The 56472-nt window shown below is 61.4% G+C and carries 52 protein-coding genes and 2 pseudogenes (2 of these 54 cut by a window edge); 26 read left to right on the top strand and 28 right to left on the bottom strand.

Annotated features, from left to right (window positions below; translation table 11 throughout):
- From FW800_RS12620 to tssA, 4 genes are all read right to left on the bottom strand, one after another.
- On the bottom strand, positions 1-171 hold the beginning of the coding sequence (locus FW800_RS12620; protein WP_005792512.1) for an Hcp family type VI secretion system effector. The gene continues 318 nt to the left of window position 1, outside the view; only the first 171 of its 489 coding nucleotides appear in the window; its start codon is at positions 169-171; its stop codon lies beyond the left edge, outside the window.
- A gap of 171 nt (positions 172-342) precedes the next feature.
- Complete coding sequence (tssC, locus tag FW800_RS12615; RefSeq protein ID WP_005792511.1) at positions 343-1839, bottom strand: type VI secretion system contractile sheath large subunit; 1497 nt, start codon at positions 1837-1839, stop codon at positions 343-345.
- 2 nt (positions 1840-1841) lie between these two features.
- Positions 1842-2348, bottom strand: a complete 507-nt coding sequence (gene tssB / locus FW800_RS12610) for a type VI secretion system contractile sheath small subunit (RefSeq protein ID WP_003195557.1) — start codon at positions 2346-2348, stop codon at positions 1842-1844.
- A 54-nt stretch (positions 2349-2402) separates the two neighbouring features.
- A complete protein-coding gene (tssA, locus tag FW800_RS12605) occupies positions 2403-3422 on the bottom strand; it encodes a type VI secretion system protein TssA (protein WP_032878693.1) in 1020 nt (339 codons plus the stop codon).
- A gap of 393 nt (positions 3423-3815) precedes the next feature.
- Between tssA and tagH the strand changes: the two genes are divergently transcribed.
- From tagH to FW800_RS12540, 13 genes are all read left to right on the top strand, one after another.
- Positions 3816-5162: a type VI secretion system-associated FHA domain protein TagH gene (tagH, locus tag FW800_RS12600; RefSeq protein ID WP_216090487.1), complete on the top strand. Its 1347-nt coding sequence runs from the start codon at positions 3816-3818 to the stop codon at positions 5160-5162.
- A 56-nt stretch (positions 5163-5218) separates the two neighbouring features.
- The gene (gene tssJ / locus FW800_RS12595; protein ID WP_005792508.1) at positions 5219-5728 is read left to right on the top strand and encodes a type VI secretion system lipoprotein TssJ; all 510 of its coding nucleotides are present in this window, start codon (positions 5219-5221) and stop codon (positions 5726-5728) included.
- 18 nt (positions 5729-5746) lie between these two features.
- A complete protein-coding gene (tssK, locus tag FW800_RS12590; protein WP_005792507.1) occupies positions 5747-7081 on the top strand; it encodes a type VI secretion system baseplate subunit TssK in 1335 nt (444 codons plus the stop codon).
- Between the two features lie 6 nt (positions 7082-7087).
- Positions 7088-8377 carry a DotU family type VI secretion system protein gene (locus tag FW800_RS12585; RefSeq protein ID WP_078822642.1) on the top strand — a complete coding sequence of 430 codons (1290 nt, stop codon included), beginning with the start codon at positions 7088-7090 and terminating at the stop codon, positions 8375-8377.
- On the top strand, positions 8374-11874 hold the full coding sequence (gene tssM / locus FW800_RS12580; RefSeq protein ID WP_446437743.1) for a type VI secretion system membrane subunit TssM: 3501 nt from the start codon (positions 8374-8376) through the stop codon (positions 11872-11874). The genes FW800_RS12585 and tssM overlap by 4 nt, the downstream gene beginning before the upstream one ends.
- Positions 11871-12524: a type VI secretion system-associated protein TagF gene (gene tagF, locus FW800_RS12575; RefSeq protein WP_148853789.1), complete on the top strand. Its 654-nt coding sequence runs from the start codon at positions 11871-11873 to the stop codon at positions 12522-12524. The genes tssM and tagF overlap by 4 nt, the downstream gene beginning before the upstream one ends.
- Positions 12525-13244 carry a PP2C family protein-serine/threonine phosphatase gene (locus FW800_RS12570; protein WP_005792503.1) on the top strand — a complete coding sequence of 240 codons (720 nt, stop codon included), beginning with the start codon at positions 12525-12527 and terminating at the stop codon, positions 13242-13244.
- Entirely contained in the window at positions 13241-16219 is a 2979-nt protein-coding gene (locus tag FW800_RS12565; RefSeq protein ID WP_446437742.1) for a serine/threonine-protein kinase, read from the top strand. Before FW800_RS12570 ends, FW800_RS12565 begins: the two co-directional genes overlap by 4 nt.
- Positions 16219-16923 (top strand): ABC transporter ATP-binding protein, encoded by a 705-nt coding sequence (locus FW800_RS12560; protein ID WP_446437741.1) that lies wholly within the window; start codon positions 16219-16221, stop codon positions 16921-16923. Before FW800_RS12565 ends, FW800_RS12560 begins: the two co-directional genes overlap by 1 nt.
- The gene (locus FW800_RS12555; protein ID WP_005792500.1) at positions 16923-18107 is read left to right on the top strand and encodes a hypothetical protein; all 1185 of its coding nucleotides are present in this window, start codon (positions 16923-16925) and stop codon (positions 18105-18107) included. Before FW800_RS12560 ends, FW800_RS12555 begins: the two co-directional genes overlap by 1 nt.
- A complete protein-coding gene (locus FW800_RS12550) occupies positions 18100-19812 on the top strand; it encodes a formylglycine-generating enzyme family protein (protein ID WP_446437740.1) in 1713 nt (570 codons plus the stop codon). The genes FW800_RS12555 and FW800_RS12550 overlap by 8 nt, the downstream gene beginning before the upstream one ends.
- Positions 19813-19896: 84 nt before the next feature.
- The gene (gene tagQ / locus FW800_RS12545) at positions 19897-20823 is read left to right on the top strand and encodes a type VI secretion system-associated lipoprotein TagQ (RefSeq protein ID WP_032878708.1); all 927 of its coding nucleotides are present in this window, start codon (positions 19897-19899) and stop codon (positions 20821-20823) included.
- A 124-nt stretch (positions 20824-20947) separates the two neighbouring features.
- Positions 20948-21328, top strand: coding sequence for a helicase (locus FW800_RS12540; RefSeq protein ID WP_446437739.1), 381 nt, complete (start codon positions 20948-20950; stop codon positions 21326-21328).
- A 55-nt stretch (positions 21329-21383) separates the two neighbouring features.
- Here FW800_RS12540 and FW800_RS12535 read toward each other — a convergent pair whose 3' ends face one another.
- Complete coding sequence (locus FW800_RS12535; RefSeq protein WP_446437738.1) at positions 21384-22310, bottom strand: hypothetical protein; 927 nt, start codon at positions 22308-22310, stop codon at positions 21384-21386.
- Between the two features lie 170 nt (positions 22311-22480).
- On the opposite strand from FW800_RS12535, the pseudogene FW800_RS12530 reads away from it, so the two are divergent.
- Positions 22481-22573, top strand: a pseudogene (locus tag FW800_RS12530) (helicase); the annotation flags it as partial.
- Between the two features lie 129 nt (positions 22574-22702).
- On the opposite strand, the gene FW800_RS12525 reads toward FW800_RS12530, so the two are convergent.
- From FW800_RS12525 to exbB, 6 genes are all read right to left on the bottom strand, one after another.
- A complete protein-coding gene (locus FW800_RS12525; protein ID WP_446437737.1) occupies positions 22703-24103 on the bottom strand; it encodes an aminoacyl-tRNA deacylase and HDOD domain-containing protein in 1401 nt (466 codons plus the stop codon).
- A 77-nt stretch (positions 24104-24180) separates the two neighbouring features.
- Entirely contained in the window at positions 24181-26256 is a 2076-nt protein-coding gene (gene recG / locus FW800_RS12520; protein ID WP_446437736.1) for an ATP-dependent DNA helicase RecG, read from the bottom strand.
- Positions 26257-26264: 8 nt separating this feature from the next.
- Positions 26265-27185 (bottom strand): hydrogen peroxide-inducible genes activator, encoded by a 921-nt coding sequence (locus tag FW800_RS12515; protein ID WP_032878710.1) that lies wholly within the window; start codon positions 27183-27185, stop codon positions 26265-26267.
- A 157-nt stretch (positions 27186-27342) separates the two neighbouring features.
- Positions 27343-28089 (bottom strand): energy transducer TonB family protein, encoded by a 747-nt coding sequence (locus tag FW800_RS12510; protein ID WP_446437735.1) that lies wholly within the window; start codon positions 28087-28089, stop codon positions 27343-27345.
- A complete protein-coding gene (gene exbD, locus FW800_RS12505; protein WP_003195519.1) occupies positions 28086-28511 on the bottom strand; it encodes a TonB system transport protein ExbD in 426 nt (141 codons plus the stop codon). Before exbD ends, FW800_RS12510 begins: the two co-directional genes overlap by 4 nt.
- 6 nt (positions 28512-28517) lie before the next feature.
- Positions 28518-29501, bottom strand: coding sequence for a tonB-system energizer ExbB (gene exbB / locus FW800_RS12500; protein ID WP_446437734.1), 984 nt, complete (start codon positions 29499-29501; stop codon positions 28518-28520).
- Between the two features lie 188 nt (positions 29502-29689).
- Here exbB and FW800_RS12495 point away from each other — a divergent pair, with 188 nt between their 5' ends.
- Positions 29690-30541 (top strand): SDR family oxidoreductase, encoded by an 852-nt coding sequence (locus FW800_RS12495; protein WP_446437733.1) that lies wholly within the window; start codon positions 29690-29692, stop codon positions 30539-30541.
- A 124-nt stretch (positions 30542-30665) separates the two neighbouring features.
- Here FW800_RS12495 and FW800_RS12490 read toward each other — a convergent pair whose 3' ends face one another.
- From FW800_RS12490 to FW800_RS12465, 6 genes are all read right to left on the bottom strand, one after another.
- On the bottom strand, positions 30666-31406 hold the full coding sequence (locus FW800_RS12490) for a hypothetical protein (protein ID WP_446437732.1): 741 nt from the start codon (positions 31404-31406) through the stop codon (positions 30666-30668).
- Between the two features lie 56 nt (positions 31407-31462).
- Positions 31463-31843 carry a RidA family protein gene (locus FW800_RS12485; RefSeq protein WP_003176922.1) on the bottom strand — a complete coding sequence of 127 codons (381 nt, stop codon included), beginning with the start codon at positions 31841-31843 and terminating at the stop codon, positions 31463-31465.
- Positions 31844-31867: 24 nt separating this feature from the next.
- Entirely contained in the window at positions 31868-33973 is a 2106-nt protein-coding gene (spoT, locus tag FW800_RS12480; RefSeq protein ID WP_032878715.1) for a bifunctional GTP diphosphokinase/guanosine-3',5'-bis pyrophosphate 3'-pyrophosphohydrolase, read from the bottom strand.
- A 60-nt stretch (positions 33974-34033) separates the two neighbouring features.
- Positions 34034-34297 (bottom strand): DNA-directed RNA polymerase subunit omega, encoded by a 264-nt coding sequence (gene rpoZ, locus FW800_RS12475; RefSeq protein ID WP_003176920.1) that lies wholly within the window; start codon positions 34295-34297, stop codon positions 34034-34036.
- A 167-nt stretch (positions 34298-34464) separates the two neighbouring features.
- On the bottom strand, positions 34465-35085 hold the full coding sequence (gene gmk, locus FW800_RS12470; protein WP_003213284.1) for a guanylate kinase: 621 nt from the start codon (positions 35083-35085) through the stop codon (positions 34465-34467).
- A 10-nt stretch (positions 35086-35095) separates the two neighbouring features.
- A complete protein-coding gene (locus FW800_RS12465; protein WP_446437731.1) occupies positions 35096-35959 on the bottom strand; it encodes a YicC/YloC family endoribonuclease in 864 nt (287 codons plus the stop codon).
- Positions 35960-36173: 214 nt separating this feature from the next.
- Between FW800_RS12465 and rph the strand changes: the two genes are divergently transcribed.
- Both rph and FW800_RS12455 read left to right on the top strand, forming a co-directional pair.
- Positions 36174-36896, top strand: coding sequence for a ribonuclease PH (rph, locus tag FW800_RS12460; RefSeq protein WP_005792487.1), 723 nt, complete (start codon positions 36174-36176; stop codon positions 36894-36896).
- Positions 36897-36918: 22 nt separating this feature from the next.
- The gene (locus tag FW800_RS12455) at positions 36919-37287 is read left to right on the top strand and encodes a DUF4870 domain-containing protein (protein ID WP_005792486.1); all 369 of its coding nucleotides are present in this window, start codon (positions 36919-36921) and stop codon (positions 37285-37287) included.
- A gap of 60 nt (positions 37288-37347) precedes the next feature.
- Here the strand turns inward: FW800_RS12455 and FW800_RS12450 are convergent, their stop codons facing one another.
- The gene (locus FW800_RS12450; protein WP_003195493.1) at positions 37348-38127 is read right to left on the bottom strand and encodes an exodeoxyribonuclease III; all 780 of its coding nucleotides are present in this window, start codon (positions 38125-38127) and stop codon (positions 37348-37350) included.
- An 82-nt stretch (positions 38128-38209) separates the two neighbouring features.
- On the opposite strand from FW800_RS12450, the gene pyrE reads away from it, so the two are divergent.
- Positions 38210-38854, top strand: a complete 645-nt coding sequence (gene pyrE, locus FW800_RS12445; RefSeq protein WP_003195489.1) for an orotate phosphoribosyltransferase — start codon at positions 38210-38212, stop codon at positions 38852-38854.
- Between the two features lie 135 nt (positions 38855-38989).
- Here pyrE and argB read toward each other — a convergent pair whose 3' ends face one another.
- From argB to coaBC, 4 genes and pseudogenes are all read right to left on the bottom strand, one after another.
- Complete coding sequence (gene argB, locus FW800_RS12440; protein ID WP_003213275.1) at positions 38990-39895, bottom strand: acetylglutamate kinase; 906 nt, start codon at positions 39893-39895, stop codon at positions 38990-38992.
- Positions 39896-39915: 20 nt separating this feature from the next.
- A pseudogene (locus FW800_RS12435) lies at positions 39916-41322 on the bottom strand (phosphomannomutase/phosphoglucomutase); the annotation flags it as partial.
- 254 nt (positions 41323-41576) lie between these two features.
- Entirely contained in the window at positions 41577-42032 is a 456-nt protein-coding gene (gene dut, locus FW800_RS12430) for a dUTP diphosphatase (RefSeq protein WP_016975923.1), read from the bottom strand.
- Between the two features lie 5 nt (positions 42033-42037).
- Complete coding sequence (coaBC, locus tag FW800_RS12425; RefSeq protein WP_015886530.1) at positions 42038-43246, bottom strand: bifunctional phosphopantothenoylcysteine decarboxylase/phosphopantothenate--cysteine ligase CoaBC; 1209 nt, start codon at positions 43244-43246, stop codon at positions 42038-42040.
- Positions 43247-43389: 143 nt separating this feature from the next.
- On the opposite strand from coaBC, the gene radC reads away from it, so the two are divergent.
- Positions 43390-44064 (top strand): RadC family protein, encoded by a 675-nt coding sequence (radC, locus tag FW800_RS12420; RefSeq protein WP_032878719.1) that lies wholly within the window; start codon positions 43390-43392, stop codon positions 44062-44064.
- Positions 44065-44122: 58 nt separating this feature from the next.
- Here radC and FW800_RS12415 read toward each other — a convergent pair whose 3' ends face one another.
- Positions 44123-45715 carry an ABC transporter substrate-binding protein gene (locus FW800_RS12415; RefSeq protein WP_446437730.1) on the bottom strand — a complete coding sequence of 531 codons (1593 nt, stop codon included), beginning with the start codon at positions 45713-45715 and terminating at the stop codon, positions 44123-44125.
- Positions 45716-46173: 458 nt separating this feature from the next.
- On the opposite strand from FW800_RS12415, the gene rpmB reads away from it, so the two are divergent.
- Together rpmB and rpmG are read left to right on the top strand one after the other, a co-directional pair.
- A complete protein-coding gene (gene rpmB / locus FW800_RS12410; protein WP_003176907.1) occupies positions 46174-46407 on the top strand; it encodes a 50S ribosomal protein L28 in 234 nt (77 codons plus the stop codon).
- 11 nt (positions 46408-46418) lie between these two features.
- Positions 46419-46574, top strand: coding sequence for a 50S ribosomal protein L33 (rpmG, locus tag FW800_RS12405; RefSeq protein WP_003176906.1), 156 nt, complete (start codon positions 46419-46421; stop codon positions 46572-46574).
- 71 nt (positions 46575-46645) lie between these two features.
- Here the strand turns inward: rpmG and FW800_RS12400 are convergent, their stop codons facing one another.
- Positions 46646-47008 carry a cupin domain-containing protein gene (locus FW800_RS12400; protein ID WP_446437729.1) on the bottom strand — a complete coding sequence of 121 codons (363 nt, stop codon included), beginning with the start codon at positions 47006-47008 and terminating at the stop codon, positions 46646-46648.
- Positions 47009-47238: 230 nt separating this feature from the next.
- Here FW800_RS12400 and FW800_RS12395 point away from each other — a divergent pair, with 230 nt between their 5' ends.
- Complete coding sequence (locus tag FW800_RS12395; protein ID WP_032878725.1) at positions 47239-48732, top strand: aldehyde dehydrogenase; 1494 nt, start codon at positions 47239-47241, stop codon at positions 48730-48732.
- Between the two features lie 149 nt (positions 48733-48881).
- Positions 48882-50024, top strand: coding sequence for an MFS transporter (locus FW800_RS12390; protein WP_446437728.1), 1143 nt, complete (start codon positions 48882-48884; stop codon positions 50022-50024).
- Positions 50025-50035: 11 nt separating this feature from the next.
- Here the strand turns inward: FW800_RS12390 and FW800_RS12385 are convergent, their stop codons facing one another.
- Entirely contained in the window at positions 50036-51604 is a 1569-nt protein-coding gene (locus tag FW800_RS12385; RefSeq protein ID WP_081883358.1) for a phospholipase D family protein, read from the bottom strand.
- A gap of 62 nt (positions 51605-51666) precedes the next feature.
- On the bottom strand, positions 51667-53091 hold the full coding sequence (locus tag FW800_RS12380; RefSeq protein ID WP_103734160.1) for an aminotransferase-like domain-containing protein: 1425 nt from the start codon (positions 53089-53091) through the stop codon (positions 51667-51669).
- Between the two features lie 166 nt (positions 53092-53257).
- Here FW800_RS12380 and FW800_RS12375 point away from each other — a divergent pair, with 166 nt between their 5' ends.
- Complete coding sequence (locus tag FW800_RS12375; RefSeq protein ID WP_446437727.1) at positions 53258-53482, top strand: DUF1127 domain-containing protein; 225 nt, start codon at positions 53258-53260, stop codon at positions 53480-53482.
- Here the strand turns inward: FW800_RS12375 and FW800_RS12370 are convergent, their stop codons facing one another.
- Positions 53483-54775, bottom strand: a complete 1293-nt coding sequence (locus FW800_RS12370; RefSeq protein ID WP_122732998.1) for an NAD(P)/FAD-dependent oxidoreductase — start codon at positions 54773-54775, stop codon at positions 53483-53485.
- Between the two features lie 115 nt (positions 54776-54890).
- On the opposite strand from FW800_RS12370, the gene FW800_RS12365 reads away from it, so the two are divergent.
- Positions 54891-55244, top strand: a complete 354-nt coding sequence (locus FW800_RS12365; RefSeq protein WP_005792472.1) for a YkgJ family cysteine cluster protein — start codon at positions 54891-54893, stop codon at positions 55242-55244.
- 5 nt (positions 55245-55249) lie between these two features.
- Here the strand turns inward: FW800_RS12365 and FW800_RS12360 are convergent, their stop codons facing one another.
- A complete protein-coding gene (locus tag FW800_RS12360; RefSeq protein WP_003176896.1) occupies positions 55250-55738 on the bottom strand; it encodes an Lrp/AsnC ligand binding domain-containing protein in 489 nt (162 codons plus the stop codon).
- Positions 55739-55894: 156 nt separating this feature from the next.
- Here FW800_RS12360 and dadA point away from each other — a divergent pair, with 156 nt between their 5' ends.
- Positions 55895-56472, top strand: the 5' portion of a protein-coding gene (gene dadA / locus FW800_RS12355; protein ID WP_103734162.1) for a D-amino acid dehydrogenase. The gene runs 724 nt beyond the window's last position; the window shows 578 of its 1302 coding nt (coding positions 1-578); the start codon lies at positions 55895-55897; its stop codon lies beyond the right edge, outside the window.

Genomic DNA, 56472 nt, shown 5'->3' with positions numbered 1-56472 from the left:
CGACAGGTCCTGGATATTCACCTTGCCCGCACCGCCGCCACCGCCAACGTGCATGTTGCCGGACTGGGCCATGCCCCAGCTCCAGTTCAACACGTCGATTTCGTCCTTGTGGGCCTTGTCCATGGACTCGCCCTTGATGTCGCCGATCTTGATGAAAATATCAACAGCCATGTTTTCTCCCTGTGTGGTCTCAGCCACGATATTGGGTTACCGCCAATGGGGCAGTGCTTTTCTGGGGGGCTGGCTTGCCTGCGATAGCATCACCGCGGTCTGGCTGGCAGACCGCGTCGCCTGCATCGCGGGCAAGCCCGGCTCCCACAGAAGAACCGGTTCAACAGTTACTTATGCGCTCTTGGCAGAAGGCAGCTTCGATACCAGTCGCAACGACACCGTCAGCCCTTCAAGCTGGTAGTGCGGGCGCAGGTAGAACTTGGAGTTGTAATACCCCGGGTTGCCTTCGACTTCTTCCACGATCACTTCGGCAGCCGCCAATGGGTGCTGGGCCTTGGTGGTTTCGGTGGAGTGCGCAGGGTCGCCGTCGACGTAGTTGAGGATCCAGTCCTGCAACCAGCGCTGCATCTCGTCCTTCTCTTTGAAGGAGCCGACCTTGTCGCGCACGATGCACTTCAAGTAGTGGGCGAAACGGCAGGTGGCAAACAGGTACGGCAGGCGCGCGGCCAGGTTGGCGTTGGCGGTGGCGTCTGGGTCGTCGTATTCGGCCGGTTTCTGCAACGACTGTGCGCCGATGAACGCGGCGAAGTCGGTGTTTTTCTTGTGCAGCAGCGGCATGAAACCGTTCTTCGCCAGTTCCGCTTCACGGCGGTCGCTGATGGCGATTTCGGTCGGGCACTTCATGTCCACACCACCGTCATCGGTAGGGAAGGTGTGGGCCGGCAGGTTTTCCACTTCACCGCCAGACTCGATACCACGGATGCGCGAGCACCAGCCGTAGTGCTTGAACGAGCGGTTGATGTTCACCGCCATCGCGTAGGCGGCGTTGGCCCAGGTGTACTTGGAGCTGTCGGCGCCGTCGGTGTTTTCTTCGAAGGCGAAGGCTTCCACTGGGTCGGTCTTTGCGCCATACGGCAGGCGCGCCAGGAAGCGCGGCATGGTCAGGCCGATGTAGCGCGAGTCTTCCGATTCACGCAGCGAGCGCCAGCCGGCGTATTCCGGGGTGGTGAAAATCTTGGTCAGGTCGCGTGGGTTCGACAGTTCCTGCCAGGAGCCCATGCCCATCACGGTTGGCGATGCGGCCGCGATGAACGGCGAGTGCATGGCGGCGCAGACTTTCGACAGCTCGCCCAGCAGTTCCACGTCGGGTGGCGACTGGTCGAAGTAGTAATCGCCCACCAGGCAGCCGTAGGGTTCGCCGCCGAACTGGCCGTATTCTTCTTCGTACATCTTCTTGAAGATCGGGCTCTGGTCCCACGCGGTGCCCTTGAATTTCTTCAGGGTCTTGTGCAGCTCCGGCTTGGAAATGTTGAGCACGCGAATCTTCAGTTGCTCATCGCTCTCGGTGTTGTTGACCAGATAGTGCAGGCCACGCCAGGCGCTTTCCAACTGTTGGAAATCCTGGTGGTGGATGATCTGGTTGACTTGGGCGGTGAGCTTGGCGTCGATGGCGGCGATGATCGATTCGATCGACTTGATCGCATCGTTGGACACCAAGTCGGTTTGCGCCAGGGCTTGTTCAGCCAGGGTGCGCACCGCGGTTTCCACGGCTTCGCGGGCACGCTCGGTCTTGGGTTTGAATTCTTGCAGCAGCAGGTTGGCGAACTCGCTGGCTTCTTCGGTGGCACCCAGGATCTGGCTGCCTTCGCGGGCGGTATTGTCAGTCATGATTACTGCTCCCCTGCAGGCTTGGGCGCGCTGGCAAGTGCCTGAAGCAGTGCCGGGTCCTTGATCGCCTTCATGATGATTTCTTCAGCGCCGGTCTTGCCGTCCATGTAGGTCAGCAGGTTGGCCAACTGAGTGCGGGCTTCGAGCAACTGGTTCAGCGAGTCAACCTTGCGCGCCACGGCGGCCGGGCTGAAGTCGTCCATGCTTTCGAAGGTGATATCCAGGCTCAGGTTGCCTTCGCCGGTCAGCTCGTTGGGTACGTGGAACGCCACGCGTGGCTGCATGGCCTTGAGGCGTGAGTCGAAGTTGTCGACGTCCACTTCAAGGAACTTGCGGTCGGCCACGGGTGCCAGCGGCTCGGCGGGCTTGCCGGCGAGGTCGGCCATCACACCCATTACGAAGGGCAGCTGGACCTTTTTCTCGGCGCCGTAGAGCTCGACGTCGTACTCGATCTGCACTCGAGGCGCACGGTTGCGCGCGATGAATTTCTGAGAACTTTGCTTCGCCACGTTGCTGCTCCTGGTCGCTTGAGCGACGGTGTTGTTACTGCACGGTCCGGCGGCTTACTCGCTGTCCGGGCCGCGCAGGTTTTCAAATTGGGACATGCCGTCGGGAATCAGATTGCGCACGATGGCCGCGAAGTCGGCGTGCACCAGATTTTTCGCTCGGTTCAACAACACCGGCAGCGGGCTCGAAGGCTCGTGTCGGGTGTAGTACGCAAGGATCTTGTCGAGGCTGCGCAACACGTCATCGCGAGTAGCGATGTCGCCCGTCGGGCGCGGGGCTGCGGGTGCGGCGGCGAAATCGACCGAGGGGGCATTGTCTTCACTGACTGCCTCGGGTTCGCTGCTGCTGTCGGTGCCGGGCACCGCTTGATTGAGTATTTGCAGGGCCTGCTTGAGCGGCTGCTTCAAGGCGCTGAGGTCCACGCCCTGGGCGGAACCGACCTGGTCATTGACCTGTTGCTCGATGGCTTCGCAGGCCGTACGCGCTGCGATCAACGCGTCGCGGGTGGCTTGCAGCAGCTCGGGGTCGCTGTCGAGGAATGCAGCGTTGAGCTGCTGGTTGCCCAGTTGCTCATCGGCAAAACTCTGCAGGCCGCTGGCGTTGAGCGCGGCGCGCAGGCTCACGGGCCCGAAGGTGCGTGAGCGTGTCAGGATGCTTTCGCGCAACAGGCGAATATTGGTGTCGCAGGTCAGGCCGGTCAGGGCGTTGATGCGCACGGTGGGGTCGTTGTCGTCGTCGGCATCCAGGCGCGGATGCACGTCGGCCCAGTATTCGCGCAGCAAGGCGTTGATCAGGACAAGGACTTCAGCCAGCCCGGCCACGCCCTGCAAGGCGAGGGAACTTTGCAGCAGGAAATGAGTGATGCGCAGGTCTTTGCTGCGCTGCAACAGGTCGAGGCTCTGCTGCTGGATGCTGCGCCACTCCGGCGGCTCGGCGGGCAGGATCGAGTCGCCCATGCTGCGCTCGGGCTGGCCCTTGGCATCACGTTCCAGTTGCAGAAATTGCGCGTCATATTCCATGTCTTCGCCACAGGGCGAAGTTGCAGAAACGGCGGTGAGCAGCAACGGCACATCCACTGAGTTCGATCTCCTTATCAGCCCGCTGGAAGGCGGGCAACGCATGCATTAGTTGCGCAATGAACTGTGCATGTTTTCTTGGTCATACAATCAGAGTGCCACTACTGCGCCATCACTGATGTTCAAGAAGTTGTGCATTTTTGGTGTAGTAGTTATGCCTTGTCAAGGTAAGCTATTCGCCCTCTGTGACAGATGTGCGGTGTTTAACAACCTGTGCGACTGGCGGGTCGAAAGGCGCGCCCATGGAGGATTTTTGTCATGCAAGCCAGTTAAGATCAGCGATCATGCTGGTAAAAGCAGATTTTGGCGGTCGTTTTCGCGACCGCGGGCAAATCTTCAGGGAAGCGTGGCCCGTTGGGTAGACCGCGCGCGATGCATCAGCAAGGAGGCAAGATGTCGCTGTGTTTGACTATCACTAGTTATCACAAGATTACCCCAGGGCAATGCGCTGAAAAGTCCATGGATCAGGGCAGGATAGCTATTGGTCGCAGTTCGGATAATGACTGGGTATTGCCTGATCCTGAGCGTCTCGTCTCCTCCCAGCATTGCGTTATTCAATACAAAGATGGCCGTTATTACTTAACCGATAACAGCACCAATGGTGTGGAGTTGGTCAAGGCCGGTATTCGTATGCGCCGGGGTAACAGCGAGCCGCTGCAAGATGGCGAGTTGATCCGCATCGGCGATTACGAAATCCAGGCGCGCATCGACTTCAACGTGCAAGCCGTCGACAGCCAACCGTTTGCCGGTGAGTCGCCAAACAGCTTCGAAGCGCTGATGGGCGCTGTGGCGAGTCCGCCTGCGCCTACGCCGATGATCGCACCGCAATTCCACGGCGCCTCGTCGATGGAAACCCTGCCAGACCTGTTCGACTTCCTCAGCCCCACCGCCGTGCCGCCGCCCACTGTGGCGGACCATGTGCCATCCGAACAACACGATTTCCGCCCGCCGGCTCCGGTTGCTGTACCGATAGTCGAGAAACCGGTGGTGCAAGGCGCTGTCATTCCTGAAGACTGGGACCTGTTTGGCGACGTGCCTGCGCCCGCGCCCGTCGCCAATGCCGCGCCTGCCCCGGCGCCGATTGCCCCAGCACCGATTGCTCCGCCGCCCGTGGTCGAGCCGGTTGCGCTGGCCGTGGCAGACGCTGCGCAACCTACCGACCTCTTGCAAGCCTTCCTGCGTGGTGCCGGTCTCGACCAGTTGCGCCTGGACCAAGCCGACGCCAGCGCCCAGATGGAAAGCATCGGCCGCAGCTACCGGCTGATGGTCGAGGGCCTGATCGACGTATTGCGCGCCCGGGCCAGCCTCAAGGGCGAGTTCCGTATGCAGCAGACGATGATCCGCCCCGCTGAAAACAACCCGTTGAAATTCGCCCCGAATGCCGACGAAGCGTTACTGCTGCTGCTTCGTCATGGCAACCAGGCGTTTATGGCGCCGGACATCGCGGTACGGGACAGTTTCGATGACCTGCGCGCCCACCAGTTGGCCGTGATGGCTGGCGTGGAAGCGGCGATCAAACACCTGCTCGCGCGCTTTGAACCGGCGCAGTTGGAGGAACGCATGGGCAAGCCCGGTGGCCTTTCGAGCATTTTCAACGGCTCGCGCCAGGCCCAGTACTGGCAGCAGTTTACCGAGCTCTACAGCAACATTTCGCGCGAGGCCCAGGAGGATTTCCAGGACCTGTTCGGTCGCGAATTCAGCCGGGCCTACGAAGAGCACAGCGCACGACAGCGACGCTAAAGCGCGTCGCACTTATGGATAAAACGGATAGCTAAACACGTCATTGAGGACGCAGGATGATTCCCAGGTTTTTACTCGCAGCCGCTACCGCGCTGCTGCTGACCGCGTGTGCAAACGACGCGGCCAAACCCGAAGCGGCTGCCGACACGCAAGCCAACAGCGCCGCCGTCGAGTTGCATTTCCACGCGATCGCCGGGCTCAACCCCGGCGCCAATGGCCAGGCTGCGCCGGTGCGGGTGCGTATTTTCGAACTGAAAAACGCCGCGACCTTTTCCCGCTCCGATTACTTCGCCCTGGCTGACCGTGCGCAATCCACCCTCGGCCTCGACCTGCTGGACCAGGATGAAGTGGTGGTGCAACCCGGCCAGCAACTGAGCATTCAGCGCGACCTCAACCCGGCCACGCGCCAGATCGGCGTGCTGGTGGGCTATCGCGAGTTGGACCGCGCGCAATGGCGCGCCGTGATCAACGTAGCGCCGCGCCAATCCAGCGAATACCAGATCAGCCTCGATGTGCGTGCCGTGCGCGCCGACGTCGTGGTTTCCCCCTCCAGCCCAGCCCAATAACAAGCAATCGGAGCCCCCATGTCCTGGAACAATCGCGTGGTCTGGTCGGAAGGCATGTTCATCGCAACGCAGCACTTCCAGCAGCATGACCGTTACCTGGAAAACCTGATCGACGCGCGCAGCCGTCCGTTGTCGGCAGGGGCCTGGGGTTTTTCCGAGTTGCTGATCGACCAGGGCCTGCTGGCCCAGGGCAAACTGGCGATCGTATCGGCCCGCGGCCTGTTGCCCGATGGCACGCCCTTCAATATCCCCCAGGATGACCTGGCGCCGAGCCCGTTGAGTATCGACGACAACCTGCGCGACGGCTTGGTGTACCTGGCCCTGCCGCTCAAGCGTGCCGGTGCGCGTGACACGGTTGAGGAAGGCGAAGCCCTGGAAGCTGCGCGTTATGTCAGCCAGGTGCGTGAAGTGCGCGATGACAACGCGCCGTTCGAAAACCGCGCCCCGGTAGCTGTGGGGTCGCGGGCATTGCGCCTGCTGACGGCGCAGGACGGCATCAGCGACTATGCCGCCATTGGCCTGGTACGCATCAAGGAAAAACGCGCCGACCGTGCACTGGTGCTCGACGACACCTACATCCCGCCGGTGCTGAATGTGACCGCAAGCAAACCGCTGACTGCGTTTCGCAGTGAACTGCTCGGCCTGCTGCACCAGCGTGGCGAAGCCCTGGCGGGGCGCGTGGTGGCCTCCGGCGCTGGCGGCGCTTCGGAGATTGCCGACTTCATGCTGCTGCAGCTGGTCAATCGCGCCCAGCCGCTGATCCAGCATTTGAGCCAGTTGAGCCCGCTGCACCCGGAGCGCTTCTTCAGCGAACTGGTGAGCCTGGCCGGTGAGTTTTCGACCTTCTCCACTTCAGGTCGCCGCCCGCAGGAATACCCGCAATACCAGCACGATGACTTGGCGCTGAGCTTCACTCCGGTGATGGCGGCCCTGCGTGAAGCGCTGTCGATGCTGATCGACAGCAAGGCCACGCCGATCCCGATTGTGGAGAAGGCCTACGGTATCCACGTGGCGATGCTGGCCGACAAGACCCTGCTCGACAACGCCAGTTTCATCCTCGTGGTGCGTGCCGATGTGCCCGGCGAAACCCTGCGCGCACGCTTTGGCCAGCAGAGCAAAGTCGGTTCGGTGGAGCACATTCGCGACATGGTCAACCTGCAACTGCCAGGCATTGGCTTGCTGCCGTTACCGGTGGCGCCGCGCCAATTGCCGTACCACGCCGGTAGTACCTACTACGAGCTGGACCGAGGCAGCGAGCACTGGCAGCAGTTGAGCAATTCCGGCGGCTTTGCCTTCCATATCGCCGGGCAGTTCCCGGGTTTGAACCTGGCCTTCTGGGCGATCCGAGGATAATCCGCGATGCACCCCAATGATGATGACCGCACCCAGTTCATGCCGCGCCCGGGTGGCCGAGCGCCGGAGCCTGCACGCGCAGAACCGACGCCGCTGTCGATGCCGGCTGCGCCGATCCTCACCGGCAAAAGCCAGGGCCTCAACCCGCTGGAAAGCGCCGCCGGCCCTTTACTGGCGTTGCTGACGCGGCTGCGCAACACCATCGCCCACCCGGCGCCAGCCAGCCTGCGGGCGCAGTTGTTGGCCTATCTGCGTCAGTTCGAAGAACGCGCCGAAGCGGCTGGTGTGGCGCGCAACGAAGTGCTGCTGGCCCGTTACGCGCTGTGCACCGCCCTGGATGAAGCGGTGTTGAGCACGCCGTGGGGCAGCACCAGTGATTGGGGCAAGCAAAGCCTGCTGATCACCGTGCACAACGAAGCCTGGGGCGGTGAAAAGGTCTTCCAGTTGCTCGACCACTGCCTGCAAAGCCCACGGGAACGCCTGTACCTGTTGGAGCTGTTGTACCTGTGCATGTGCCTGGGTTTCGAAGGCCGCTACCGCGTGATGACCGACGGTCGCAGCCAATTGGAAGCCTTGCGCGAGCGCACCGCCGCAGCGATTCGCAGTGCCCGTGGTGAACACGAGCGTGAGCTGTCGCCGCACTGGCGCGGCGTGACCGTGGCCCGTGATCGCCTGGCGCAGTTCATGCCACCGTGGATCGCCGTGGCGATCGGCGTGGCGCTGCTGCTGGCGTTGCTGTTTGGCCTGCGCATGAAACTGGCCTCGGACGCCGAGCCAGTGTTTAAAAACATTCATGCACTGGGCGAGATCCCGGTGCAGGCCATCGACCGTCCGGTGGCGCAGCCAAAAGTGATCGAGCGGCCGCGCCTGGCCGGCTTCCTGGCCGAAGACATCAAGGCCGGTCGCGTGGCCGTGGAAGACAAGGTTGACCGTTCGGTGGTGACCATTCGTGGCGATGAGCTGTTCGCCTCCGCCAGCTCCAGCATTGTCGATGCTTACCAGCCGCTGATGCTGCGCATCGCTGATGCCATTCGCAAGGTCAAGGGCCAGGTGCGTGTCACCGGCCATAGCGACAACCGCCCGATCGCCACGCTGCGCTTCCCGTCGAACTGGGCGCTGTCCGAAGCCCGGGCCAAGTCGGTGCTGGAGATCCTCGCGGCCAAGACCGGCCAGGCTGATCGCTTCAGCGCCGAAGGCCGTAGCGACACCGAGCCGCTGGCGAGCAACGGTACTGCCGAAGGCCGTGCCCGCAATCGTCGGGTTGAAATCACCGTACTGGCGGAGGGCGTCGAGTGAAGGCGTTTTTCAGTTTCATGATTCGCTGGGTAATCCCCGTTCTGGGCCTGATTGCCCTGAGCCTGATCATCTGGTTTGTCGGGCCGTTGCTCGACGTGTTGATGCCCGAGGGGCGACGCTGGGCGTTGATCATCCTGGTATTTGCGCTGTGGCTTGCCTACCGCGTGTTCCGCATCATCCAGGCCCGCCGCCAGGCTGCCGAAGTGATGCGCAGCCTGGCCGCCGAAACCCCGGCTGATCCCAACAGTGTTGCCACTGCCGAAGAGTTGTCCACCCTGCGCCAGCGCATGGACGAAGCCCTGACGCTGCTGAAAAAAGCCAAGCTGGGCGGTGACGAACGCCGCAACCTTTACGAGCTGCCGTGGTACGTGATCATTGGCCCGCCGGGTTCGGGCAAGACCACCGCACTGGTCAATTCCGGATTGCACTTTCCGCTGGCGGCGCAGTTGGGCGCCGGTGCCGTGCGCGGCGTGGGTGGTACGCGTAACTGCGACTGGTGGTTTACCGATCAGGCCGTTTTGCTTGACACCGCGGGCCGCTACACCACCCAGGACAGCAACTCGACGGTGGATAAAGCCGCGTGGCTGGGCTTTCTTGACCTGCTGAAAAAGCAACGTTCGCGCCGACCCATCGATGGTGCGTTTATCGCCATCAGCCTGTCGGATTTGCTGCTGGGTACAGACGCCGAGCGCGCCGCCCATGCCGCCGCGATTCGCCTGCGTATCCAGGAGCTGTACACCCAGTTGGGCGTGCGTTTCCCCATCTACCTGATGCTGACCAAGCTCGACCTGGTGCCGGGCTTCATGGAGTTCTTCGACAACCTGAGCAAGGAAGAGCGCGCCCAGGTGTGGGGCATGACCTTTGCCCTGGACGACGGCAAAAATAGCGACAGCCCGTTGGCGCACCTGCAAAGCGAATTCGCCGGGCTGGAGCAGCGCCTCAACGAACGCCTGGTCGAGCGTCTGCAACAGGAGCGCGACCCGGCACGCCGCGACCTGATCTACGGTTTCCCGCAGCAGTTCGGCGCGTTGAAGGACTGTCTGCAAAGCTTCCTTGAAGGTGTGTTCAAGCCCAACGCCTTTGAAGAGCGCGTGTTGCTGCGTGGCGTGTATTTCACCAGCGGCACCCAGGAAGGCAGCCCGATTGACCGCCTGATCGGCGCCATGGCCCAGAGCATGAACCTGGACCGCCAGCACCTGGCGCGCCAGAGCGGCACCGGGCGCAGTTACTTCATCGAAAAACTCTTCACCGCAGTGGCTTTCGCCGAGCGTGGCTTGGTGGGGGTGAACCCGAAAATCGAACGGCGCCGCAAGTGGATTGCACGTGGTGTGCTGGCGGCCACCGTAGCGCTGGTCGTGGTGGTCAGCAGCCTGTGGTGGGTGAGTTATCGCGCCAACCAGGCGTATATCGCCCAGGTCGACCAGAAAGTTGCGCCCCTGGGCCAGACCGTGCAGAACCTGAGCCCGGCACAACGAGAAGTGCTCGCGGTGCTACCACTGCTGAACGCGGTGAAGAACCTCGCGGGGGATTCGCCGAGCTGGTCCGAAGGGCTGGGGCTGTATCAGGGCGATATGCTTGAAGCCGAATCCGCCAGTGTCTACCGCAAGCTGTTGATCGCCGTGTTCGCGCCACGCTTGGTGACGCGCATCGAAGAGCAACTGCACGGCGGCGGTAACTCCGACTTTCTCTACGAGGGCCTCAAGGCCTACCTGATGCTCGCCGACACCGAGCATTACGATCCGGACTTTATCAAGGCCTGGATCGCCCTGGACTGGGATCGCAACCTGCCCCGCGACCTTCCGGCCGATCAGCGTCAGGCGCTGGCCGGGCACTTGCAAGCGCTGTTCGAACGGCACCCGCCGAGCGCCCGCCTGGACCCGCGCCTGATCGATGACCTGCGACGCCAGTTGCAGCAACTGCCGGTGGCCCAGCGCGTGTATGACCGGGTCAAGCGCCAGAAACTGCCCGAAGGCATCCCGGACTTTCGTCTCAACGAAGCCGCTGGGCGTGACGCCGCGCTGGTGTTCAGCCGCAAAAGCGGCAAGCCGTTGGGTGAGCCGTTGAGTGGATTCTTCACTGCCAAGGGCTATCGTCAGGCGTTCTTGCTGAGCAGCCTGAACCAGACCGGCACCCTGGCCGAGGAACAATGGGTGCTGGGCCACGAGCAGGCCGATCAGCAGAACGTGGTGAGTCTGGCCGCGGATGTGCGTCGTTTGTACTTCCAGGACTACCAGCGCCAGTGGGATGCGCTGCTCGCCGACATCGACTTTGTGCCGATCACCAGCGTGGCCCAGGCCGCCGACGTGCTGCGGGTGATTTCCGGCCCGACCTCGCCGCTGAAAAAGCTGCTGGTGGCGGTCGCCAGGGAAACCGATCTGCAAGCCGAAGAGCGCCAGTTGGCTGCCAAGGGTGTACCGGTGGAAGGTGGCGTCGACAAGCTCAAGGAGCGCCTTGGCAGCTTGCTTGGCCAGGAGCAACCGACGGCGAATGCCCCGGCGGCGTCGGAGGATCCGGTGACCGCGCACTTTGCCGAACTCAACAGCATCGTCAGCAAAAACGAAGGCGAACCGGCGGCCATCGACGGCCTGCTGTCGGACATGAATGCGCTGTATGTGCAGGTCAGCGCCATGGTCGGTGCCAGCGGCGATGCCTTGCTCGGTGAGGCCAAGAACCAGGCGGCGGCTGCGGCCACGCGGGTCAGCCTGAATGCCGAGCGCCAGCCGCCGCTGGTGCAGGGCATGGTCAAGTCGGTGGTCAATTCCACCACCAACAGCATGATGGGCGGGGTGCGTAACCAGCTGAACGCGGCCTGGGTCAGCGAAGTGGTCAACGTGTATCGCCAGTCGTTGGCCGGTCGCTACCCGATTTCGCCGGGCAGTGCGCGGGACGCCACCCTGGATGACTTCGGCCAGTTCTTCGGCGTGGGCGGGGTGATGGATAACTACTTCCGCAAATACTTGCAGCCCTATGTGGATACATCGGCACAGACCTGGCGCTGGCAACCGGGCGCGGCGCAGAAGCTGGGGATTGCCCCGGGCGTGCTGCAAACCTTCCAGCGGGCGGCGACAATTCGCGATGCGTTCTTCAGGTCCGGGGGCACCCAGCCTATCGTGCGTTTCGAGCTCAAGCCGGTGTCGATGGACCCGACCATCACCCAGTTTCTGCTTGATCTGGATGGCCAGCAGTTGAGCTACGACCACGGCCCGAGCCGCCCGGTAGCGATGCAATGGCCGAACCCTGGCAGCATCGGCGTGGTGCGTATTTCCATCATGCCGCCGTCGGCCAGTGGTCGCTCCGGTATCACGCTGGACGGCCCGTGGGCCTGGTTCCGTCTGCTGGAGCAATCGGACCTCACCGCGGGCAACTCGCCGGACCGCTTCAACCTGCGCCTGCGGGTTGATGGTGCGAGCATCGCCTACGAGCTGCGCGCCAACAGTGCCTTCAACCCGTTCAGAAGCCGCGTGCTCAGCGGTTTCAGCCTGCCGGAGCGGCTATGACGACTGTGGGTTTCTACGGCAAGTTGGCCAGTCGCGGGGACTTTGTCAGCCGCGCCTTGCCCCAGAGCTTTATCGGCCCATGGGACAGCTGGCTGGCGGCGGGTTTGCTCGCCAGCCAGAACAGCCTGGGCGGTGACTGGCTCAACGTGTATCTGGTCAGCCCGTTGTGGCGCTTCGTACTGGCGCCAGGCGTATGCGGGCCTGATGCCGCGGCGGGCGTGGTGATGCCGAGCATTGATCGGGTCGGGCGGTATTTTCCGCTGGCCGTGGTCACCTTGCTGGATCACGACACCAACCCCGCCTCCCTGGTGGGCGGGCCGGACACCTGGTTCGAGCAGGCCGAAGAGCTGTTGCTCAGCACCCTGGACAGTGGCGCTACCTTCGAAAGTTTCAACGCGGGGATCGACGCCCTGGGCATTCCTGCGAGTGAGCCGCGTGCGGTCGACAGCCGTTTCGCCGGCCTGCAGCGCGTGGCCGCTACGGTGCCCCATCAGCGCATGACCGCACTGGCCGAACAGGCGTGCGAGGGCGCGAGCCTGTGGTGGGGCCGTGGTTCGCAACGTATTTCACCTGGTTTATTACGGTGCCAGGGCTTGCCTGCCGCCAATGATTTTGCGCAGTTTTTGCTCGGACAAGAAGGTGTGGTGTAGATGGGCGCGACGTACAAATCCGCGAGCAAAAGCCATGTGGGCATGGTTCGCCAAGTCAACGAAGATGCCTTTCTGGACCTGCCGGAAAACCGCCTGTGGGTGGTGGCCGATGGCATGGGCGGGCACGCCGCGGGGGACTATGTCAGCAGCTTGATCGTCGACAGCCTGCGCCATGTACCGCTGGGCCGCTCCCTCGACGAATACACCGCGGCGCTGCGCAATGATCTGCTGCGCATCAACACCGCTGTACGCGAAGAAACCGCCAACCGTGGCGTGACCATGATGGGCAGTACGGTGGTGGTATTCGCCGCCCGCGGCTTGCGCGGTGTGTGCCTGTGGGCCGGCGACAGTCGCTTGTATCGCCTGCGTGACGGCGTGCTGGAAAGCATCTCCCGCGACCACAGCTACGTGCAGGACCTGCAAGACAGCGGCTTGCTCAGCGAAGCTGACGCCCGCACTCATCCGCGCTCCAATATCGTCACCCGCGCTGTCGGCGTGGAAGCGCAACTGGACGTGGCGTCGGTTGAACTGTTGATCGCTCCCGGCGACAGCTACCTGTTGTGCAGCGACGGCCTGAACAAGACCGTCGAAGACCGCGAAATCCGCGACGTGCTCAGCCATGACGCACCGGATGAAATCGTGCGCAGCCTGGTACACCTGGGGCTCAATCGCGGCGCACCGGACAACATCACCACCCTCGTCGTGAAGGTCTCGTCATGAACATTGTCATTCCAGGTTATGACATCGAAGGCGAGATCGGCGAAGGCGCCATGGCCAGCGTGTACCTGGCGACTCAGCGTTCGCTGGAGCGCAAGGTAGCGTTGAAGGTGATGGCCGCGGCGCTGGCGGCAGATCCGAGTTTCTGCGAGCGCTTCCTGCGCGAGGGCAAGACCCTGGCGCGCCTTTCGCACCCGCACACGGTGACCATCCATGACATCGGCAACGTCGGTGAGCTGTATTACATGGCCATGGAATACCTGCCTAACGGCACGCTCAAGGAGCGCATCGCTGCCGGCCTGACGCCGGAGCAGGGGGTGACGCTGATCCGCCAGATCGCCTCGGCGCTGGGTTATGCCCATGCCCAGGGGTTGGTGCATCGCGACGTCAAGCCGGCGAATATTCTGTTCCGCGCCGATGGCACTGCAGTACTTTCCGACTTTGGTATCGCCAAGTCGCTGGACGACCGCACCCAATTCACCCAGGCCGGGTTTGCCGTGGGTACACCCAGCTACATGAGCCCCGAGCAGGCGCGGGGTCAGGAGATCGACGGGCGCGCCGATCTCTACGCACTCGGTGTGGTGCTGTACGAAATCCTCGTCGGCAAGCTGCCCTACAGCGGCACCGATGCGCTTTCCACTGCGCTGGCGCACCTGACTGAGCCGTTGCCGGAATTGCCTGTGCATCACGGGCGTTACCAGGGTGTGCTGCGCAAGTTGTTGGCCAAAGACCCGGCGCAGCGTTATCCGGATGCGGCAGCGTTGTTGTTGGCGCTGGATCAACTGCCGGCGGATGAATCGGACGCCACGCTGGTACGGCCGCTGCCGATTCCATTGAGCTTTGATCTGGCGGGCATGACCCCTGTCACCATCGACATTCCGACTGATAAGCCGCAGCCGCAGCCAATAGTGCGCCAACCGGTGGTTACGCCGACGCAGCACAGTGCCCCGTCCGAGCAGCGCCGTGGTCCGGTATTGGCCTTGGCCGCCGTGGCGGTCGCCGTCGCGTTGGCCATTGGTGGCGCCAGCTACTGGTGGTTGAGTGGCAGCGATGAACCGGCTCAGCCGCCAGCCGCCGTGGTGCCCACGGTGACGCCACCGGTGGCTGTCGCTGCAGTGGATGGCGGTCAACGCCCGTTGCTGATGGCGGGCAAGAAGACCCTGTTCCAGCGCGTACTCAGCAAGCCCGGCGCCCAGCTTTCAGCAGACGCGGGCAGCACGCCGGGTAGGGCGTTGCCGGCGTTTTCCGTGCTCTACGTGTACCAGCGCAAGGAAGTGGATGGCAGCCCGTGGGTACGCGTGGGCGCCGCCACCGATGGGCGCAGCGACGGTTGGTTGCCGGCCGCCCAGGTCAGCGACTGGAAACAAAGCCTGGTGCTCAAGTTCACCGAGCGCTCGGGGCGTGCGCCTGTGATGTTCCTGCGCCAATCCGGCGAGGTGGAGAAACTGTTGGCCGATCCTGCCGCCGCGAAAAGCGTGCTGGCCAAGGCGCAGAGCAACCGTGAAGACAACCAGCAAGTGCTGGCCCTGGAGCCGACTGCCAGCGCGGTGCCGCAAAACCAGTTCTACCTGTTGCCGATTTTCGACTCAAAAGAGAGCTTCGATGAAAACGGCCAGCCGGTGCAGTTGCTCAACGTGGCCTCCATCGACCCAGGCCGCAGCGCGGCTGCCACACCGGCGACCCCGACACTCAGCGCCAATGCCGATGCATTCCGCACCGCCGTGGTGCTGGTGGTGGATACCACGGTGTCGATGCAGCCCTACATCGACCAGATCCGCGACGTCGTACACGAGTTGCAAACCCGTATCGCCGAGCGCGGCGAACTGGACAGCGTCAGCTTCGGCCTGGTCGGCTTTCGCAGCAGCATCAAGAAAACCCCTGGCCTTGAGTACGTCGCCAAGACCCTGATCAGCCTCGACCAGGGGCGCGATCCGCAGCGCTTCCTCGATATGGCGCGCCAGGTCAAAGCCTCAACCGTCTCCAGCCATTCCTTCAACGAAGATGCGTTTGCCGGGGTGATGCAGGCGGTGGATGGCATGGACTGGTCGGGCTATGGCGGGCGCATCATCCTGCTGGTCACCGACGCGGGTGCGCTGCGCAAGAACGACCCGTTCGCCGCTACCCAGATGAACGAAGCCGAAGTGCGACAGGCCGCACTCGGCAAGCAGATCAAGATCTACGCGCTGCATCTGCGCACCGATGTCGGCAAGAAAACCCACGCCGGTGCCGAGAGCCAGTACCGCATCCTTACCGCCGACGCCAACCCGCAGATCGGTGACCTGTACACGCCAGTGCCGGGAGGCGATGTGCGCAAGCTGGGTGAGCGCGTCGATGAGATCGGTACAGTGTTCGCCGACCTGGTGCATCAGGTGCGCAACAACACGCCGCAACCGGTGCCGCTGCTCGGTTCGGCGCCAAGCCTGGCGGACAAATCCACCGCGGTCGGCTATGCCATGCACATGGACTTCCTCGGGCGCAAAACCGCCAGCCAGGCGCCGCAACTGGTCAGCGCCTGGACCGCCGACCGCGACCTGACCAACCCGGCACTGCCAGCGTTCCAGGTGTGCGTGATGCTGACCAAGCTGCAACTCAATGACCTGCAACAGTCGCTGAAGTTGATCGTGGATGCGGCGCGCAAAACCCAAAGCTCGCCCAAGGATTTCTTCCAGGAAATCGCCAGCGCCTCGGCCTACATGAGCCGAGACCCCCAAGCCCTGCGCAAGGGCGGTAACCTGGCCGACGGCGGTCTGCTCGGTGAATACCTGGAGGGCCTGCCGTACCGCAGCAAGTCGCTGAACATGACCCAGGATTTGTGGTTGTCGTTGAGCGTGGCCGAGCAGGAAGACTTTATCGACGAGTTGGATTCGAAAATCCGCCTGTATGAAACCTTCCATAACGACGTGGCCAACTGGGTCCGTTTCGGCGATGCCGAACCGGGTGATGCGTTGTACCGCGTGCCGCTGTCGACGCTGCCGTAATGTTGAACCTGAGCGCAGTGCACAAGAGCCGGGGCGTTGGTAGCCAGCGCTACAGCCTGGTGATTCCGGCGTTGCACCTGCAAGCGGGCGAACAACTGGCGATTGTCGGCCCCAGTGGTTGCGGCAAAAGCACGTTGCTGGATCTGCTGGCGCTGGTATTGGCGCCGGATCAGGTCGGGCAGTTTGCGTTCAACCAGCAGGACATCGGCGCGCTGTGGCGTGCCGACCGGCAATCCGCCCTGGCCGCGTTGCGCAGCCAGCACTTGGGCTATGTGCCGCAAACCGGTGGGCTGCTGGGGTTTCTGGATGTGCGCGGCAATATCGCTTTGTCCCGGCAATTGCTGGGCTTGAAGGACGACGGCAGCGTGGCGCGTCTGGCCGAGCAGTTGCAGGTCAGCGATCAGTTGGCCAAGCGCCCGGCGGCGTTGTCGGTGGGCCAGCGCCAGCGCGTGAGTTGTGCCCGCGCCCTGGCCCATGCGCCGCAACTGGTGCTGGCGGATGAGCCGACCGCTTCCCTCGACCCGCTCAACGCCGAGCGGGTGATGCAGGCGCTGCTGGCCCGGGCCCGTGAACAGCGGGCGGCCTGTGTGATCGCCACCCATGACGAACCCCTGGCCCGCGCCAGTGGCTTGCAGGTGCGGCGTATCGATTGCCGTCGCGATGCTGACGGCGGCGTCACCGCAACCCTCGGGGAGGCGTGCTGATGCGCATCGGTCTGCTTGCCTCACTCGCCTGGCAGGACTATCGCAACGACGGTTGGCTGTCGGCCTGTTCGGTGCTGGCGCTGGTAGCGGTTATCGCGCCATTGCTGGTGTTATTCGGCCTGAAATTTGGACTGGTTAGCAGTTTGACCGAACGCTTGGAGACCGATCCGGCTACCCGTGAAATTATCCCGTTGGGCGGTGGCCGATTCAGCGCAGCGTTTATCGAGCAGTTGGGGCAGCGCAGCGATGTGGCGTTTGCTTTGCCGCGCACACGGCAGATTGCGGCAACGGCCCAAGTGGGCGCGCTGACCCTGGAAATGTTGCCAACCGCAGCGGGTGATCCGTTGTTGGCAGGCTTACCGATGCCTCACGGTTTGGATCAGATTGTGCTCAGCCATACCGCTGCCGAAAAGCTTGCGGCAAGGCCCGGTGACTGGCTGGAAACCAGCTTTGCGCGGCAAGTGGCGGGGCGCGTCGAGGCCCAGCGCACGCGGTTGCAAGTGCTGGCGGTGTTGCCGTTGGAAGCCTTTGCCCGTGATGGACTGTTGACTGATTTAGCGTTGCTGGAAGCGGCGGAAGATTATCGCGATGGCCGTGCGGTGCCGGCGTTGCATTGGGACGGCGAGGTGGCGGGCGTGAGCGAACAGCGTATCTATCCGGCGTTTCGCCTGTATGCGCGCAGCCTCAGTGATGTGGAACCGCTGCGGGTGTATTTCGCCGGGCAGAACCTGCTGGTGTCGACCCAGGCGCACACTATCGCCCAAGTGCAGTCGTTGAGCCGCAACCTGTCGATTGTATTCTGGATCATCGCCGGGTTGGCCCTGGCCGGAGCCTTTGCGGCGATATTTGCCGGCGCGTTGGCGGCGGTCGCGCGCAAGCGGCGGGAATTGTCAGTGTTGCGCCTGCTGGGGTTTTCCACCGGCGCGCTGTTGCTGTTCGTGCTGTTGCAGGCGCTGTACAGCGCCGGTTTTGCGGGCTTGCTCAGTGTGGGGCTCTATGGCCTGGCCGAAGCGGGTTTGAATCAACTCTTCGTGCAGGTGCCGGGCGAGTACGCCAGCCATCTGTTGGCGCGTCACTACGGCCTGGCCCTGGCTGCCGTGCTCGGCGTCAGCGCCGTGGCGGCGGCCTGTGGGGGGTGGCGGGTGGCGCGTATCCAGGCTTCTGAAGGAATCAGAGATGTATAAGTTACTGGGCGCCTGCGTGGCGCTGAGCCTGGCCTCGCTGGCCTGGGCGGATGAGGCAAGCGACAAGCTCGACAACCCGAAACCGTTGCCGGATGACGTGAGCTTGCCGCTGCCGTGCGAAGGCAACATGGTGTTCCGCTATGCCTACGTGCTGGCCCAGGGCACCCTGGATGACCGCGAAGTCAGCCTCGGCTACCCCTTTGCCGAAGGCGAGGCCGGTTACCAGCAGTCGTTTATTTCCGGTTATCGCCGCGACTTCATCAACGGCCAGTTCACCCTCAAGGACTTGCCCAAGGCCTGGAACAAGGTCATCGCGCCGCTGATGCCCAAGACCGACGCCAAGACCCCACTCAAGCCCATGCTGTACTTCATCGGCAAGTACGAAGTGACTGCACGCCAATATGCCCAGGTGATGGGCCAGGCGCAGTCCCTGGCCAACGGTGAACCGGCACCGGCGTGTGACGCGCCCACCGGCATGGCCGGGCGGTTGCCCAAGGTTAAGCTGTCGCGTTTTGAAGCCGAGCGTTTTTCGGCGGTGTACAGCGCCTGGCTGATGAAGTACCACCGCGAGTTGTTGCCGGTGAGCGGGCGCGGTTCGTCAGCCGAAGACGGCGGCCTGGGCTTTGTGCGCCTGCCTACCGAGGTTGAGTGGGAATACGCCGCACGCGGCGGCCAGGCGGTGAGCCGTCAGGACCTGGAAAGCCGCTTGTATCCACGGCGCGCCGAGGGCAGCGAAAGCGATGGCCCGCTGGCTGATTACGCGGTGTTCAACCAGGTCGCCGGCGGCACCGGTCAGGCGGCACGGCTGATGCCCATCGGCACCAAATTGCCCAACCCCATCGGCCTGTTCGACGTGATCGGCAACGCTGCGGAAATGGTCCAGGAATCGTTCCAGCTGGTACATGCCGGCCGACGCCAGGGCACCTATGGCGGCTTTGTGGTCAAGGGCGGCAATTATCTGGAAGGCGAGGGCACCTTGTTTACCGGTATGCGCCGCGAATACCCATTGTTTGCAGCCGATGGCACCGAGCAAAGCAACGAGACCACCGGCTTTCGCGTGGCGATCGGCGCGTTGTCGGCGCCGCGTTCGCGCTACAAGGAGTTGTTTGCCCAATGGCAGAAGGAAGGCCGCCTCGCTGCGCTGACCGACGCCATCGACGACGCCCAGGACCCGACCAAGCGCCTGGACAGCATCATCGCCGCCAGCGTCGACCCCAAGCTGCAAGCCGAGCTGGGCCTGGTCAACGAAGAGCTCAAGCGCAACGTTTCGCTGATTGCCCAGCAGCGCGAAGAGGCCGCGGGCAACCTGATCCAGTCGGCGGCGTTGGTGGCCGAGACCATCAGCAACTACAACATTCGCCTGGCCAACCTGCAGAAGAGTCGCCAGCAGGCCGTCGACAGCAAGGACGAAGCCAGCGCGCAGCTGTTCGCCACCGCCATTGCCAATGGACGCAGCGCCCTCGACGGCGCGGTGGCGATTTATATCGACAACCTGGCCACCGGCACGCGCTACACCGATGCGGTGATCCAGGCGCAGTTTCAACGGGTCAAGGAAGAGTTGGATCGCAAGCCAGTGCTCGGCAAGAGCCTGGTGACGCGCGCGACACTGTTCGTTCGCCATGTCGGCAACTACCGCAAGCAACAGCGGGCCGACCCGGCAACGATCTTGAAGGAATTGCTCGCAGCGAGCGGTCAGCGGTCTTGATCGTTGGCTGTCTAGCGAGCTTGGAAGGGACTCAGGCGGCGGTGGGCCGTGCTGGGCAAGTCAAACTTAACAGAGATCACATCTATGCTTTTTTCCCGTAAGTCGGTTTCCAAGCGTCACCTGCTGCTGATCGCGGCCGGTTTCAGCACCGTGTTGACCGGTTGCGCTACGTCGCCTGCGTCCAAGGTCGCGTCGAGCACCAAGGTCGAGTACTACCCCAACTGCTACGAGCCGGTGCAGCACCTGCGTGCCACCGACTCGAACATGACCAAGTCGGTGGTGACCGGTGCCGCCATCGGCGCGGCCGGCGGTGCGTTGCTGGGCGCGCTGACCGGCGACAAGGAAAAACGTGGCCGTAATGCCGCCATCGGTGCTGCCGGTGGCGCCCTGGCCGGCGGCGCGGCGGGTTACTACACCGAACGTCAGAAGCAGATCGCCGATGACAACCAGCGCATCGCCTCCTATGCCGCTGACGTGAATAAAAGCGTCTCCGACATCGACCGCAGCACCGCCTACGCCAAGGCGTCGCAGCAGTGCTACCAGAGTGCGTTCACCAAGCTTGTGGCCGACCGCAAGGCCAAGACCGTCAACGATACCGAAGGTCGTAAGCGCCTGGCGGAAATCGTCTCAGGCTTGAAGGAATCCAATGATCTGATCGTCGCAGTCAACGGCAAAGCCAGCGAAGACTTGAACAACTACACTCAGGCTTACGAAAAAGACCTGCAGCAAGTCGGCGTGCAGCGTGCCGACGTGGTCACCGTGGCCCAGGCCGATGCGGCGCCTGTCGTGACGCCGACCAAGAAGAAAGGCGCGGGCACCAAGCCACCGAAAAAGCCGGTGCTGCCAACCGTGCCGAAAGAAGCGGTCACCACCGAGAAGACCTTGCAAACGGCCCAGGCCAAGCAAGCTGAAAGTAAGCAGGTTGCCAACGCGGGTGATTCCCAGCTCAAGCTCAACTGCACCAACCCGAACCTGGTTGACTGGGCGCCGGTACCTTGCCCTAACGTCTAAGCACTTGTTGCTATAAGCGTTAAACGCCAGCCGATCTGCGCCTAAAGCGCAAGATCGGTGGCGTTCTATTTGCAAATCGTTACACTGCTGCGGCCACTCCAATAAATACACCGAGGCCGTGTGCATGAAATTTCGTCTTCTCCTGTGGGTGCTTGGCCTGATGATGGGCAAAGCCAGCCGCACCAATCCCGCCTTCCAGCAGCAACTGGGTGACAAAGACCTGGCCTTCCAGCTGCAGACCCTCGACGGCAAGGTTGCCCGTCACTTCATTGTCAAAGACCAGCGCATCACCAGCCGTTCAGGTGTTCACCCTGAGCCTGCCTTTGCGATTGCTTTCAAGGATGCCGCCTACGGTTTTGCCACGATGCAGGCGAAGAACAAGCAACTGGCGTTCATGACGGGGATTCAGGACAAGTCGATTCAGATCAAGGGCAACCCGGCGCTGGTGATCTGGTTTCAAGGGCTGACCAAGTATTTGAAGCCGCGCAAAAAGACGGTACGTTAGTTACTGTTGACTGCCGGCGTGTTGAAGGCGCCGGGAGCGATATCAACTTTACGCCTTAATTGGGCCACAGAGCATTTTCTTCGCTCTCACTTCGTGGCCCCTGTTGAGTGCGCTTAATATCTTTTTCATCGTCCTGACGGCCGGTGTAGGAGACGTCTATTTTTTCCTGTTCATCGCCTGCCCATAAGGCTACGGTTTCAGTTTTACCCGCGTTTTCTGCAATATCGATATGTGTTGGCACTTCGGGGTTTACCAAGACGTATGCAGATTGTGATTCAATTTTAATGGTTGTAAAGGAGCGCGACCTTATTTTATCGTTTTCTCCTTGGGCTACTATCCACGTTGCTTGATCGTCAGAACGCTGGAGATTGCTCATCATGGTATTACTTCCTGAACCACCGACAAGGTGAGCTGAACCAGCTGGGCCACCATATAGCTTGTCATCGCCGTCTTGGCCATATAGCTCTCCTCCCCCCGCGCCGAGTATGCCTATATCTGCACCGTCCCCAAGATAGACTTGAGCATGCCCACTGCCTGTCTCCACCTGATCTTCACCCTCTCCGGTGTCAATATGCACATCCGTTTTGACGTCAGGGTCAACGATTACTGTATCTTTACCTCCGTAGGTTGTAATAAAGAGCTTAGCTTGGTTGCCATTGGGATTGGACTCATCAATATCAAGCTTGATGGCTACGCCATTCACAATGGCAGTTAACCGATCATCAATCTTTTTTATATAGACGAGGTCATCCGAGTTGCCTGTATTTATTTTTACTATCGAGGCAGGAGGGAAGCCGCGTTCATTAAAGGCCGCTCCTGGATCCTTGTGCGAAACGACAGTTGTTTGTCCATAATGACTTATTCTGATTTTATTATTGCTGGGTCCTCCAGTGTTTTCGGTTGATGAAGGCAGGGGGTAGGAAAGTTCACCAAGGTCAGGGCGTTGTGACGCGTCAAGGAACTGGCTAATCGGCATAGACATAATAAGAAGCTCTTCGTAGTTAAGTAGGACAAATTACTTGCCTATGCTGTGTGAGCCGAGTGAATGTTACAGTTCCATTTTGTATGTATCTAGATGTTCTGAGTCTGTGGTCGATGACATTAATTCCCACTGCCTCTGCCTGTCGCTCTGTAGTACGCGTTCATCGTTATCGGGACAAGCCGATCCAGATCAAGGGCAACCCGGCGCTGGCGATCTGGGTCCAGTGGTTGACCAAGTATTTGAAACTGAAAAAGAAGAAGTAGTGTTTCAGGTAGGCCGAGTTGAATTCATCGGGAGCAAGCCCCTCCCACATTTGTCGGCATTCCAAAGTTGGAATTCGGTTAAATGTGGGAGGGGGCTTGCTCCCGATAGCTGCCTGATAGCCTGCCTATTCAGCCCTGACTGAACTGGGAGGCCAGTTCGCGCAACAGCACTTCTGCGTCCAGCACTTTACTAACGACTTCTCCCGCCTTTTCCCGGCTCAGGCCCAAGCGCTCCAGCAGTGCATCCGGGATTGCCTCGTCCGGCCCGGAACCGATGCCCCGGCTGCGCAGCAGGCGCACGGCCAGGCACACCAGGTTCGGGTACTCAGCGTATTGGCCGTCGTATGTCGGGTCATGCTGGAAGCGCAGGGCCGTGGACAACTCATCCGGCATGTCCCAGTAGCGCATCAGCCACGCACCGATCTGCTCGCGGCTGATCCCCAGCAAATGTTGCTCGACATAGCTGTGGCACAGGTGAGGGTTGACCTCCAGGTGTCGGCAGATCAGCGAGAAATGCGGTGGGAACACATGGGCCAGCAGCAGGTAGCCGAAGTTGTGCAACAGCCCGGCCAGGTAGGTCAGGCCGGCTTCCGGGCGCTGGGCACGGGGCATGGCGCGGGTCAGCCCCTCGATCACGGCAGCGGTGTAGATCGACTGATGCCAGTACGGGGTGGACTGATGCGGACGGTCTTTGGGCAGGCTCAGGGTTTTGCCCAGTGCCAGGCCGAGCGCCAGGTTGATCACCAGATCGAAGCCCAGTACGCGCACGATGGCGTCTTCGACTGAACGGATCTTGCCCGGCGAGGCGTAGTAGGGCGACGCGGCCCAACTCACCACCTGGGCGGCCAGCGCCGGGTCGGTTTCCACCACGCCGGTGATGTCATCGATGGTGGCGTTGGGATCTACGCGCAGCTTGATGATCTTTTGCGCCGTGTCGGCCAGCGGTGGAATCTCGATGGTCGCTTCCAGGCGTTGCTGAATGCGGCGGGCTGTGAACGCCTGCATCGCCTGGGTGATTTCCTCGCGGTCATCATTGGGGCGGTCCAGGTTCGGGCGAATGTTGCTCAATGGCTCGCCGAACTGGGCGGCACTGGCCTTGGTGAGCAGGCTCTTGAAGGCGTCACTGGGGATTTCCAGCAACAACCCGGCTTCGCCCGAATGCACCAGCAGGCTCGGCTCGTTGAGCAGGCTGCCTTCATACAGGCAAGGTGAACTGGTGAGCGGCGGCAGCCCGGGCAGCAGGCTCAGGTCATGCTTGCCAAGCATACGCTCGACCCGCTCCGGGGCTACGGCCGTGAGACGGCGACCAGTGAGTTCGGTGAGGCGGTTGAGGTCAAGCAACTGGCTTTGAGGGAACAGCACCATGAGTGCACCGACCGCATCCTCAAGCAACACCGCCTGGACCTTTCGCGCAGGGTTCAGGCCCGCGTGTTCGGCGACTTCCGTGTAGGGGACGGCGAGCTTTGCGAGCAGCGCCCGAATGACCGGCGGGGCGGTCAGTGGGGCTGTGGCGAGGGCAACTTCTGACATGGCCTGATCCAATTTCTTACAGTCATTGGAGTATAACCAGCTTGATACGGGTGATGGTCGGATAAGTGCGTCGGGCGTCACACTTGGCCGTATTGCTGCCCGTGCCGCAGCCAGCGATCCAGCAGCGGGCTGACATGTTCGGGCCAGCGTTCCAACAAGGCTTGCGCGGCGTCGCGCACAGCAGGCAACAAGTCGGCGTCACGCATCAGGTCAGCGACCTTGAATTGCAGCAGACCGGTCTGGCGTGTGCCGAGCATTTCACCCGGGCCGCGCAGTTCGAGGTCTTTTTCGGCGATGACAAACCCGTCGTTGGTTTCGCGCATGATGCCCAGGCGCTGGCGGCCGATCTGCGACAGCGGCGGGTGATACAACAGCACGCAATGGCTGGCAGCGCTGCCCCGGCCGACCCGGCCGCGCAATTGGTGCAGTTGCGCCAGGCCCAGGCGTTCGGGGTTTTCGATGATCATCAGGCTGGCGTTGGGCACGTCCACGCCCACTTCGATCACCGTGGTAGCCACCAGCAATTGCAGGTTGCCGGCCTTGAACTCGGCCATCACTGCGGCTTTCTCTGCCGGTTTCATGCGGCCATGGATCAGCCCGACCTTGAGTTCGCCCAGGGCGCTGGTGAGGTCTTCGTAAGTGGTTTCGGCGGCTTGGCAGGTCAGCTCTTCGGACTCTTCAATCAAGGTACAGACCCAGTACGCCTGCCGGCCTTCGGCGCAGGCGCCGCGCACGCGCTCGATCACCTCCACGCGCCTGGTGTCGGTGACCAGCACGGTGTTGACCGGCGTACGCCCGGGCGGCAATTCATCGAGGATCGAGGTGTCGAGGTCGGCGTAGGCGCTCATGGCCAGGGTGCGCGGGATCGGGGTGGCGGTCATGATCAACTGGTGCGGGTTCATGCGCCCGCCCACGCCTTTCTGGCGCAGGGCCAGGCGCTGTTGCACGCCGAAGCGATGCTGCTCGTCGATGATCACCAGTGCGAGGTTCTTGAACTGCACTTCGTCCTGGAACAGCGCATGGGTGCCTACCACCATCGGCGCGCCGGCAGCGATTTGCTCCAGGGCGCTCGCACGGTTCTTGCCTTTGAGCTTGCCGGCCAGCCACGCCACTTCCAGGCCCAGCGGCTCGAGCCAGCGCTTGAAGGTGATGAAGTGTTGTTCGGCGAGAATTTCTGTCGGCGCCATCAGCGCGACTTGGTAACCCGCCTCCAGTGCTTGCAAGGCGGCGAGGGCGGCGACCACGGTTTTGCCTGCGCCCACGTCGCCCTGGATCAGGCGCAGCATGGGTTCTTGCTGGCTGAGGTCGTAGGCGATCTCATTGCCCACGCGCTGCTGTGCTCGGGTCGGCGCAAAGCCGAGGTTGGCCAGGTATTGCGCGGGCAGCCGCGTAGCCTTGGGCATCGCCGGCGCACGCAGGGAACGCATGCTTTCACGCAGGCGCTGCTGGGACAGTTGGTGGGTCAACAGCTCTTCGAAGGCCAGGCGATGCTGGGCCCAGTGATGGCCGAGGGCGAGTTCGTCCACATCGGCATCGGCGGGCGGGTGATGCAGGTAGCGGATCGCATCGGCCAGGGGCGCCAGTTGATAGTCGCGGGCCAGCTCCAGGGGCAGCCAGTCGGGCAGGCTTTGCGGGCCGAGCATGGTCAGGGTTTGCATGCACAGTTGGCGCAGGCGTTGCTGGGTCAGGCCCTCGGTCAGCGGGTAGATCGGCGTGAGGGTGGTGTCCACCGGTGGCGGTTCGTCGCCGGTGATGGCGCGGTATTCCGGGTGGTAGATCTCCAGGCCCGATGCACCGGGACGTGCCTCACCGTAGCAGCGCACACGGGTGCCACGCTTGAGGCCTTCTTTCTGCGCGTTGCTGAAATGGTAGAAGCGCAGGCTCAAGCCGCCAGTACCATCCTGCAGGCGCACCACCAGGCTGCGGCGCTTGCCCATCACCACGTCAGCGCCGCTGACAGTGCCTTCGACCACCGCATCCTGGCCTGGGCGCAAATGGCCGATGGGCACGACGCGGGTGCGGTCCTGATAACGCAGGGGCAAGTGGAACAGCACGTCCTGGAGGTTTTCCAGGCCGACCTTGGCCAACTTCTCGGCCATGGCGTCACCGACACCCTTGAGTGCCGTCACCGACACCTGCGACAGCTCAGTCATACGGTTGCTTAGCTCGCAGCGGGCGGCTTGGCCACCGAACACAGGCGGATCGAGTCGGCGAGGATCTCAATTGCCTTGGGGCGTGGGAAGCTGGCGCGCCAGGCGATCGCCACGGTACGGAACGGCACCGGAGGCGTGAGTGGGCGAACTTCGATCACGCCTTGAGCGTAGTGATGGCTGTCCACCGCTGACAGCGGCAGGATCGAAATACCCAGGCCGGAAGCGACCATATGGCGAATGGTTTCCAGGGAGCTGGATTCCACCGTGGTGTGCTTGGCGCCGTCGTTGCCCTTGGTCAGGGTCGGGCAGGCTTCCAGTACCTGGTCGCGGAAGCAGTGGCCTTCGCCGAGCAGCAGCAGGCTCTTGTCGTTGAGCAGGCCGGCATCGATGGTGTCCTTTTTGGTCCACGGGTGCGAGGCCGGCATCAGCACGTAGAACGGCTCGTCGTAGAGCGGCAGGGTCAGCACGTCCGCCTCGTTGAACGGCAGGGCGATGATGATCGCGTCCAACTCGCCGTTGCGCAGTTTGTCGCGCAGCACGTGAGTGAAGTTTTCTTCGATATACAGCGGCATCTGCGGCGCGACGCGGTGCAGTTGCGGGATCAGGTGCGGGAACAGGTAAGGGCCGACAGTGTAGATCGCGCCGACTTTGAGCGGTGCGGTCAGCTGGTTCTTGCCGGCCTGGGCCAGCTCGCGAATGCTTTGCGCCTGTTCCAGGACCTTCTGGGCCTGGGCAACGATGCCTTCGCCCACTGGGGTGAGGCGCACGGCGCTCTTGCTGCGCTCGAAAATCAGCACACCGAGTTCGTCTTCAAGCTTTTTCACGCCCACCGACAGCGTCGGCTGGCTGACGTGGCAACGCTCGGCGGCATGGCCGAAGTGCTGTTCTTGGGCGAGGGTCACGATGTAGCGTAATTCTGTAAGAGTCATAGCAGGCGTCCATGAAGTTGCGGGCCAAGCATACCGGCTGCAATCGATAGACGCACGTTATCAGAACTTTGCTGGGGATTGAGTGGGGAATGTCGGAAATTGTTGTCGCGGTGAAAGTCAGTGCGGGAGGGGGGCAAGCCCCTCCCACATTGCTCCGCTAGCGGCGACGTTTATCGATGTTGTAAACGAAGGGTGCGACCAGTTCGACACTGCCGTTTTTCAACAAGTCGGCTGGCGGTTTGGGCAAGGGTTGAGCCTTGCGGATCATCTCCAGAGTCGCGCGATCCAGGTCGGCGTTGCCGGAGCGGCCTTCCAGTTCGTAGGACAGTACATTGCCTTCGCTATCGACCACGAAACGCAAGCGGTTCATGCCTTCCTTGCCACGTTGCTGGGCGCCCGGCGGGTACTTCTTGTACTTCTGCAGGTGCGCCAGCAGGGTACTTTGCCAGGATGCCTGGGCAGCAAGCTGCTGTGCCGATGGCCCGGGCGCAGGCTGGGCGGATTTTTGCGCAGGCGCGTTGCTCGGCGGCGTTTCGCTTGGAGGCTCCTCGGAAGGTTTCTCCTTGGGCGGATCGGGCTTCTTCTCCACTGGCTTGGGCGGTTGCGGCTTGGGTTTGGGCTTGACCGGCTTGGGCACCTGGATCGTCGGTTTGGGCGCCTCGGCCAATTTCGGCAGCGGCAGCTCCTCAACTGGCGGCGGCGGTGGTGCCACGACCTTGGGCGGTGCCGGAGGCGGCGGTGGCGCTGGCAGCGGCGCCAGGTCGATGACCATCGCGGCAGGCGGTAACTGGATCACCTGCGGCGCGGACCATTGGAGCGCGATGATGATCGCGACGGCATGCACGCCCAGCACGACGGCGAGGCTGGTGCCGTAACGCGTCAGTTTGTGGCGCGTCGTGATCATTTCTTGGCTGCCGTCTCAAGTCCGACCAGGCCTACCTTGAGGTAGCCGGCTGCCCGCAGGGCATCCATCACACTCATCAGGTCGCCGTAGTCCACGCCCTTGTCGGCCTGGAAGAAGATTGTCGTGTCTTTCTTGCCCTGGGTCTTGGCGTCGAGCACCGGCCCCAGGGTTTCAGCCTTGACTTCTTCTTCGCCCAGGAACAGGCGTTGGTCCGCCTTGACGCTGAGGAAAATCGGCTTCTCCGGCCGCGGCGCCGGCTTGGCGCTGGAGGCGGGCAGGTCAACCTTGATGTCCACGGTGGCCAACGGTGCAGCCACCATGAAGATGATCAGCAGCACCAGCATCACGTCGATAAACGGCGTAACGTTGATTTCGTGGTTCTCGACGAGTTCGTCGTCGCCTTGATTCAAATGCAGGCCCATGGCCGATTACCCCACTTTCACCATGTGCGGTTGCGAGCTGCGCTCGGTAGGCAGGTGATCGAGGTCACGGCTGACCAGCAGCAGGACTTCTGCCGACGCATCCGATACCTGAGCCTTGTAGCCGGCGATCGAACGGGCGAAGACGTTGTAGATCACCACCGCAGGGATCGCGGCAACCAGGCCCAGGGCAGTAGCCAGCAGGGCTTCGGCGATGCCGGGGGCAACGACGGCGAGGTTGGTGGTCTGGGTTTTGGCGATGCCGATGAAGCTGTTCATGATGCCCCATACGGTGCCGAACAGGCCGACAAACGGCGCGGTGGAACCGATGGTGGCGAGTACGCCGGTGCCGCTGCTCATGTTACGGCCGCAGGCGGCAACCAGGCGCTCCAGGCGGAAAGCCACGCGTTCCTTGATGCCTTCTTTTTCGCGGGTGTTGGCCGACAGGCGCATTTCTTCCAGCGCGTCGTGCACCAGGGTGTTGGCCAGGGTGCCTTTTTTGGTCGCGGTTTCGCTCGCTTCCTTGAGGGTAGTGGCTTTTTTCAGGTGGACGATTTCAGCGCGCAGACGACGCTTGGCGCCCAGCAGCTCGAAGCCTTTGGCAATCCAGATGGTCCAGGTGATGATCGAGGCGATGGCCAGGCCGATCATCACAGCCTTCACCACTACGTCGGCATTCTGGTACATGCCCCATGGCGACAGGTCATGGGCCATACCCAGGGTGTTGTCTTCTTCCAGCACAACGCCGGTTTCGTTGGCAGGTGCGGCGTCGCCCGTGGCCTGGGCCGGGTCGGTAGCCACTGGAGCAACGGCAGGTGTCGTCGGGGCCGCAGCATTCTGCTCGGTAGCCGCCGGAGTGGCGGGGGCGGTGGCATCAGCGAATGCGGCGGTCGGTGCCAGCAGGACGCTGAACAGCATCGCAGCAATCGCACGCCAGGCGCGGGATGGGCTGTGAGGCTTGGTTGGCGAAGCGGGGGTTGTATTACGTGTCATGCTGGCCGGACCTGAGAGAAAAAATGGGTGATCGTCCTTCCAGACCGAGGGGGGTCGAGGACAAATGGGTGGTTATTATTGCAAGTAATTCTTGTTAACTAAAGTGGCACTGTTACTTTATTTCGCTTTTCACTGGCCGTTGATCCACTCGCGCGGCTAATCTGCGCCTTTGAGAATGGAGTTTTATGATGTCTGCGCCTTCTGTTGTGATTGCCGGTTGCGGTGATGTGGGTAGTCGGCTGGCTAGCCAATTGCTGGCCTCGGAATGGGAGGTCCACGGCCTGCGCCGCGATATTTCACGCCTGCCCGACGGCGTGATCGGCATCGCTGGCGATCTGTTCAAAAAGGATTGCCCGGACACCTGGCCGATCGGCGGGGTGGATTATCTGGTGTACTGCGCCGCTGCCACCGACCACGACGAGGCCGGCTATCGCGCCGCCTACGTGCAAGGGTTGCAGCATGTATTGGAGTGGCTGGACGACTATGGCCAGACGCCCAAGCATTTGCTGTTTGTCTCCAGCAGCAGTGTGTATGGGCAGCAGAACGGCGAGTGGGTCGACGAAACGTCAGAGACGCAAGCGAAGGGTTATTCCGGGCAGGTGATGCTGGAAGCTGAGCAAGTGGCGCTCAATAGTGGTATTCCGGCCACCATCGTGCGGCTGACCGGGATTTACGGCCCGGGTCGTGAATGGCTGCTGACCCAGGTGCGTCAAGGCTACCGCGTAGCGGTTGATCCGCCGCTGTATGGCAATCGTATTCACGCTGATGATGCGGCCGGGCTGCTGGCGTTTTTACTGCGGCACGTAGAGCAGGGCGGTACATTGGACAAAGTCTACATCGGTGTCGACGATGCGCCGGCGCCATTGGCCGAGGTGGTGGGCTGGTTGCGCGAGTACCTGGGTGTGACCGAATGGGCTGATGACGCCAGTGTGCGGCGTGCGGGTAGCAAGCAGTGCAGTAATGCGCGTATCAAGGCGTTGGGCTGGGTGCCGACTTACCCGACTTACCGGGAAGGCTATGCCGCCATCCTGAAAGGCTGACACACGGTCAAAAATGTGGAGGGGGCTTGCTCCCGATAGCGGTGAGTCAGCCAAGGAATATTGACTGATGTGATGCTATCGGGAGCAAGCCCCCTCCCACCTTTAGATCCAGGTGAGGCTGTTATTACTTTTCAAGCAGCCATTGGCGCGGGCCTGGGGTAAACGAAGGCACTTCATCGGCCTGGGAGGTGTTGATCGCCTGGAAGATTTCCAGTTGCTCACCCTTGCGTACGAAGATCCATGGGTTGCCCTGGCCGTTCAGTTGCAGCCAGATGCTGTCGTAGCCGCCGCTCATGGAGGCGCAATCACCCGCCAGGCACAGTGAGTAACGGTCAACGCCAGGCAGACCGGCGATCTTGCCGTCAGCCTGGAACTGCACTGTGGCGCCGTTGCCGGTGCCGTCGGTTATCTTCCAGTCGCCGCCCATGTAGGCCGCATACAGCGCCCGTTCGAAGTTGGCACCCAGTGGTGCGCCTTCGGGGGCCGGGTCTTTGGCGCGGGCGAACAGCTGCTCTGGCTCATTGTCGTTGGCCACTTGCAGCAATTGTTTGCCTTTGCGCTTGAGTTCGGTGGCGGAGCTGCCGTAGAAGTCCACGCTCCACGCGCCGGGTTTTTCACCCGACAACTTGCCTTCCGCTACTTCAAAACCGTTGTAGTAGCGCGCCTGCAACGCCTTGGTGTTGACCTCCCACTCAAGGTTGGGGCCATAGGATTGCAGGGCTTCACGCAAAGGGCCGCCCTTGGCTGCCGCGTCGATGGCGGCCTGGTTGATCCAGGTACCGCTTACGTCCAGATCGGCCGGGTTGCTGGCACAGCCGCCCAGCAACAGTGCGAGCAACGAAGAGGCTACAAGCGCTTTGCGCATTACGAAATCCTTATGAAACGAAGCCGGCGCAGCCTTTTGGGGCTGCGCCGGGTGTTTTACTCGATGACCAGAATGGCGTCCATCTCAACCTGTGCGCCCTTTGGCAGGGCGGCAACGCCGATGGCGGCGCGGGCTGGGTAGGGTTGTTCGAAGTACTTGCCCATGATCTCGTTGACCTTGGCAAAATGGCTCAGGTCGGTGAGGAAGATGTTCAGCTTGACGATGTCCTTGAACGAACCACCGGCAGCTTCAGCCACGGACTTGAGGTTTTCGAAGACTTGTACGGTCTGGGCTTCGAAGCCTTCAACCAGTTCCATGGTCTTTGGGTCCAGCGGAATCTGGCCGGACATGTAGACGGTGTTGCCCGCCTTGATCGCCTGGGAGTAGGTGCCGATGGCGGCTGGGGCTTTATCGCTGGTGATAACTGTCTTGGTCATGAATGACTCCTTGTAATGGATCGGTTATGCACGCATACGGGTGATGCGGATCACACCGGTCAAGGCGCGCAGTTTCTTGATCACGCGGGCCAGGTGCACGCGGTCGTGCACACTGACCACCAGTTGGACCACGCTGATGCGACCATCACGTTCGTCCATGCTGATTTTCTCGATATTGCCATCGGCCGCGTTGACGCTGCTGGCCAGCAGGGCGATCAGGCCGCGCTGGTGTTCCAGCTCCACCCGCAACTCGACGTTGAATTCGCCGGTGACATCCTTGGCCCACGAGAGCTGGATGCATTTTTCCGGGTTGTGGCGGATTTCGGTGATATTGCGGCAGTTGTCCAGGTGCACCACCATGCCCTTGCCCGCGGACAGGTGGCCGACAATCGGGTCGCCCGGAATCGGTGTGCAACATTTTGCGTAACTGAGCACCAGACCCTCGGTGCCGCGAATCGCCAGCGGGCCTTCCGGGCTCGGCAGCTGTTCGCCTTCGCCCAGCAAGCGACGGGCGACCACGTAGGCCATGCGGTTGCCCAGGCCGATATCTTCGAGCAAGTCTTCGACGGTTTCCTGGCGATACTCATGAAGCATCGCCTGCACGCGCTCTTGCGCAATCTTGTCCAGGGCGCTGTCGAAGCCGTTGAGCACCTTGTTCAGCAGGCGCTCGCCCAGGCTGATGGACTCGGAGCGACGCTGCAGTTTCAGGGCGTGGCGAATATGCGTACGGGCCTTGCCGGTGACCACGAAGTTCAGCCATGCCGGGTTGGGGCGTGCGCCTGGAGCACTGACGATCTCGACCGTGGAGCCGCTTTGCAGGGGCTCGGACAGCGGCGCGAGACGACGATTGATCCGACAGGCAATGCAGCTGTTGCCGACGTCGGTGTGTACCGCGTAGGCGAAGTCGACCGCCGTGGAGCCCTTGGGCAGCTCCATGATCCGGCCCTTGGGCGTGAACACGTAGACCTCGTCCGGGAACAGGTCGATCTTCACGCTTTCGATGAATTCCAGTGAGTTGCCGGCACGTTGCTGCATTTCCAGCACGCCCTTGACCCACTGGCGGGCGCGGGCATGGGTGCCTTTGGGCTGCTCGTCGCCACTGGACTTGTACAGCCAATGGGCGGCAATGCCGTTGTTGGCCATCTCTTCCATTTCGCGGGTACGGATCTGAATCTCGATCGGCACGCCATGCATACCGAACAGCGTGGTATGCAGCGACTGATAGCCGTTGGCCTTGGGGATCGCGATGTAGTCCTTGAAGCGGCCCGGCAAGGGTTTGTACAAATTATGTACAGCGCCCAGCACGCGGTAGCAGGTATCGACCTTGTCGACGATGATCCGGAACGCGTACACGTCCATGATCTCGTTGAAGGCCCGGCGCTTGCCGCGCATCTTCTTGTAGATGCCGTAGATGTGCTTCTGGCGGCCACTGACCTCGCCTTCGATCTCGTCGATCGCCAGGCAATGGCTCAGGGATTCTTCGATCTTGTTGACGATTTCCTTGCGATTGCCCCGGGCGCGTTTGACCGCCTGGTAGATGCGCGCCGAACGCATCGGGTGCATGGCTTTGAAACCAAGGTCTTCGAATTCGATACGAATAGCGTGCATGCCCAGCCGGTTGGCGATGGGAGCGTAGATTTCCAGGGTTTCCTTGGCGATGCGCCGACGCTTTTCGCCGGACAGCACTTCCAGCGTGCGCATGTTGTGCAGCCGGTCGGCCAGCTTGACCAGGATCACCCGAATGTCTCGGGCCATGGCCATGGCCATCTTCTGGAAGTTTTCCGCCTGGGCTTCGGCCTTGGTCTCGAAGTTCATCTGGGTCAGTTTGCTGACCCCGTCGACCAGTTCGGCCACGGTTTCGCCAAACTGCGCACTGAGCGCTTCCTTGGCAATGCCGGTGTCTTCGATCACGTCATGCAGCATCGCGGCCATCAGGCTCTGATGGTCCATGTGCATGTCGGCCAGGATATTTGCCACCGCAAGGGGATGGGTGACGTACGCCTCACCGCTACGTCGGCGTTGGCCGTCGTGGGCTTGTTCGGCGTAGAAATACGCTCGGCGGACCAGGTTGACCTGGTCGGGGCCGAGGTAGGCCGATAAGCGATCGGCGAGGGCGTCTATGCTCGGCAAAGTGTGAACTCCTGCCGATGACTGTGACCCTGCGCCGTGCTACGTCGACCTGGCATAGGCTTAGACGGCCTCGTTGGACTCGTCCTCGAACGCTGCAAACAGCGGTTCGTCTTCAACGATTTCGGCGTTGGCAATGAACTCGTAGCTCATCAGGCCTTCAGCGATTTCACGCAGGGCTACAACGGTAGGCTTGTCGTTTTCCCACTGGACCAGGGGCTCTTTGCCGCCAGTGGCCAGTTGACGGGCACGCTTGGTAGAGAGCATGACCAGCTCAAAGCGGTTATCCACGTGTTCTAGGCAGTCTTCAACGGTTACGCGGGCCATGGTATTCCTCGGAGCGAATGCAAGATGCGCGCTGCCCGGTTGGGCGAGCGGACTGAGCAGTTTAAAAAATCACCAGCGTTTAGGGAAGCGCTGATTTTTCGCAGGTTCTCGCAAAACCGCTACAAGTGCCAATGTAAGGCCCTTGCAGCGGTTTTGGGAAGAGCCAATCAGCCGAGCAGTTCGGCGAGTAATTTGCCGAAACGCTGCTGTTGACGCTTTTGCTGGAGCTGATTGGCCCGGAAAATCGCCTTCAAATCATCCAGGGCGTGGGCAAAATCGTCATTGATGATCAGGTAGTCGTAGTCGACATAGTGGCTCATTTCGCTGACGGCTTCACGCATACGCCCTTCGATGATCTCGTCGCTGTCCTGGCCACGGTTGGTCAGGCGCTGGTGCAAGGCTTCAAGCGACGGCGGCAGGATAAAGATCGAGCGTGCCTTGGGCATCAATTGGCGCACTTGCTCGGCGCCCTGCCAATCGATTTCCAGAATCAGGTCGTGGCCTTCGTCCAGGGTCTGCTGCAGATGACTTTGGGAGGTGCCGTAGAGGTTGCCGAAGACTTCGGCGCGCTCCAGGAAGTCGCCGTGTTCGATCATCTTGACGAATTCGGTACGCTCGACGAAGTGATAGTGCACGCCGTTCACTTCGCCCGGGCGCATGGCGCGGGTGGTGTGCGACACCGAAATGCGGATCTGCTCGTCAGCGTCGGTCAAGGCTTTGACCAGGCTGCTTTTGCCCGCGCCCGAAGGGGCGGAAATGATGTAAAGGGTGCCGGTGCTGTGGGTCATGGAGGTTGCCTTACTCAATATTCTGTACTTGTTCGCGCATTTGCTCGATCAACACTTTGAGGTTGACCGCCGCCGTGGTGCTGCGCGGATCGAACGCCTTGGAGCCCAGTGTATTGGCTTCGCGGTTGAGTTCCTGCATCAGGAAGTCCAGGCGCCGACCGGCGGCACCGCCGGATTTGAGCACGCGGCGTACTTCAAGAATGTGGGTGCTCAGGCGGTCGAGCTCTTCAGCCACGTCGCTTTTCTGGGCAAGCAGGACCATTTCCTGTTCCAGGCGTGTCGGGTCAAGGTCGGCTTTCATGTCGGTGAAGCGGTCGAGGATCTTCTGGCGTTGGGTGGCAAGCATCTGCGGCACCAGTTCGCGCAGGGTGACCACATCGGCTTCGATCGATGTCAGACGCTCGTTGATCAGGCGCGCCAGTTCAGCGCCTTCGCGCTCACGGCCGGCCTTGAGCTCCTTCAGGCCCTGGTTGAACAGCGCGAGGGCTTCGGCGTTCAGGGCCTGCGGGTCGGTTGCGTCGCCCACCAGTACGCCGGGCCAGGCCAGGACTTCCAGAGGGTTCAGCGCGGCCGGTTGCTTGATCAGGCCGGCGATGGTTTCGGCGGCGGCAACCAGTTGTGCGGCGCGGTCGCGGTCCAGCTGCAGTGGTTTACCGGTGGTTTCTTCGGTAAAACGCAGGGTGCATTCCAGCTTGCCACGGGAAATGCCCTGGCGCAGCGCTTCACGGACGGCGCCTTCGAGGTCGCGGAACGACTCGGGCAGGCGCAGGTGTGGCTCCAGGTAACGGCTGTTGACCGAGCGCAATTCCCAGCTGAGGGTGCCTTGAGCCCCGGCTTTTTCGACACGGGCGAAGGCGGTCATGCTGTGCACCATGGAGGTACCTCGTGTTGGATAGATAGAGATTGGCTAGGCCGACCTGTAGGAGCGAGTAAGCCCGCTCCTACAGTCGAGAGGCGCAGGATTGTAGCGCAGTGCGCAGGAGGCGCCCAAACATGCGCATTCGTAACCGAATTTTTAGAAGTGCCCCGAATCGGCTCGCGGCTCTATAATGCTCGGCAGTTTTTCGTCCTCAGTACAGGTATCCCCTATGAAACGTCCAAGTGGTCGCGCTGCCGATCAGCTCCGCTCGATCCGCATCACCCGCAACTACACCAAACACGCCGAGGGATCCGTACTGGTCGAGTTTGGCGATACCAAGGTGATTTGCACCGTCAGCGTCGAAAACGGCGTGCCGCGCTTCCTCAAGGGCCAGGGCCAGGGCTGGCTGACCGCCGAGTACGGCATGTTGCCGCGCGCCACCGGTGAGCGTAACCAGCGTGAAGCCAGCCGTGGCAAGCAAGGCGGGCGTACCCTGGAAATCCAGCGCCTGATCGGCCGTTCCTTGCGTGCCGCGCTGGACATGTCCAAGTTGGGCGACGTGACCCTGTACGTCGACTGCGACGTGATCCAGGCTGATGGCGGTACCCGTACTGCATCCATCACCGGCGCCATGGTGGCCCTGGTCGACGCATTGAAAGTGATCAAGAAACGTGGTGGCCTCAAAGCGGGTGACCCGCTCAAACAGATGATCGCAGCTGTATCGGTCGGCATGTACCAGGGCGAGCCTGTGCTGGACCTGGATTACCTGGAAGACTCGGCCGCCGAGACCGATCTGAACGTGGTCATGACCAGCACCGGTGGTTTCATCGAAGTGCAGGGCACCGCCGAAGGCGCGCCATTCCAGCCGGCTGAGCTGAACGCGATGCTGGCCCTGGCCCAGAAGGGCATGACCGAAATCTTTGCACTGCAAACCGCTGCACTCGCTGACTAAGCCCGCCCCAAGGAGAAGCGCCATGAATGACAGCCAATTGCCGGTTCCGGCACCGTCAAAGGAAGTACGCCAGTTGGCAATGCTGTGTCATTTCGCGGCGTTTGCAGGGTTGGTGTTCCCCTTCGGCAGCGTGTTGGGGCCGCTGATCCTGTGGCAGTTCAAGAAGGATGTGGACCCGCTTATCGATGATCAGGGCAAGGAAGCCCTGAATTTTCAGATCACCGTGGCCATCGCCTGGTTGGTGTGTCTGGTGCTGGGCTTCGTGGTGGTCGGCTTTTTGCTGATGACCGTACTGGTGATAGGGGCGTTGATACTGACGATCATTGCCGGGATCAAGGCCAACAAGGGCATTGCCTATCGCTATCCGTGGACTTGGCGTCTGGTCAAGTAACCGAGCGGCCACAAAAAAACCGACATTGCTGTCGGTTTTTTTTGTGCCTGGAAAAAGACCTCAGATGGTCAAGGTCCAGTCGTAGTCCACGATCAGCGGCGCGTGCTGCGAGAAGCGCGGCTGGCGTGGCAGGCGAGCGCTGCGTACGAACCGGCGCAGGCCCGGGGTCAGCAGCTGATAGTCGAAACGCCAGCCCAGGTTGAGCATCTCGGCCTGTTCGTTATCCGGCCACCAGCTGTACTGGTCGCCTTCGCGGCTGACTTCGCGCAGGGCATCAACATAGCCCATGTTGCCGACAATCTCGTCCATCCAGGCCCGTTCCGGCGCCAGGAAGCCCGGTGATTGCTGGCTGTCGCGCCAGTTCTTGATATCCAGCTTCTGTTGCGCCACGTACAGCGAGCCACAATAAATGTACTCGCGACGTTTGCGTCGCTGTTTATCCAGGTAACGGGCGAAGTCGTCCATTAGCTTGAACTTCTGGTTCAAGTCTTCATCGCCGTTCTGCCCCGAAGGAAGCAGCAAGGTCGCGATGCTGACCTTGTCGAAATCGGCTTGCAGGTAGCGCCCGTAGCGGTCGGCTGTCTCGAAGCCGAGGCCGCTGATGACCGCCTTGGGTTGCAACCGCGAGTACAAAGCCACGCCACCTTGGGTGGGCACTTCGGCATCGCAGGCATAAAGGAAGTAGCCATCCAGTTGGAAGGCTGGGTCGTCCAGTTCAAAGGCGGAGGCGCGGGTGTCCTGCAGGCAGATGACGTCGGCATTCTGGGCTTGCAGCCAACTGAGCAAACCACGCTCGACTGCAGCCTGAATACCATTAACGTTCACACTGATGATCCGCATAAATGGCCCCAAAAATCGCGTGCGTGTATGATACACGCCGTCCACCTAATTAGCTAAATCCGTGGTATCTGAGGCTTTTTTCATGCAGGCGTATCAACGCGATTTCATTCGTTTTGCCATCGATCGCGGCGTTTTACGCTTCGGTGAGTTCACTCTCAAGTCCGGGCGCACCAGCCCGTACTTCTTCAATGCAGGCTTGTTCAACTCGGGTTCGGCCCTGGCTCAGCTGGGTCGTTTCTACGCGGCAGCCATCGTTGAAAGCGGTATTTCCTTTGATGTGCTTTTTGGTCCGGCCTACAAGGGTATTCCCCTGGCTGCGGCTACAGCGGTGGCCCTGGCGGAACATCATGGGCAGGATCTGCCGTGGTGCTTCAACCGTAAGGAAGCCAAGGCCCACGGTGAAGGCGGCAGCCTGGTAGGGGCTCCGTTGACCGGCGATGTGCTGATCATCGATGACGTGATCACCGCCGGCACCGCCATTCGTGAGGTGATGCAAATCATCGCTTCCCAGGACGGCGCCAAGGCCGCCGGCGTGCTGATCGCCTTGAACCGCCAGGAGCGTGGCAACGGTGAGTTGTCGGCGATCCAGGAGGTGGAGCGTGATTTCGGCATTCCCGTGGTAAGTATCGTGTCGTTGAACCAGGTGTTGCAGTTCCTGGAGGATGATCCGCAGCTCAAGCAGCATTTGCCGGCAGTACGGGCGTACCGCGAGCAGTTTGGCGTCTGATACTGAATTTTTGTTGAAATGGGCTTGTGTGGGAGGGAGCAAGCCCCCTCCCACAGGGGATCTCCATTGTCCTCTGGCTCTATACAAAAAGGCCCCGCTCAATCGGATTGAGCGGGGCCTTTTTATTTGCAGCGGTTAAGGACGCTTGCGGTTACTGATCAGCGTGCCCACACCGGTATCAGTGAAGATTTCCAGCAGGATTGCATTCGGCACACGGCCATCCAGGATCAGCGAGCTGCCTACACCACCTTGCACTGCTTCCAGCGCGCAACGGATCTTCGGCAACATGCCGCCGTAGATGGTGCCGTCGGCGATCAGGTCGTCTACCTGCTGGGTGGTCAGGCCAGTCAGTACCTTGCCTTCCTTGTCCATCAAACCGGCGATATTGGTCAGTAGCATCAGCTTTTCAGCCTTCAGTGCTTCCGCCACCTTACCGGCTACCAGATCGGCGTTGATGTTATAGGACTCGCCATTGGCACCCACGCCGATCGGCGCAATCACCGGGATGAAGTCGCCCTTGACCAGCAGGTTGAGCAAATCGGTGTTGATGCCGATCACTTCGCCCACCTGGCCGATGTCGATGATTTCCGGCTGGGTCATCTCCGGCGTCTTGCGGGTCACGGTAAGTTTCTTGGCGCGGATCAGCTCCGCATCCTTGCCGGTCAGGCCGATGGCGCTGCCGCCGTGGCGGTTGATCAGGTTGACGATGTCTTTGTTGACCTGGCCGCCGAGGACCATCTCCACCACGTCCATGGTCTGCGCGTCAGTGACACGCATACCATCGATGAAGTGACTCTCGATCGACAGACGCTTGAGCAGGTCGCCGATTTGCGGGCCGCCACCATGGACGACCACCGGGTTGATCCCCACGGCTTTCATCAGCACGATGTCGCGGGCAAAGCCGGTTTTCAGCTCGTCGCTTTCCATGGCATTGCCGCCGTACTTGATCACCAGCGTCTTGCCGACGTAGCGTCGAATATAAGGCAACGCTTCGGAAAGGACCTTGGCGGTGTTGGCAGCGGCTTCGCGTTCGAGGGTCATTCAGGGCTCCGGGCAAAAAATCAGAACGGTAATTGGAGATCAGGGGCAACACGTTTCAACTGGGCGTGGAACACGTCCTTGATACGCTGCAACTCGGCCTCGGTATCCGCCTCGAAACGCAGGACCAGCACCGGTGTGGTGTTGGACGCGCGAACCAGGCCCCAGCCTTTGGCGTAATCGACTCGCACACCATCAATGGAGGTCAGGTTGGCGCCTTCACCCCATTGCGCATCGTGCAATGCGTCAATGATGCTGAATTTGCTCTCCTCGGTCACATGGATATTGATCTCTGGCGTAGAAATATCATTCGGGAAGGTCTGAAACAGTTCTTCGGCGGTGGATTTTTCCTTGCTGAGGATCTCCAGCAGACGAGCGGCGCTGTAAATGCCGTCGTCAAACCCGAACCAGCGCTCCTTGAAGAACACGTGGCCGCTCATTTCGCCGGCCAATAGTGCGCCGGTTTCCTTCATTTTCTTTTTGATCAACGAATGACCGGTCTTCCACATTAGCGGGCGACCGCCGTACTCCTTGATCAGTGGCGTCAGGCGGCGGGTGCATTTCACGTCGAAGATGATCTCGGCGTTGGGGTTGCGCGCCACGACGTCACGGGCAAACAGCATCAGCAGGCGGTCGGGGAATACGATCTCGCCGGTTTCGGTCACCACGCCTACGCGGTCACCGTCGCCATCGAAGGCCAGGCCGACGTCGGCGCCCACTTCCTTGACCTTGGCGATCAGGTCCACCAGGTTTTCCGGCTTGCCCGGGTCCGGGTGGTGGTTGGGGAAGTTGCCGTCGACGTCGCAGAACAGCGGGATTACTTCGCAGTTCAGCGCTTCGAGCAATTGCGGGGCTATCACGCCAGCCGCGCCGTTTCCGCAATCCACCACCACTTTGAGGCGGCGCGCAAGGTTGACGTCGCGGGTGATTTCATCGGAGTAGCGCTGCAGGATGTCGACCTTGGTGATGGTGCCGGTGCCGCTGGTCAGGTCGTTGGTTTTCAGGCGGGTGTGCAGGGCCTGGATCTGTTCATTGGCCAGCGTATCGCCAGCGATGACGATCTTGAAGCCGTTGTAGTCCGAAGGGTTATGGCTGCCGGTGAGCATCACCCCGGATTTACCGGCCAGTACGTTGGCCGCGTAGTACAACGCGGGTGTCGGCACCAGGCCGACGTCGCTGACGTGGCAACCGCTGTCGGCCAGCCCCTGGATCAGTTGCTTGACCAGCTCGGGGCCGGACAAACGGCCGTCACGACCCACCGAGACGTTGGGTTCGCCCTGGGCAAGGCTCTGCGAACCGATGGCGCGGCCGATCCAGTAGGCGGTTTCGGCGGTCAGGATCTTGGGTACCACGCCACGAATGTCATAGGCGCGAAAAATGCTGTCGGGAAAGGTCGGGGCTACGCGGGCTGCGGTACTCATCGCGGGGGAAACTCCATCTGAAAGGGGGCAAGGCGGGCCTGATGTGGCTGGCCGGCAGGCTCAAACTGAAGGGTATGACGGCGTTTTCGGCAGAGAGTTCGTGGTGTAAAAATGCCATCGGCGCATTGGCGCTAGCATTATTTTTACGTAGTCCTTTGATTTCATTGGAGAAATCTCGATGATTATTTCCGCGCATTCTTCATCCTGAAAAGCCGGGCGGTGGCGCGTGGCCGGACGATTGCATCCGGCCACGTTCAGCTTAGTCAGTGACTTCCGGAATGCCCAAAACCGCCTGCGCCGCGCTGGGTTTCGTCGAATTCCTGCACCAATTCAAAATGCGCCTGCACCACCGGCACCAGGACCAGTTGGGCGATGCGCTCGCCGACGGCGATGTTGAAAGCAGTCTGGCCACGGTTCCAGCACGACACCATCAGCTCGCCCTGGTAGTCGGAGTCGATCAGGCCGACCAGGTTACCGAGCACGATGCCGTGTTTGTGGCCCAGGCCGGAGCGCGGCAGGATCAGCGCCGCCAGGCCCGGGTCGCCGACATAGATCGACAGGCCGGTCGGGATCAGGATGGTCTGGCCTGGCTCAAGAACGGTGTCTTCCTTGAGCATGGCGCGCAGGTCCAGGCCGGCGGAGCCCGGTGTGGCGTAGGCCGGCAGGGGGAATTCGTTGCCGATGCGGGGGTCGAGGATCTTGGCTTGCAAAGCGTGCATGAAAATTAAACCTGGTTCAGCCGTTGGGCGATAAAAGAGATCAGTTGGCGGGCAATCTTGCCCTTGCTGGTCTGGGCGAAAAGGGTGGCGTGCAGCTCGCGGTCGATCACGCTGCAGGCATTTTCCTCGCTGTTGAAGCCGATGCTCGGGTTGGCGACATCATTGGCAACGATCAAGTCGAGGTTTTTGTCTTTCAGTTTGCGCGCGGCGTAGTCCAGAAGGTGCTCGGTCTCGGCAGCGAAACCGACACTGAACGGACGGTCCGGACGGGTGGCGATGGTGGCCAGGATGTCCGGGTTGCGCACCATTTGCAGGAGCAGGCCGTCGCCGCTTGTAGGGTCTTTCTTGAGCTTTTGCGGGGCTACGACTTCAGGGCGGTAATCCGCCACCGCTGCCGAGGCGATGAACAGGTCACAGGGAATGGCGGCTTCACAGGCCGCCAGCATGTCCCGGGCGCTGACTACGTCGATTCGCGTGACGCGATCAGGGGTCGGCAAATGCACGGGGCCTGTGATCAGGGTCACCCGTGCGCCTGCCTCGACCGCAGCTTCTGCCAACGCAAAGCCCATTTTTCCTGAGCTATGGTTGGTGATGTAGCGCACCGGGTCGATGTTTTCCTGGGTCGGGCCTGCGGTGATCAGCACGTGCTTGCCGGTCAGGGCCAGGTGCTGGAAGCACTCGGCGGCGCACAGCGCAAGGTCGGTGGCTTCGAGCATCCGGCCCATGCCGACGTCGCCACAGGCCTGGCTGCCGGATGCGGGGCCAAACACTTTGAGGCCACGGCTTTGCAGGAGTTGGGTATTGGCTTGGGTGGCCGGGTCGCGCCACATGGCCTGGTTCATGGCCGGGGCGATCGCGACGGTGGCGTCGGTGGCCAATACCAGGGTGGTCAGCAGGTCATCGGCGATGCCCTGGGCCAGGCGGGCGATCAGGTCGGCGGTGGCCGGGGCGATCAGCACCAGGTCGGCCCATTTGGCCAGTTCGATATGGCCCATGGCGGCTTCGGCCGCCGGGTCCAGCAGGTCGAGGTGAACCGGGTGGCCGGACAGGGCCTGCATGGTCAACGGGGTGATGAACTCACTGCCACCACGGGTCATGACCACGCGCACTTCCGCGCCCTGGTCCAGGAGCCTGCGAACCAACTCTGCGCTCTTGTAGGCGGCAATGCCGCCGCCGACGCCGAGAACGATGCGTTTCCGATACAGACGCTGCATTGGTTTGCCTTTCCAGTTCAGTGATGCCAGTTCAGTGACGCCTGCGATGACCCCTCCCCAGGTGAAATCGCATGCAAAAAAGAGGGCCTACGATAACACAGCGTCTGCCGCGCAACAGCGCAGCAGATACAGACGGAGGTGGGATGAGTATTCGTGATTGGCCCGTGGCGGAGCGTCCACGGGAGAAGCTGTTGGAAGGTGGCGCGGCGAGCCTGTCCGATGCCGAATTGTTGGCGATCTTCCTGCGTACTGGCGTTTCCGGTCGAAGTGCGGTGGATCTGGCGCGTGATCTGCTGGTGCAGTTTGGCGGCCTGCGCCCGCTGTTGGAGGCCAGCCAGGCGCTGTTCAGCCAGCATATGGGGCTGGGGCCGGCGAAGTTCGCCCAATTGCAGGCGGTGCTGGAAATGTCCCGGCGCCATCTGGCCGAACGCTTGCGCGCCGACTCGGTAGTGGAGAGCCCGCTGGCTGTGCGTCAATACCTCAAGGCGCTGTTGCGCCATGAGCCTCATGAGATATTCGGCTGTCTGTTCCTGGACTCAAAGCATCGTGTACTGGGTTTCGAGGCGTTGTTTCAGGGCACCATCGACACTGCGATTGTTTACCCGCGGCAGGTGGTCAAGCGTGCCTTGGCGCATAACGCGGCAGCGGTGATTTTGTGCCACAACCATCCCTCCGGGAATGCGGAGCCCAGTGCATCTGATCGCAGATTGACCAAAATGCTGCAAAAGGCGTTGGAGGTGGTGGATGTGCGGGTGCTGGATCACATCATTGTGGGAGATGGTGATCCGCTGTCGATGGCTGAATACGGATGGGTATAGCCACCTCTGTCCCTGTAGGAGCGAACAAGCTCGCTCCTACAGGGACAGGGGTTGCGCCCTAGGGCTTGAGGCTGATTTTCGAATAATCCTGGCGGCCGAACGGGCTTACCTGGTAACCCTCGACATTCTTGCGCGCCAATGCAAACGCCGTCGGATGCGCCAGCGGCAGCCACAGCGCCTGCTGCTGGATCTGCGCCTGGGCCTGTTGGTACAGCTTGGTGCGTACGCCTTGCTCGCTGGTGGTCTTGCCAGCGCTGATCAACTTATCCAAAGCGGGGTCGCAGTAGCGGGCGAAGTTGGTGCCGGATTTCAGCGCTGCGCAGGAAAATTGCGGGGTCAGGAAGTTGTCCGGGTCGCCGTTGTCGCCGGCCCAGCCCATGAACAGGAGGTCGTGTTCGCCGGCCTTGGCGCGGCGAATCAATTCGCCCCATTCGATCACACGAATTTCAGCCTGGATGCCAACCTTGGCCAGGTCGGCCTGTAGCAGTTGGGCGCCGAGGTTCGGGTTGGGGTTCAGCAGGCTGCCGGTAGGACGCGTCCATATCGTGGTCTTGAAACCGTCCTTGAGCCCGGCACGTTCCAGCAGCGCCTTGGCCTTGGCCAGATCCTGTGGGTAGCCTGGCAAATCCTTGGCATAGCTCCAGGTATTGGGTGGGTACACACCGTTGGCTGCTTCGGCGGTGCCCTCGAAGACGGCCTTGAGGTAGCTGCCCTTGTCAAAGGCCAGGTTGATCGCCTGGCGTACTTCGGGTTTGTCCAGCGGTGGGTGCTGGCTGTTGATGGCGACGAAAGCCGTCATGAAGGCAGCGGTTTTTTCCACCTTCAGCGCCGGGTCTTTTTCGGCTTCGCCTACATCCAGGGGCTTGGGCGACAGGGCAATCTGACATTCGTTGCGATGCAGTTTCTGCAACCGTACGTTGGCGTCCGGGGTGATGGCAAAGATCAAGTTATCCACAGCCGGTTTGCCCGCGAAATAGTTCGGGTTGGCCTTGTAGCGCACCACGGCATCTTTCTGGAAGCGCACGAACACGAACGGGCCGGTGCCGATGGGCTGACTGTTGAGTTTCTCGGGTGTGCCGGCCTTGAGCAGTTTGTCGGCATATTCAGCCGGGTAGATCGAGGCAAAGCCCATGCTCAACGCCGGGAGAAAGGTGGAATCGGCGTGGTCGAGGGTGAAACGCACCGTCAGCGGATCGAGGGCATCGATCTTCTTGACCAGTGCCGGCAATTGCAGGGACTGGGCGTGGGGGAAGCCGCTCTGGGCGATCTTGTGCCACGGGTTGGCCGGATCGAGCATGCGCTCGAAGCTGAAGCGCACGTCTTCGGCGGTCAGCGTGCGGCTTGGGCTGAAATAATCGGTACGGTGAAATTTCACGCCCGGGTGCAGCTTGAAGGTGTAGGTCAGACCATCGGGGGAAACTTCCCAGCTGTCTGCCAGGCTCGGTACCAGCTTGCCGCTGGCCGCATCAAAGTCCACCAGGCGGTTCATCAGCACGTCCGCCGAGGCGTTGGTGGTGGTCAGCGAGTTGTACTGCACCACATCGAACCCTTCGGGGCTGGCCTCGGTGCAGACGCTCAAGTTGGTGGCTGCAACGGCCATCGGTGCGATAAAGAAGGGGGCAAGCAGTAGTGGTAGGGCAGCGAGGCGCATATTCGGTTTCCTGTGCAGATCGAAGGCCCATCTGCGAGTGCAGTCTGGAAAAAGCCTACCGTAGAGGTCTGATTGATAAATGACTAGCCCATTTTTGCCTGTGCTTTTGGCCAAAATGCTGTTTTGATGGCGCCTCAGCGCGTTTCGCCGTGCACTTCCCTGTGCCTGCGGGCGCTGTAAATCATTCTGTGCGACGAGCGGTCGGCTGTTACAGCGGCCCCTATTGGCAGCGGTTCGGGCGTCCGGCACCAAGATTTACGTTGGTAAAAACACACGGGCTGTTGTTGCACTGGGGTCTTTCTGGTATAAAGCAGCGCTCTTTTCTAGGGGCCCGGTTCCTTCGCTTGTAGGTGTAGCCGGTAAGACCCTAAAGAAACGCGGCGCCTGGCGCCAAATGACTGAGAGATTAAGCGGCCAACCCATGCCGGGTTGGGCATGTGGTTTTAGAGGGCTGAGGCATGTCGAGAGTCTGTCAAGTTACCGGTAAGGGTCCGGTGACTGGGAATAACATTTCCCACGCAAATAACAAAACCCGTCGTCGTTTCCTGCCGAACCTGCAGCATCACCGCTTCTGGGTTGAAGAAGAGAAACGTTTTGTTCGCCTGCGTGTATCTGCCAAAGGCATGCGTATTATCGACAAGCGTGGCATCACTGTCGTGCTGGCCGAAATCCGCGCCGCTGGCAAGATCTAAGGAGCTCTATCATGCGTGAATTGATTCGAATGATCTCTAGCGCCGGTACTGGTCACTTCTACACTACCGACAAGAACAAGCGTACTACCCCGGACAAGCTCGAAAAGAAAATGTTCGACCCGCGCGTTCGCAAGCACGTGATCTACAAAGAAGGCAAAATCAAGTAATTGATTTTCTTCCTTGTGAAAAAAAGCCCGTATCTCACGATGCGGGCTTTTTTTTGCCTGGGATTTGCTGATCAGGCTTTCTGCTCGAACACCACGTAGATCTTGCGGCACGCTTCCAGCACTTCCCAGGTGCCCTTGAAGCCAGCGGGGATCACGAAGCGGTCGCCGGCGCGCAAGGTCTTGGCGTTGCCCGCGGCGTCACGCAGTACGGAAACCCCCTGCACAATTTCGCAGTATTCATGCTCGGTGTAGTTGACCTTCCACTGCCCGACTTCACCTTCCCATACCCCTGCATTCATCTGGCCACACGGGCTGTTGTAGTGGTTGTAGATCGTTTGCTCGGGATCGCCCTTGAGGATTTTTTCTGCAGCAGGGCGGTAGCGTTCGGGGGCTGTGCTGGCTTGGCTGAAGTCGACGATATCCTGGATGCTCATGTGCGTGTCCCGTCTGGCCTGCGGTTGGAGAGCCCAAAGTCTATGTTTATTAAAATGAACATCGCAAGGGCGTTTACCGCCGTTATGTCAAATATATTGAAACATCCCCAGCCGCTGGTTTAGGGTGGCAGCTGCCTTGCGCCGAACAGCTGGCTGGCGGGCAAGAATTCTTTGAGGCTGCCGGGGGGACACCCGCCTGGCCCTCTATTCAATAAGAGGAGGACACTCGCATGACCACCCTGACCCGTGCCGACTGGGAACAACGCGCCAAGGATCTGAAGATCGAAGGCCGCGCCTACATCAATGGCGAATACACCGCCGCCGTTTCCGGTGACACCTTCGAATGCATCAGCCCGGTCGACGGTCGTCTGCTGGCCACTGTCGCCAGCTGTGACGCGGCTGACGCCCAGCGCGCCGTGGAAAACGCCCGCGCCACCTTCAATTCCGGTGTCTGGTCGCGCCTGGCGCCGGCCAAGCGCAAAGCCACCATGATCCGTTTCGCCGCGCTGCTCAAGGCCAATGCCGAAGAGTTGGCACTGCTTGAAACCCTGGACATGGGCAAGCCGATCAGCGACTCCCTGAACATCGACGTTCCCGGTGCGGCAAATGCCCTGAGCTGGAGCGGTGAGGCAATCGACAAGATCTACGACGAAGTCGCGGCCACCCCTCATGATCAACTGGGCCTGGTGACCCGCGAGCCAGTCGGCGTGGTCGGCGCCATCGTGCCGTGGAACTTCCCATTGATGATGGCCTGCTGGAAACTCGGCCCGGCGTTGTCCACCGGTAACTCGGTGATCCTCAAACCGTCCGAAAAATCCCCGCTGACCGCCATCCGTATCGCCGCCCTGGCCGTCGAAGCCGGCATTCCAAAAGGCGTGTTCAACGTATTGCCAGGCTATGGCCACACGGTGGGTAACGCCCTGGCGGTGCATATGGACGTGGATACGTTGGTGTTCACTGGCTCCACCAAGATCGCCAAGCAACTGCTGATCCGCTCCGGCGAATCAAACATGAAGCGTGTGTGGCTGGAGGCGGGCGGCAAGAGCCCTAATATTGTGTTTGCCGATGCGCCGGATCTGCAAGCCGCCGCCGAATCTGCGGCCAGTGCCATCGCCTTCAACCAGGGTGAAGTCTGCACTGCCGGTTCGCGCCTGCTCGTGGAGCGTTCCATCAAGGACACCTTCCTGCCGCTGGTGATCGAGGCGCTCAAAGGCTGGAAGCCGGGCAACCCACTGGACCCAGCCACCAACGTGGGTGCGCTGGTGGATACGCAGCAGATGAACAACGTGCTGTCCTACATTGAGTCCGGTCATGCTGACGGTGCCAAGCTGGTCGCTGGCGGTAAGCGCACACTGGAAGAAACCGGTGGCACCTACGTCGAGCCAACTATTTTCGACGGCGTGACCAATGCCATGAAGATCGCTCAGGAAGAGATCTTTGGCCCGGTCCTGTCGGTGCTCACTTTCGACAGCGCCGAAGAAGCCATCGCCATTGCCAACGACACCCAATACGGCCTGGCCGCAGCGGTATGGACGGCGGATATCTCCAAGGCGCACCTGACGGCCAAGGCCCTGCGTGCCGGCAGCGTCTGGGTTAACCAGTACGACGGCGGCGACATGACCGCACCGTTTGGTGGTTTCAAGCAGTCGGGTAATGGCCGCGACAAGTCGCTGCATGCGTTCGACAAGTACACCGAGCTGAAGGCGACCTGGATCAAACTCTAAGCAGCACTGCAGGCCAAATGTGGGAGGGGGCTTGCCCCCGATAGCTGGGTGTCAGCCACTGCATGTGGTGACTGGCCCACCGTTATCGGGAGCAAGCCCCCTCCCACACTGTTTTGTGCGACCCGTAAATTATCCACAGGAGCGTGGCAATGCGTTGGGCGACTTATTTCGCCGTTCTGGCATCGGTACTCAGCGTTGGCCTGGCCTTGGGCGTGAGCATGCCGTTGGTATCCCTGCGTCTTGAAGGCTGGGGCTACGGCAGCTTCGCCATTGGCGTGATGGCGGCGATGCCGGCATTCGGCGTATTGCTGGGTGCCAAGGTCTCCAGCCGAATGGCGTCCTGGCTCGGCACTGCCAACCTGATGCGCCTGTGCCTGTGGGCCGGGGCGCTGTCTATCGGTTTGCTGGCGATCCTGCCCAGCTACCCGGTGTGGCTGGTGCTGCGGTTGATGATCGGGGTGATCCTGACCATCGTATTTATCCTGGGTGAAAGCTGGATCAACCAACTGGTGGTCGAGCAGTGGCGCGGCCGTCTGGTGGCGCTGTATGGCTGCACTTATGCCTTGAGCCAGCTGTCGGGACCCTTGCTGCTGGGCCTGATGGGCACCGATCATGATTACGGGTTCTGGGTGGGCGTCGGCCTTTTGGTAGTGGCGCCGCTGCTGTTGCTGGGGCGATCCGGGGCGCCGACGGCTGATGCGTTCGGCGTGACGTTCAGCGAGCTGTGGCGCTTTTGCCTGAGCTTGCCGGCGATTGCCTGGGCGGTGGCGTTATTCGCCGCATTCGAAGCGATGATTCTGACGCTGTTGCCGGTGTACTGCCTGCAACAGGGCTTCACTGCCGAGATTGCCTTGGCGATGGTCAGCACAGTGGTCGTGGGTGATGCGCTGCTGCAATTGCCCATTGGCGCCCTGGCCGATTACTTGCCGCGCCGCACGTTGTTCCTGGGGTGTGCGCTGCTGTTGCTGGCGTCGAGCCTGGCGGTGCCGTTGTTGATGCACACACTGCTGATCTGGCCGGTGTGGGTGCTGTTCGGCGCCAGCGCGGGTGGGTTGTTTACCCTGTCGCTGATTTTGATTGGCGAGCGCTACCGTGATGATGCGTTGGTGCGTGCCAACGCCCACGTGGCGCAGCTGTGGGGCATTGGCTGCCTGATCGGGCCGCTGGTGGCGGGTGCGGGCAGCCAATGGGTCAGCGGTCATGCACTGCCATTGCTGATGGCGGCGGGGGCGTTGGGGCTGGTGGTGCTGTTGCTGCGCCAAGGGGCGTTTGGAGCAGCGCAGCCTGCCTGAACTTCTTTGGCTTAAAGCATACGTTCCAGGCCAACTGACGTGGCGAACCAAGCATTGAAACGGCGCCACCAACTGCCGGGCTCGCGGGTCAGGGTGTGCAATTGCCCGTTGTCCTCGGTGACCCACACCACATTGCCATCCTGCAATTTCGCCTCGTAGCTCAGCGTCGGCGCCATACCTTCCAGCGCCAGGTTGCGCACATGCTCCGCCAGTTCAGGGCTGTCCACCAGCACGCCGACTTCGGTGTTCCACAGCACCGAGCGCGGGTCGAAATTGAACGAGCCGATAAATGACTTCTCGCGATCGAAGATCATTGCCTTGCTGTGCAGGCTCGAATCGGAGCCGTAGAGGCTGCCTCGACGAAACAGGTGCGGGCCACTGCTGGCACTGGGGTCGCCTGGTTGTCGGCGCAGCTCATAAAGTTTGACCCCATGCTCCAGCAGTGCCTTGCGATAGGGCGCGTAACCGCCGTGCACGGCCGGTACGTCAGTGGCTTCAAGGGAATTGGTCAGCAGGCTCACTGACACCCCTGCGTCGGCCCGACCCGTCAGGTACACCAGCCCGGGCGACCCCGGAACGAAGTACGCCGAAATCATGATCAGTTCACGGCTGACCCCTTCCAGCTCCGGGGCCAGTTGGGTGGTGAGCAGCAACTGCGGGTCCGGATCAGCCTTGGCCAGCACCTTGCTCGGTGCGTCCCACAGCGCCTGATTCCAGGCCCAGATCAGCTCACGGCGCCAGATGTCCATACGTGGTCGGGTCTGGTAGGTACGCAGGCGGTTATACAGGGCGTGGTTCTGCTGACGCGATTGCGCCAATGAAGCTTCCAGGCGCCCGCGGGCGACGGCCAGATCGATTTTGGAGGGCATCTTCGAGACAAACTCATCAATAGGTTTGCTCAGTGCGCTGTTCCAGTACTGATCGAAACTGTGACCCAGTTGCTCTGCCACCGGTCCGACGCTGAGCATGTCGATATCGGTGAAGTTCAGGTTGGGCTCGGCGTCGAAATATTCGTCCCCCAGATTGCGCCCGCCCACAATGGCCACGCTGTTATCCGCCAGCCACAGTTTGTTGTGCATGCGCCGATGTTGCAGCGACAGGTTGAATACACGGCCCATGGCGCGTGTAACGCCGGTGCTGCGGCCCAAATGCAGGGGGTTGAACAGGCGAATTTCGATTTTGGGGTGGGCGGCGAGGGTGGCGATGATTTGGTCGAGGCCGTCGCTGGTGGTGTCGTCCAGCAGGATGCGCACACGCACACCGCGGTCGGCGGCCTTGAGCAGTTCGTCCACAAGCATACGCGTGCTGATGCCGTCGTGAACGATGTAGTACTGCAAATCGAGGCTGGATTGGGCGTTGCGGATCAGCTCGGCGCGAGCCATGAAGGCTTCACTGCTGTTGGGCAGCAAGCGAAAACCCGAGCGCCCTTGGTGCGGCGCCGCCTGGGCCTGGATCGAGCGACCGAACGAGGAGCCGTTCGCCGGCAGGGCATCGCTGGGAATACGCGGTGTGTCGACCGTGGCGCAGCCGCCCAGGGCCAAGGTGCCCAACAGCAAAAACGGTAATAGCCGTCGAATTATCAAGGGAGCTGCTTCCAGGTCAGGGCGGTTATCGATATATGACGGCCTTTTCCGGCGAAAGGTCAGTGCAGCGTCTCTGCCAGCATCTTGAGCGCGGCGGCGCCGACCTTGCGCACCGCTTCTTCAATCTGCGGGGTTGGCTTGGCGGCATAGTTCATACGCAGGCAGTTACGGTATTTGCCGGAGGCAGAAAAGATGCTGCCTACGGCCACTTGCACGCCTTGTTCCACCAACACGCGATTGAGCTTCAAGGTGTCGAAGCCCTCCGGCAGTTCGATCCACAGCAGGAAGCTGCCTTGGGGCCGACTGGCGCGCGTGCCTGCCGGGAAGTAGCGGCTCACCCAGTCGAGCATCAAGTCGCGATTGCGCTGGTATTGCGTGCGCATCCGGCGCAAATGCGGTTCGAAATGGCCGTTTTTGAGAAATTCGGCAATCGCAATCTGCGGCTGGGTGGCGGTAGAGCCTGTGCTGATGTATTTCATGTGCAACACCCGGTCCAGGTAGCGCCCCGGCGCCACCCAGCCAATGCGTAACCCGGGTGCCAGGGTTTTCGAGAATGAGCTGCAGAGCAGCACGCGGCCATCGTCATCGAAGGATTTAATGGTGCGCGGGCGTGGGTAGCTGTAGGCCAGTTCGCCATACACATCGTCTTCGATGATTGCCACGTCATAGCGCTGCGCGAGTGTTAGCAGTGCGCGTTTGCGCGCCTCCGGCATGATGTAGCCCAACGGGTTGTTGCAGTTGGGCGTGAGCTGGATGACTTTGATCGGCCACTGTTCCAGCGCCAGTTCCAGCGCTTCCAGGCTAATGCCGGTGATCGGGTCGGTGGGGATTTCCAGGGCTTTCATGCCCAGGCCCTTGAGGGTCTGCATGGCGCCGTGGAAGCTGGGCGAGTCCACCGCAACAATATCGCCGGGCTCGCAGATCGCCCGGATGCTGGCCGACAGCGCCTCATGGCAGCCGGTGGTGATCACAATGTCTTCAGCGGTCAGTTGGCAGCCGGAGTCCAGCGACAGTCGAGCGATTTGCTCGCGCAATTCCATACAGCCAAGGATGTTGTCGTAATACAGGCCCGGCAGATCCTGGCGACGACTCACCCGCGCCAGGCTGCGCAGCAAAGGTTTCAGGGTGGGTGACAATACATCTGGCATACCACGGCCCATCTGTATGACGTCTTTGCGGGGTACCGCGCGAATCAGCTCAAGCACCTGGTCCCACTGGGAGATCTCTACCGGCCGTTGGGCCGGGCGGCCTACCTCGGGCAGGGCCGGCAGCTCGCGACCGGCGGGTACAAAGTAACCGGACTTGGGCTTGGGCATTGCCAGGCCGTTGTCTTCCAGCAACCGATAGGCCTGCTGCACGGTACTCAGGCTGACCCCGTGCTCCACGCTCAAGGCTCGCACCGAGGGCAAGCGATCGCCGGGGCGATAGAAGCCTTGTTCGATGCGAGTGCCGAGCAATTCAGCGAGGTTGACGTAAAGGGTCATGGCGGCCGCTCCTGATAGACCAGTACAGATAGAGTGAAAATACAGGATTCAGCCATCCATAGGCAGTATCTGTATGGATTTAATAAAAACAGGCTGGATCTGTAATGGTTTTGCCCGTGCCCCCATCCTAGTCACTCAATGCAACAAGCCAACGAGGGGCAGCAAAATGAACGGCATGAGCGATGTGCGGCTGGCGCTACACGGCCAAGAACTGGAAGCAGGGCAGGAGCGGGCAACGACTGCGCCTGTCGGCAGCCGCTGGAGCCTGTTCTGGCACCGTCGTCACACGCGCAAGGCGTTGCTTACGCTGACCCGCGAGCAGCTGCTGGACGTGGGTTTGACCGCTGAACAGGCGCGCCAGGAAGGCTTGAAGCCGTTCTGGCGCAGTTGATCACACCAGTTCTTTGAGGCGGTGCCAGAGCATCCCCAGCGCCAGCAGCGGTGAACGCAAGTGTTTGCCACCGGGGAAGGTGATGTGCGGCACCTGAGCGAACAGGTCGAAACGCCCCTGTTGCTGGCCGCTGATGGCTTCGCCGAGCAACCTGCCCGCAAGGTGCGTGGCATTCAGGCCGTGACCCGCGTAAGCCTGGGCGTAATACACATTGGGTTGATCCGCCAACCGGCCGATCTGCGGCAGGCGGTTGGCGCCGATGCCGATCATGCCGCCCCACTGGTAGTCGATCTTCACGTCGGCCAGTTGCGGGAATACCTGCAACATTTTCGGTCGCATATAGGCGCCGATATCCTTGGGGTCGCGTCCGGAATAGTGGCAGGCGCCGCCGAACAACAGGCGGCGGTCGGCGGACAGGCGGAAGTAGTCCACCGTCACGCGCTGGTCACACACGGCCATGTTCTGCGGCAGCAGGCGGGTCGCTTGCGCTTCACTCAAGGGCTCGGTGGCGATGATGTAGCTGCCGGCCGGTAGGACCTTGCCACTCAACTGCGGGTTGAGCCCATTCAGGTAGGCGTTGCAGCACAGCACCAGGGTCTTGGCACGTACGTGGCCCTGGGCGGTGTGCACCTTGACTTCGGGGCCGTAGTCGATGCGCGTCACTTCAGACTGCTCGAACAACTTCACGCCCAACTGCTGCGCGGCGGCCGCCTCGCCCAGCGCCAGGTTCAGTGGGTGCAGGTGACCAGAGCCCATGTCGATCATGCCACCCACATAGCGCTCGGAGCCGATCACGCTGCTCATCTGGCTGGCTTGCAGCAGGCGTACCTCGTGGCGGTAGCCCAGGCTGCGCAGTTCTTCGGCATCTTGCGCCAGGCCCTGCAAATCACGGGGTTTGTTGGCCAGGTCGCAGTAGCCCCAGGTCAGGTCGCAGGGAATCTGGAAGCGTTCTACGCGTTCACGCACGATCTCCACGGCTTCCAGCCCCATCAGCTTCATCTGGCGCACGCCGTCACTGCCGATCACGGACGCGAACTGATCCAGCCCGTGGCCGACGCCGCGAATCAACTGGCCGCCATTACGCCCGCTGGCGCCCCAGCCGATTCTGCGCGCTTCCAGCACCACCACGCTGAAGCCGCGCTCGGCCAGCTCCAAAGCCGTGTTGAGCCCGGAATACCCCGCGCCAATCACGCATACATCGGCGCGCAGCTCGCCTGTCAACGCCGGGTACTCGGGGTGCGGCACGCTGCTGGCGGCGTAGTAGGACGCGGTATGCCTGGCGCTGGCGGTCATGGGGAGCCTCCCTGTTTGGAAAATTTGACGCAGGATACAGCGGTCCGATGAAGCTGTCTGCGCGCTGCGTTTTGCGTCAGAATCCACGCCTATTCGCCGTTGGGTATGTGTTTCGATGAGTTGCAACAGTCAGAAAGTCAGCGCGCTGCGCAGACAGATTCCTTCATTTGAATGTGTTCCGGGTTGCCATGACTGCTGTGGGCCGGTGACCACTTCGCCTGAGGAAATGTCGCGCCTGCCACGCAAGACGGCCGCCGAGCAGGAGGCCGCCATGGATGAGCTGAACTGCGTGCACCTGGGGCCCCATGGGTGCACGGTGTATGACGAGCGGCCACTGATCTGTCGCCTGTTCGGCACCACCAAGACCTTGCCATGCCCCAATGGGCGCCGACCGGTTGAGCTGATTCATCCGCGTGTCGAGAAGCAGATCCATGAGTACATGGCGAGTACCCGGCAAGTGCTGGTCTGACTGAGTCAATCGGGGATCGGCAGGTTCAGGCTCTCCTTCACCTCTTCCATCACGATATAGCTCTTGGATTCGCGCACATGGGGCAACTTGAGCAGGATATCGCCCAGGAGTTTGCGGTACGAAGCCATCTCCGAGATACGCGCTTTCACCAGGTAGTCGAAGTCCCCTGATACCAAGTGGCACTCCAGCACATGAGGCAGTTTCAGCACGGCGCGGCGAAATTCCTCAAAGGTGTCGCCAGACTTGTAATCCAGGCTGATCTCGACAAATACCAGCAGGCTGCCTTTCAAATGCTGCGGGTTGAGCCGCGCGTTGTAGCCCATGATGATCCCTTCGCGCTCCAGGCGCCGCACCCGCTCGGTACAGGGAGTGGTGGACAGCCCGACCTTTTCCCCCAGCTCTGTGAACGAAATGCGCCCGTCGGTTTGCAGGATGCGCAGGATATTGCGGTCGATCTTGTCCAGCTCCCGCTTGGTCTGGGTGTTGGTACGCATAGGGGATACGCCTCTGTGAAAAGGGTTTTTGCCAAGAATTGTCGCCAAATATAGGCATTTATATAGTGAAATGCACTGGTGATTGTTTTTTACACTGCGTCCATCATTGCTCGAATAACACACGTCAGCGGCTAAGCCCGTGATGAGGATATAAAAATGCGCGTTCTGGTCTTGGGTAGCGGTGTCATTGGGGTGACCAGTGCCTACTATTTGGCGCGGGCCGGCTTCGATGTCGTGGTGGTCGACCGTCAGCCTGCCGCTGCCATGGAAACCAGTTTCGCCAACGCCGGCCAGGTGTCCCCTGGCTACGCCTCGCCATGGGCCGCGCCGGGTGTGCCGCTCAAGGCTATCAAGTGGTTGCTGCAGCGCCACGCGCCGCTGGCGATCAAGGCAACCGCCGATATCGATCAATACCTGTGGATGGCGCAGATGCTGCGCAACTGCACGGCCAGCCGCTATGCCGTGAACAAGGAGCGCATGGTGCGCCTGTCCGAGTACAGCCGCGACTGCCTCGACGAATTGCGTGCCGAGACCGGCATTGCCTACGAAGGCCGCAGCCTCGGTACGACCCAGCTGTTCCGCACCCAGGCCCAACTTGACGGTGCCGCCAAGGATATCGCGGTGTTGAAAGAGTCCGGCGTGCCGTTCGAACTGCTTGATCGCGCCGGTATTGCCCGTGTTGAACCGGCCCTGGCCAGCGTTACGGATATCCTCGCCGGTGCTTTGCGGCTGCC

This window comes from Pseudomonas sp. 910_23 (genome assembly GCF_052850795.1).
Note: the sequence above shows the minus strand (reverse complement) of the source record. Positions and strands in the feature narration are given on the sequence as shown.

Excerpts from the sequence above, each read along its gene's own strand:
- tssC (WP_005792511.1), bottom strand. The coding sequence starts at position 1,839 with ATGACTGACAATACCGCCCGCGAAGGCAGCCAGATCCTGGGTGCCACC.
- tagH (WP_216090487.1), top strand. The coding sequence starts at position 3,816 with ATGTCGCTGTGTTTGACTATCACTAGTTATCACAAGATTACCCCAGGG.
- tssJ (WP_005792508.1), top strand. The coding sequence starts at position 5,219 with ATGATTCCCAGGTTTTTACTCGCAGCCGCTACCGCGCTGCTGCTGACC.
- tssK (WP_005792507.1), top strand. The coding sequence starts at position 5,747 with ATGTCCTGGAACAATCGCGTGGTCTGGTCGGAAGGCATGTTCATCGCA.
- FW800_RS12585 (WP_078822642.1), top strand. The coding sequence starts at position 7,088 with ATGCACCCCAATGATGATGACCGCACCCAGTTCATGCCGCGCCCGGGT.
- tagF (WP_148853789.1), top strand. The coding sequence starts at position 11,871 with ATGACGACTGTGGGTTTCTACGGCAAGTTGGCCAGTCGCGGGGACTTT.
- FW800_RS12570 (WP_005792503.1), top strand. The coding sequence starts at position 12,525 with ATGGGCGCGACGTACAAATCCGCGAGCAAAAGCCATGTGGGCATGGTT.
- FW800_RS12565 (WP_446437742.1), top strand. The coding sequence starts at position 13,241 with ATGAACATTGTCATTCCAGGTTATGACATCGAAGGCGAGATCGGCGAA.
- FW800_RS12560 (WP_446437741.1), top strand. The coding sequence starts at position 16,219 with ATGTTGAACCTGAGCGCAGTGCACAAGAGCCGGGGCGTTGGTAGCCAG.
- FW800_RS12555 (WP_005792500.1), top strand. The coding sequence starts at position 16,923 with ATGCGCATCGGTCTGCTTGCCTCACTCGCCTGGCAGGACTATCGCAAC.
- FW800_RS12550 (WP_446437740.1), top strand. The coding sequence starts at position 18,100 with ATGTATAAGTTACTGGGCGCCTGCGTGGCGCTGAGCCTGGCCTCGCTG.
- tagQ (WP_032878708.1), top strand. The coding sequence starts at position 19,897 with ATGCTTTTTTCCCGTAAGTCGGTTTCCAAGCGTCACCTGCTGCTGATC.
- FW800_RS12540 (WP_446437739.1), top strand. The coding sequence starts at position 20,948 with ATGAAATTTCGTCTTCTCCTGTGGGTGCTTGGCCTGATGATGGGCAAA.
- FW800_RS12535 (WP_446437738.1), bottom strand. The coding sequence starts at position 22,310 with ATGTCTATGCCGATTAGCCAGTTCCTTGACGCGTCACAACGCCCTGAC.
- FW800_RS12525 (WP_446437737.1), bottom strand. The coding sequence starts at position 24,103 with ATGTCAGAAGTTGCCCTCGCCACAGCCCCACTGACCGCCCCGCCGGTC.
- recG (WP_446437736.1), bottom strand. The coding sequence starts at position 26,256 with ATGACTGAGCTGTCGCAGGTGTCGGTGACGGCACTCAAGGGTGTCGGT.
- FW800_RS12515 (WP_032878710.1), bottom strand. The coding sequence starts at position 27,185 with ATGACTCTTACAGAATTACGCTACATCGTGACCCTCGCCCAAGAACAG.
- FW800_RS12510 (WP_446437735.1), bottom strand. The coding sequence starts at position 28,089 with ATGATCACGACGCGCCACAAACTGACGCGTTACGGCACCAGCCTCGCC.
- exbD (WP_003195519.1), bottom strand. The coding sequence starts at position 28,511 with ATGGGCCTGCATTTGAATCAAGGCGACGACGAACTCGTCGAGAACCAC.
- exbB (WP_446437734.1), bottom strand. The coding sequence starts at position 29,501 with ATGACACGTAATACAACCCCCGCTTCGCCAACCAAGCCTCACAGCCCA.
- FW800_RS12495 (WP_446437733.1), top strand. The coding sequence starts at position 29,690 with ATGTCTGCGCCTTCTGTTGTGATTGCCGGTTGCGGTGATGTGGGTAGT.
- FW800_RS12490 (WP_446437732.1), bottom strand. The coding sequence starts at position 31,406 with ATGCGCAAAGCGCTTGTAGCCTCTTCGTTGCTCGCACTGTTGCTGGGC.
- FW800_RS12485 (WP_003176922.1), bottom strand. The coding sequence starts at position 31,843 with ATGACCAAGACAGTTATCACCAGCGATAAAGCCCCAGCCGCCATCGGC.
- rpoZ (WP_003176920.1), bottom strand. The coding sequence starts at position 34,297 with ATGGCCCGCGTAACCGTTGAAGACTGCCTAGAACACGTGGATAACCGC.
- gmk (WP_003213284.1), bottom strand. The coding sequence starts at position 35,085 with ATGACCCACAGCACCGGCACCCTTTACATCATTTCCGCCCCTTCGGGC.
- FW800_RS12465 (WP_446437731.1), bottom strand. The coding sequence starts at position 35,959 with ATGGTGCACAGCATGACCGCCTTCGCCCGTGTCGAAAAAGCCGGGGCT.
- rph (WP_005792487.1), top strand. The coding sequence starts at position 36,174 with ATGAAACGTCCAAGTGGTCGCGCTGCCGATCAGCTCCGCTCGATCCGC.
- FW800_RS12455 (WP_005792486.1), top strand. The coding sequence starts at position 36,919 with ATGAATGACAGCCAATTGCCGGTTCCGGCACCGTCAAAGGAAGTACGC.
- FW800_RS12450 (WP_003195493.1), bottom strand. The coding sequence starts at position 38,127 with ATGCGGATCATCAGTGTGAACGTTAATGGTATTCAGGCTGCAGTCGAG.
- pyrE (WP_003195489.1), top strand. The coding sequence starts at position 38,210 with ATGCAGGCGTATCAACGCGATTTCATTCGTTTTGCCATCGATCGCGGC.
- argB (WP_003213275.1), bottom strand. The coding sequence starts at position 39,895 with ATGACCCTCGAACGCGAAGCCGCTGCCAACACCGCCAAGGTCCTTTCC.
- dut (WP_016975923.1), bottom strand. The coding sequence starts at position 42,032 with ATGCACGCTTTGCAAGCCAAGATCCTCGACCCCCGCATCGGCAACGAA.
- coaBC (WP_015886530.1), bottom strand. The coding sequence starts at position 43,246 with ATGCAGCGTCTGTATCGGAAACGCATCGTTCTCGGCGTCGGCGGCGGC.
- radC (WP_032878719.1), top strand. The coding sequence starts at position 43,390 with ATGAGTATTCGTGATTGGCCCGTGGCGGAGCGTCCACGGGAGAAGCTG.
- FW800_RS12415 (WP_446437730.1), bottom strand. The coding sequence starts at position 45,715 with ATGCGCCTCGCTGCCCTACCACTACTGCTTGCCCCCTTCTTTATCGCA.
- rpmB (WP_003176907.1), top strand. The coding sequence starts at position 46,174 with ATGTCGAGAGTCTGTCAAGTTACCGGTAAGGGTCCGGTGACTGGGAAT.
- rpmG (WP_003176906.1), top strand. The coding sequence starts at position 46,419 with ATGCGTGAATTGATTCGAATGATCTCTAGCGCCGGTACTGGTCACTTC.
- FW800_RS12400 (WP_446437729.1), bottom strand. The coding sequence starts at position 47,008 with ATGAGCATCCAGGATATCGTCGACTTCAGCCAAGCCAGCACAGCCCCC.
- FW800_RS12395 (WP_032878725.1), top strand. The coding sequence starts at position 47,239 with ATGACCACCCTGACCCGTGCCGACTGGGAACAACGCGCCAAGGATCTG.
- FW800_RS12390 (WP_446437728.1), top strand. The coding sequence starts at position 48,882 with ATGCGTTGGGCGACTTATTTCGCCGTTCTGGCATCGGTACTCAGCGTT.
- FW800_RS12380 (WP_103734160.1), bottom strand. The coding sequence starts at position 53,091 with ATGACCCTTTACGTCAACCTCGCTGAATTGCTCGGCACTCGCATCGAA.
- FW800_RS12375 (WP_446437727.1), top strand. The coding sequence starts at position 53,258 with ATGAACGGCATGAGCGATGTGCGGCTGGCGCTACACGGCCAAGAACTG.
- FW800_RS12370 (WP_122732998.1), bottom strand. The coding sequence starts at position 54,775 with ATGACCGCCAGCGCCAGGCATACCGCGTCCTACTACGCCGCCAGCAGC.
- FW800_RS12365 (WP_005792472.1), top strand. The coding sequence starts at position 54,891 with ATGAGTTGCAACAGTCAGAAAGTCAGCGCGCTGCGCAGACAGATTCCT.
- FW800_RS12360 (WP_003176896.1), bottom strand. The coding sequence starts at position 55,738 with ATGCGTACCAACACCCAGACCAAGCGGGAGCTGGACAAGATCGACCGC.